This is a genomic window from Gemmobacter sp. LW-1 (assembly GCF_001303875.1).
Lineage (GTDB): Bacteria > Pseudomonadota > Alphaproteobacteria > Rhodobacterales > Rhodobacteraceae > Gemmobacter > Gemmobacter caeni.
Window position 1 is genome coordinate 55,760 of the sequence record NZ_LJSC01000057.1, and the last position, 44,676, is coordinate 100,435.

49 protein-coding genes and 1 tRNA gene (1 of these 50 running past the window's edge) are annotated in these 44,676 nt (G+C 64.6%); 24 read left to right on the forward strand and 26 right to left on the reverse strand.

The genetic code is table 11. From position 1 onward, the window contains the following. Window positions 1-87, reverse strand: the beginning of a protein-coding gene (locus AO684_RS17695) for a 1-acyl-sn-glycerol-3-phosphate acyltransferase (protein WP_054304047.1). It extends 1,266 nt beyond the left edge of the window; 87 of the gene's 1,353 nt are visible here — the first part of the coding sequence; the start codon lies at window positions 85-87; the stop codon falls past the left edge of the window. A gap of 134 nt (window positions 88-221) precedes the next feature. Here AO684_RS17695 and AO684_RS17700 point away from each other — a divergent pair, with 134 nt between their 5' ends. Next, on the forward strand, window positions 222-2,189 hold the full coding sequence (locus AO684_RS17700) for a protein meaA (protein WP_054304048.1): 1,968 nt from the start codon (window positions 222-224) through the stop codon (window positions 2,187-2,189). 123 nt (window positions 2,190-2,312) lie between these two features. On the opposite strand, the gene lpdA is transcribed toward AO684_RS17700, so the two are convergent. The 11 genes from lpdA to AO684_RS17755 form a co-directional block, all read right to left on the reverse strand. Further along, on the reverse strand, window positions 2,313-3,701 hold the full coding sequence (gene lpdA / locus AO684_RS17705) for a dihydrolipoyl dehydrogenase (protein ID WP_054304049.1): 1,389 nt from the start codon (window positions 3,699-3,701) through the stop codon (window positions 2,313-2,315). 76 nt (window positions 3,702-3,777) lie between these two features. Continuing rightward, window positions 3,778-4,173 carry an MAPEG family protein gene (locus AO684_RS17710; RefSeq protein WP_054304050.1) on the reverse strand — a complete coding sequence of 132 codons (396 nt, stop codon included), beginning with the start codon at window positions 4,171-4,173 and terminating at the stop codon, window positions 3,778-3,780. Beyond that, complete coding sequence (locus AO684_RS17715) at window positions 4,170-4,406, reverse strand: hypothetical protein (protein WP_054304051.1); 237 nt, start codon at window positions 4,404-4,406, stop codon at window positions 4,170-4,172. The genes AO684_RS17710 and AO684_RS17715 overlap by 4 nt, the downstream gene beginning before the upstream one ends. A 69-nt stretch (window positions 4,407-4,475) precedes the next feature. Continuing rightward, the gene (gene odhB / locus AO684_RS17720) at window positions 4,476-5,705 is read right to left on the reverse strand and encodes a 2-oxoglutarate dehydrogenase complex dihydrolipoyllysine-residue succinyltransferase (protein ID WP_054304052.1); all 1,230 of its coding nucleotides are present in this window, start codon (window positions 5,703-5,705) and stop codon (window positions 4,476-4,478) included. A 4-nt stretch (window positions 5,706-5,709) separates the two neighbouring features. Continuing rightward, on the reverse strand, window positions 5,710-8,673 hold the full coding sequence (locus AO684_RS17725; protein ID WP_054304053.1) for a 2-oxoglutarate dehydrogenase E1 component: 2,964 nt from the start codon (window positions 8,671-8,673) through the stop codon (window positions 5,710-5,712). A gap of 39 nt (window positions 8,674-8,712) precedes the next feature. After that, entirely contained in the window at window positions 8,713-9,063 is a 351-nt protein-coding gene (locus AO684_RS17730; RefSeq protein WP_054304054.1) for a hypothetical protein, read from the reverse strand. Window positions 9,064-9,115: 52 nt separating this feature from the next. Next, window positions 9,116-10,000, reverse strand: a complete 885-nt coding sequence (gene sucD / locus AO684_RS17735; RefSeq protein WP_054304055.1) for a succinate--CoA ligase subunit alpha — start codon at window positions 9,998-10,000, stop codon at window positions 9,116-9,118. A gap of 12 nt (window positions 10,001-10,012) precedes the next feature. Continuing rightward, complete coding sequence (locus tag AO684_RS17740; protein WP_054304056.1) at window positions 10,013-10,483, reverse strand: hypothetical protein; 471 nt, start codon at window positions 10,481-10,483, stop codon at window positions 10,013-10,015. A 7-nt stretch (window positions 10,484-10,490) separates the two neighbouring features. Continuing rightward, on the reverse strand, window positions 10,491-11,684 hold the full coding sequence (sucC, locus tag AO684_RS17745) for an ADP-forming succinate--CoA ligase subunit beta (protein ID WP_054304057.1): 1,194 nt from the start codon (window positions 11,682-11,684) through the stop codon (window positions 10,491-10,493). Window positions 11,685-11,926: 242 nt separating this feature from the next. Further along, window positions 11,927-12,496, reverse strand: a complete 570-nt coding sequence (locus tag AO684_RS22550) for a calcium-binding protein (RefSeq protein WP_054304058.1) — start codon at window positions 12,494-12,496, stop codon at window positions 11,927-11,929. Between the two features lie 671 nt (window positions 12,497-13,167). After that, on the reverse strand, window positions 13,168-13,860 hold the full coding sequence (locus AO684_RS17755) for a class I SAM-dependent methyltransferase (RefSeq protein ID WP_054304059.1): 693 nt from the start codon (window positions 13,858-13,860) through the stop codon (window positions 13,168-13,170). 146 nt (window positions 13,861-14,006) lie between these two features. Between AO684_RS17755 and AO684_RS17760 the strand changes: the two genes are divergently transcribed. Beyond that, complete coding sequence (locus AO684_RS17760; RefSeq protein WP_054304060.1) at window positions 14,007-14,546, forward strand: phosphatase PAP2 family protein; 540 nt, start codon at window positions 14,007-14,009, stop codon at window positions 14,544-14,546. Between the two features lie 71 nt (window positions 14,547-14,617). On the opposite strand, the gene mdh is transcribed toward AO684_RS17760, so the two are convergent. Next, a complete protein-coding gene (mdh, locus tag AO684_RS17765; protein WP_054304061.1) occupies window positions 14,618-15,580 on the reverse strand; it encodes a malate dehydrogenase in 963 nt (320 codons plus the stop codon). A 200-nt stretch (window positions 15,581-15,780) separates the two neighbouring features. Here mdh and AO684_RS17770 point away from each other — a divergent pair, with 200 nt between their 5' ends. From AO684_RS17770 to AO684_RS17835, 15 genes are all read left to right on the forward strand, one after another. Beyond that, window positions 15,781-16,527 carry a sulfite exporter TauE/SafE family protein gene (locus tag AO684_RS17770; RefSeq protein ID WP_082401098.1) on the forward strand — a complete coding sequence of 249 codons (747 nt, stop codon included), beginning with the start codon at window positions 15,781-15,783 and terminating at the stop codon, window positions 16,525-16,527. Window positions 16,528-16,639: 112 nt separating this feature from the next. Beyond that, window positions 16,640-17,503 carry a CoA ester lyase gene (locus AO684_RS17775; RefSeq protein ID WP_054304063.1) on the forward strand — a complete coding sequence of 288 codons (864 nt, stop codon included), beginning with the start codon at window positions 16,640-16,642 and terminating at the stop codon, window positions 17,501-17,503. A gap of 39 nt (window positions 17,504-17,542) precedes the next feature. Further along, window positions 17,543-18,085 carry an NnrU family protein gene (locus AO684_RS17780; protein WP_054304064.1) on the forward strand — a complete coding sequence of 181 codons (543 nt, stop codon included), beginning with the start codon at window positions 17,543-17,545 and terminating at the stop codon, window positions 18,083-18,085. A 4-nt stretch (window positions 18,086-18,089) separates the two neighbouring features. Continuing rightward, on the forward strand, window positions 18,090-18,293 hold the full coding sequence (locus tag AO684_RS17785) for a DUF1737 domain-containing protein (protein ID WP_054304065.1): 204 nt from the start codon (window positions 18,090-18,092) through the stop codon (window positions 18,291-18,293). Window positions 18,294-18,332: 39 nt separating this feature from the next. Beyond that, a complete protein-coding gene (locus AO684_RS17790; protein WP_054304066.1) occupies window positions 18,333-19,364 on the forward strand; it encodes a MaoC family dehydratase in 1,032 nt (343 codons plus the stop codon). A gap of 295 nt (window positions 19,365-19,659) precedes the next feature. After that, complete coding sequence (gene sdhC / locus AO684_RS17795; protein ID WP_054304067.1) at window positions 19,660-20,043, forward strand: succinate dehydrogenase, cytochrome b556 subunit; 384 nt, start codon at window positions 19,660-19,662, stop codon at window positions 20,041-20,043. 10 nt (window positions 20,044-20,053) lie between these two features. Next, entirely contained in the window at window positions 20,054-20,425 is a 372-nt protein-coding gene (gene sdhD / locus AO684_RS17800; RefSeq protein ID WP_054304068.1) for a succinate dehydrogenase, hydrophobic membrane anchor protein, read from the forward strand. 10 nt (window positions 20,426-20,435) lie between these two features. Then, window positions 20,436-22,238 carry a succinate dehydrogenase flavoprotein subunit gene (sdhA, locus tag AO684_RS17805; RefSeq protein ID WP_054304069.1) on the forward strand — a complete coding sequence of 601 codons (1,803 nt, stop codon included), beginning with the start codon at window positions 20,436-20,438 and terminating at the stop codon, window positions 22,236-22,238. Window positions 22,239-22,372: 134 nt separating this feature from the next. Beyond that, window positions 22,373-22,687 (forward strand): hypothetical protein, encoded by a 315-nt coding sequence (locus AO684_RS17810; RefSeq protein WP_054304070.1) that lies wholly within the window; start codon window positions 22,373-22,375, stop codon window positions 22,685-22,687. A gap of 5 nt (window positions 22,688-22,692) precedes the next feature. Next, a complete protein-coding gene (locus tag AO684_RS17815) occupies window positions 22,693-22,980 on the forward strand; it encodes a hypothetical protein (RefSeq protein WP_054304103.1) in 288 nt (95 codons plus the stop codon). Window positions 22,981-22,983: 3 nt separating this feature from the next. After that, window positions 22,984-23,760 (forward strand): succinate dehydrogenase iron-sulfur subunit, encoded by a 777-nt coding sequence (locus AO684_RS17820; RefSeq protein ID WP_054304071.1) that lies wholly within the window; start codon window positions 22,984-22,986, stop codon window positions 23,758-23,760. Beyond that, window positions 23,757-24,056: a hypothetical protein gene (locus AO684_RS17825; protein WP_054304072.1), complete on the forward strand. Its 300-nt coding sequence runs from the start codon at window positions 23,757-23,759 to the stop codon at window positions 24,054-24,056. The genes AO684_RS17820 and AO684_RS17825 overlap by 4 nt, the downstream gene beginning before the upstream one ends. 16 nt (window positions 24,057-24,072) lie before the next feature. After that, a complete protein-coding gene (locus tag AO684_RS17830; protein ID WP_054304073.1) occupies window positions 24,073-25,263 on the forward strand; it encodes an APC family permease in 1,191 nt (396 codons plus the stop codon). Between the two features lie 3 nt (window positions 25,264-25,266). Further along, window positions 25,267-25,461: a hypothetical protein gene (locus tag AO684_RS21420; RefSeq protein ID WP_082401096.1), complete on the forward strand. Its 195-nt coding sequence runs from the start codon at window positions 25,267-25,269 to the stop codon at window positions 25,459-25,461. 95 nt (window positions 25,462-25,556) lie between these two features. After that, the gene (locus AO684_RS17835; protein ID WP_054304074.1) at window positions 25,557-26,420 is read left to right on the forward strand and encodes a DUF1989 domain-containing protein; all 864 of its coding nucleotides are present in this window, start codon (window positions 25,557-25,559) and stop codon (window positions 26,418-26,420) included. A gap of 59 nt (window positions 26,421-26,479) precedes the next feature. On the opposite strand, the gene AO684_RS17840 is transcribed toward AO684_RS17835, so the two are convergent. After that, a complete protein-coding gene (locus tag AO684_RS17840) occupies window positions 26,480-27,454 on the reverse strand; it encodes an aldo/keto reductase (protein WP_054304075.1) in 975 nt (324 codons plus the stop codon). Between the two features lie 53 nt (window positions 27,455-27,507). Continuing rightward, window positions 27,508-28,827 carry a serine hydroxymethyltransferase gene (gene glyA, locus AO684_RS17845; RefSeq protein WP_054304076.1) on the reverse strand — a complete coding sequence of 440 codons (1,320 nt, stop codon included), beginning with the start codon at window positions 28,825-28,827 and terminating at the stop codon, window positions 27,508-27,510. 92 nt (window positions 28,828-28,919) lie between these two features. Here glyA and AO684_RS17850 point away from each other — a divergent pair, with 92 nt between their 5' ends. Further along, window positions 28,920-29,786 carry a LysR family transcriptional regulator gene (locus AO684_RS17850; protein WP_054304077.1) on the forward strand — a complete coding sequence of 289 codons (867 nt, stop codon included), beginning with the start codon at window positions 28,920-28,922 and terminating at the stop codon, window positions 29,784-29,786. A gap of 71 nt (window positions 29,787-29,857) precedes the next feature. Here the strand turns inward: AO684_RS17850 and deoD are convergent, their stop codons facing one another. The 4 genes from deoD to AO684_RS17870 all read right to left on the reverse strand — a co-directional run bounded on the left by deoD (window position 29,858) and on the right by AO684_RS17870 (window position 32,488). Continuing rightward, complete coding sequence (gene deoD, locus AO684_RS17855; RefSeq protein WP_054304078.1) at window positions 29,858-30,562, reverse strand: purine-nucleoside phosphorylase; 705 nt, start codon at window positions 30,560-30,562, stop codon at window positions 29,858-29,860. A 76-nt stretch (window positions 30,563-30,638) separates the two neighbouring features. Beyond that, the gene (locus AO684_RS17860) at window positions 30,639-31,010 is read right to left on the reverse strand and encodes a DUF6455 family protein (protein WP_161806027.1); all 372 of its coding nucleotides are present in this window, start codon (window positions 31,008-31,010) and stop codon (window positions 30,639-30,641) included. 93 nt (window positions 31,011-31,103) lie between these two features. Next, window positions 31,104-31,748, reverse strand: coding sequence for a GntR family transcriptional regulator (locus AO684_RS17865; RefSeq protein WP_054304080.1), 645 nt, complete (start codon window positions 31,746-31,748; stop codon window positions 31,104-31,106). A gap of 47 nt (window positions 31,749-31,795) precedes the next feature. Next, on the reverse strand, window positions 31,796-32,488 hold the full coding sequence (locus tag AO684_RS17870) for a M48 family metallopeptidase (protein ID WP_054304081.1): 693 nt from the start codon (window positions 32,486-32,488) through the stop codon (window positions 31,796-31,798). A gap of 151 nt (window positions 32,489-32,639) precedes the next feature. Between AO684_RS17870 and AO684_RS17875 the strand changes: the two genes are divergently transcribed. The 3 genes from AO684_RS17875 to AO684_RS17885 all read left to right on the forward strand — a co-directional run bounded on the left by AO684_RS17875 (window position 32,640) and on the right by AO684_RS17885 (window position 33,873). Beyond that, window positions 32,640-32,972 (forward strand): TIGR02300 family protein, encoded by a 333-nt coding sequence (locus AO684_RS17875; RefSeq protein WP_054304104.1) that lies wholly within the window; start codon window positions 32,640-32,642, stop codon window positions 32,970-32,972. Window positions 32,973-33,089: 117 nt separating this feature from the next. Continuing rightward, window positions 33,090-33,165: transfer RNA gene (locus AO684_RS17880), tRNA-Ala, on the forward strand. Between the two features lie 168 nt (window positions 33,166-33,333). Next, complete coding sequence (locus AO684_RS17885; RefSeq protein WP_054304082.1) at window positions 33,334-33,873, forward strand: AAA family ATPase; 540 nt, start codon at window positions 33,334-33,336, stop codon at window positions 33,871-33,873. Between the two features lie 129 nt (window positions 33,874-34,002). Here the strand turns inward: AO684_RS17885 and AO684_RS17890 are convergent, their stop codons facing one another. Then, window positions 34,003-34,899 carry a LysR family transcriptional regulator gene (locus AO684_RS17890; RefSeq protein ID WP_054304083.1) on the reverse strand — a complete coding sequence of 299 codons (897 nt, stop codon included), beginning with the start codon at window positions 34,897-34,899 and terminating at the stop codon, window positions 34,003-34,005. Window positions 34,900-35,458: 559 nt separating this feature from the next. Here AO684_RS17890 and AO684_RS17900 point away from each other — a divergent pair. Both AO684_RS17900 and AO684_RS17905 read left to right on the forward strand, forming a co-directional pair. Next, a complete protein-coding gene (locus AO684_RS17900; RefSeq protein WP_054304085.1) occupies window positions 35,459-35,725 on the forward strand; it encodes a hypothetical protein in 267 nt (88 codons plus the stop codon). Between the two features lie 3 nt (window positions 35,726-35,728). Next, window positions 35,729-37,513 (forward strand): monovalent cation:proton antiporter-2 (CPA2) family protein, encoded by a 1,785-nt coding sequence (locus AO684_RS17905; protein WP_054304086.1) that lies wholly within the window; start codon window positions 35,729-35,731, stop codon window positions 37,511-37,513. A 49-nt stretch (window positions 37,514-37,562) separates the two neighbouring features. On the opposite strand, the gene tcuB is transcribed toward AO684_RS17905, so the two are convergent. The 3 genes from tcuB to AO684_RS17920 are packed head-to-tail and all read right to left on the reverse strand — an operon-like array spanning window position 37,563 to window position 40,728. Beyond that, window positions 37,563-38,645 (reverse strand): tricarballylate utilization 4Fe-4S protein TcuB, encoded by a 1,083-nt coding sequence (tcuB, locus tag AO684_RS17910; RefSeq protein ID WP_054304087.1) that lies wholly within the window; start codon window positions 38,643-38,645, stop codon window positions 37,563-37,565. Beyond that, window positions 38,635-40,053, reverse strand: a complete 1,419-nt coding sequence (gene tcuA, locus AO684_RS17915) for an FAD-dependent tricarballylate dehydrogenase TcuA (protein WP_304437872.1) — start codon at window positions 40,051-40,053, stop codon at window positions 38,635-38,637. Before tcuA ends, tcuB begins: the two co-directional genes overlap by 11 nt. Before the next feature lie 3 nt (window positions 40,054-40,056). Continuing rightward, on the reverse strand, window positions 40,057-40,728 hold the full coding sequence (locus AO684_RS17920) for a GntR family transcriptional regulator (protein ID WP_054304088.1): 672 nt from the start codon (window positions 40,726-40,728) through the stop codon (window positions 40,057-40,059). A 79-nt stretch (window positions 40,729-40,807) separates the two neighbouring features. Here AO684_RS17920 and AO684_RS17925 point away from each other — a divergent pair, with 79 nt between their 5' ends. Beyond that, window positions 40,808-41,839: an AbrB family transcriptional regulator gene (locus AO684_RS17925; RefSeq protein ID WP_054304089.1), complete on the forward strand. Its 1,032-nt coding sequence runs from the start codon at window positions 40,808-40,810 to the stop codon at window positions 41,837-41,839. Here AO684_RS17925 and AO684_RS17930 read toward each other — a convergent pair. From AO684_RS17930 to AO684_RS17940, 3 genes are all read right to left on the reverse strand, one after another. Further along, entirely contained in the window at window positions 41,823-42,779 is a 957-nt protein-coding gene (locus tag AO684_RS17930) for a D-2-hydroxyacid dehydrogenase family protein (protein WP_054304090.1), read from the reverse strand. The two genes, AO684_RS17925 and AO684_RS17930, sit on opposite strands and share 17 nt — an antisense overlap. Continuing rightward, window positions 42,779-43,870, reverse strand: coding sequence for a 4-oxalomesaconate tautomerase (locus AO684_RS17935; RefSeq protein WP_054304091.1), 1,092 nt, complete (start codon window positions 43,868-43,870; stop codon window positions 42,779-42,781). Before AO684_RS17935 ends, AO684_RS17930 begins: the two co-directional genes overlap by 1 nt. A 1-nt stretch (window position 43,871) precedes the next feature. After that, a partial coding sequence (locus tag AO684_RS17940) for an isocitrate/isopropylmalate dehydrogenase family protein (RefSeq protein WP_054304092.1) occupies window positions 43,872-44,676 on the reverse strand: 805 nt, incomplete at its 5' end.

The following is a 44,676-nucleotide window of genomic DNA, read 5'->3' on the forward strand; positions in this document are numbered from 1 at the left end:
CATCAGAACCCGCTCCAATGCAGCCACGGCGGCAAGGATCAGGGCCAGCACCACCAGCCAGAGAGGAAGCTCTACCGTTTCGGTCATAGCCTGAACCTAGGCCATCGCCGCATCTGCGTAAATCCGGCCATGCTGCGACGCGGCGAATTGACAATGCCATAATCTTTCCCGCATATCTTCGTTCAAGCAATAAAATTGCCAACCCGATTCACGAGGCCGCCATGACCGAAGCCAAGAAAGATGCCCCCTGGCTGTTCCGCACCTATGCGGGCCACTCCACGGCGAAGGCGTCGAATGCGCTTTACCGCACCAACCTCGCCAAGGGGCAGACCGGGCTTTCCGTCGCCTTCGACCTGCCCACCCAGACCGGCTATGACAGCGATCACGAATTGTCGCGCGGCGAAGTGGGCAAGGTCGGCGTGCCGGTGAACCATCTGGGCGACATGCGGGCACTGTTCGACGAGATCCCGCTGGAACAGATGAACACCTCGATGACGATCAATGCCACGGCGCCCTGGCTGCTGGCGCTGTACATCGCGGTGGCCGAGGAACAGGGCGCCGATGTATCGAAACTGCAAGGCACCGTGCAGAACGACATCATCAAGGAATATCTGTCGCGCGGCACCTATATCTGCCCGCCCAAGCCCAGCCTGCGCATGATCACCGATGTCGCGGCCTATACGCAAAAGCACTTGCCGAAATGGAACCCGATGAACGTGTGTTCCTATCACCTGCAAGAGGCGGGCGCGACGCCCGAGCAGGAGCTTGCCTTTGCCCTCGCCACCGCCTGCGCGGTGCTGGACGACCTCAAGGGCAAGGTCACGCCCGAGGATTTCCCGAACATGGTGGGCCGCATCTCGTTCTTCGTGAACGCGGGCATCCGCTTTATCACCGAAATGTGCAAGATGCGCGCCTTCGTGGACCTGTGGGATGAAATCCTGCTCGACCGCTATGGCATCACCGATGCGAAGTATCGCCGCTTCCGCTATGGCGTGCAGGTCAATTCGCTCGGCCTGACCGAACAGCAGCCGGAAAACAACGTCTACCGCATCCTGATCGAAATGCTGGCGGTGACGCTGTCGAAAAAAGCCCGCGCCCGCGCCGTGCAATTGCCCGCCTGGAACGAGGCGCTCGGCCTGCCCCGTCCCTGGGATCAGCAATGGTCGCTGCGCATGCAGCAGATCCTCGCCTATGAAACCGACCTGCTGGAATATGGCGATCTGTTCGACGGCAACCCGGCGGTGGACGCGAAGGTCGCGGCCCTGAAACAGGGCGCGCGCGAAGAACTGGCGCAGATCGACGCCATGGGCGGTGCCGTCGCCTCCATCGAATACATGAAGGGCCGTCTGGTCGAGGCCAATGCAGAACGCATCGCCCGGATCGAAGGCAATGAAACCGTGGTGGTCGGGGTGAACCGCTGGACCGAGGCCGCCCCCTCGCCGCTGACCGCCGGCGATGGCGCCATCATGGTGGTGGATGAAGCCGCCGAGCGCGACCAGATCGAACGCCTGACCCAATGGCGCGCAACCCGGGACGAGGCGGCGGTCAAGACCGCACTCGCCACCCTGCGCGAAGCCTGCGCCGATGGCCGCAACGTCATGCCCGCCTCCATCGCCGCCGCAAAGGCCGGTGCCACCACCGGCGAATGGGGCGCCACCGTGCGCACCGCCTTCGGCCAGTATCGCGGCCCGACCGGCGTGTCCAAGAACCGCTCCAACCGCACCGAGGGGCTGGACCCGATCCGCGAGGCGGTGTCGGCCGTCTCGTCACGCCTCGGCCGGCAGCTCAAGTTCCTGGTCGGCAAACCGGGGCTCGACGGCCATTCCAATGGCGCCGAACAGATCGCCGCCCGCGCCCGCGATTGCGGCATGGACATCCACTACGATGGTATCCGCCTGACCCCTGTCGAAATCGTCACCGCTGCAGCAGAGCAGGAGGCGCATGTCGTCGGCCTCTCGATCCTCTCGGGCAGCCACCTGCCACTGATTGCCGAAACGATGGAGCGCATGAAGGCCGCAGGCCTCGGCAACATCCCCGTTGTCGTCGGCGGCATCATCCCCGAGGACGACGCCGCGAAACTCCGCGCCATGGGCGTCGCCGCCGTCTATACGCCGAAGGATTTCGAGCTGAACCGCATCATGCTCGACATCGTGGCGCTGGTCGATCCGACGCCGGTGGCGGCCGAATAACCCGAAGCGCCCTTGCTTCTTGCCCAAATACTCATCTTCCATGGCCCGCATCGCGGGCCATAATACTGAAAACAGCAACGCCCCGGACATCAGTCCGGGGCGTTTCCGCTTGATAAGCGTCCCTCAGGCGTGGATCGCACCGTCACCACAGGCCAGCGCCGCCTCGCGCACCGCTTCCGAATAGGTCGGGTGGGCATGGCAGGTCAGCGCGATATCCTGCGCCGAGGCGCCGAATTCCATCGCCACGCAGACCTCGTGGATCAGATCGCCCGCACCGGGGCCGATGATGTGGCAACCCAGAACCCGGTCGGTTTCCTTGTCGGCCAACATCTTGACGAAGCCATCAGCCTGGAAGATCGCCTTGGCGCGCGCATTGCCCATGAAGGGGAACTTGCCAACCTTGTAGGCGCGGCCTTCGGCCTTCAGCTGCTCTTCCGTCTTGCCGACCGAAGCCACCTCGGGCGCGGTGTAGATCACGCCGGGGATGACATCGTAGTTCACATGGCCATGCTTGCCGGCCAGAACCTCGGCCACCGCCATGCCCTCGTCCTCGGCCTTGTGGGCCAGCATCGGGCCGACCACCGCGTCGCCGATGGCATAGATGCCCTTCACGCTGGTCTGGAAATGGCTGTCGATCGTGACCTGCCCGCGCGGCTCCATCGCCACGCCCAGGGCTTCCAGCCCCAGACCGGCGGTATAGGGTTTGCGGCCGGTGGCCACCAACACGGCATCCGCCTCGATCTCATGCGCGCTTTCATCCTTGCGCAGCTTGTAGGACACTTTCGCGCCCTTCTTGGTCCGCTCAGTGCCCTGCACCGCCGCGCCCAGCACGAATTTGATGCCCTGCTTGGCCAGCAGCTTCTGGAAGCTCTTGGCCACTTCGGCATCCATGCCGGGGGTGATGGCGTCAAGATATTCGACCACCGTCACCTCGGCGCCCAGACGGGCATAGACCGAGCCCATCTCCAGCCCGATCACGCCCGCACCGATCACCACCAGCGATTTCGGCACCGATTTCAGCGACAGCGCGCCGGTGGAGGTGACGACCACCTCTTCATCCACGGTCACGCCCGGCAGACTCGCGGGTTCCGAGCCGGTGGCGATGACGATGTTCTTCGCGCTGTGAACCTCGTCGCCGACCTTGACCTGACCGGCGGCAGGTATCGAGCCCCAGCCCTTTAGCCAGGTCACCTTGTTCTTCTTGAACAGGAATTCGATGCCCTTGGTATTGCCGTTCACGACATCCTGCTTGTAGGCCTGCATCTTGTCCCAGTCGACTTTGACCTTGGCGCCCATCAGGCCCATCTTTTCAAAGTTTTCATGGACTTCGTGCAGGTTATGCGTCGCGTGCAGCAGCGCCTTCGAGGGGATGCAGCCGACGTTCAGGCAGGTGCCGCCCAGCGTCTCGCGCCCTTCGACCACGGCGGTCTTGAGGCCCAGTTGCGCGCAACGGATGGCGCAGACATAGCCGCCGGGGCCGCCGCCGATCACGATCACATCGAATTCTGCCATTTCGGTCTCCTTTGGTGTCGAGCGCCGGGGGCTGTCTGCCCCCGGACCCCCGAGGATATTTATACCAAGATGAAGGTCAGGTCAGGCTGGCCACAATCATGGTGAGGGTTGCGAGGAAGCCCAGGCCCCAGATGGCCGAGCGCCAGGGGCGCCAGCCGAAGGCATAGGCCGGAACGTAGAGGATGCGGGCACCGAGGTAGACCCAGCCACAGGCCGCGGTCAGGCCCGAGGCCTTGCCGCCCAGCGTGACCACCACAACTGCGAGGGTGAACAGGATCAGCCCCTCGAAATGGTTGTTCAGCGCGCGTTGCAGGCGGGCGGTGGTCTGCGAGAGTTGCCGCGACGGCGGCCGGTCCCGTGCCGAGGAGGTATACCCCGTGCCCAGCTCCCGGTTCGCCGGGATGGCAAAGAGCAGGTATTGGGCTGATTGCAGCAGGCCCGCGAGGGCGAGGGCGGTGAGTTCGGGGGTCATTTCGGCTTCAGTTGATCAACGTTGTCCCGAACGACCTTCTCCCCAACTTTATCGCATAGTTCATCCACAGGTGCGACTAGGCCATAAACCGTCAGCCCTTTAGCTATCAGATAATCTTCGGCTGTTTGAGTATTATGGTCCGAGCGGTCAATGGACTTTAGCAGTGCATAGACTTCTTTGACAGGAACAACGTTATAAACCTTGAACGGCTTCTTATACTGATAGTCCGGCATAGCTGGGCTCCTCAGATGCCTCACAAAAGTAGGATGCCGCCCCTCAAATATGGAGGCGGCAATTGGGCATCACAGATCCATCAACAACCGGCGCGGGTCTTCCAGCGCTTCCTTCACGCGGACGAGGAAGGTCACGGCGCCCTTGCCGTCGACGATGCGGTGATCGTAGCTCAGCGCGAGATACATCATCGGGCGGATGACGATCTGGCCGTTCACCACCACCGGGCGGTCCTGGATCTTGTGCATGCCAAGGATCCCCGATTGCGGCGGGTTCAGGATCGGCGAGGACATCAGCGAGCCATAGACGCCGCCATTCGAGATGGTGAAGCTGCCGCCCGCCATTTCGGCCATCGACAGCTTGCCGTCACGGGCGCGGACGCCCAGTTCGGCGATCTTTTTCTCGATCGCGGCAAAGCCCATCTGGTCGGCGTCGCGCACCACCGGCACCACAAGACCCGAGGGCGTGCCCACAGCCACACCCATGTGGACGTAGTTCTTGTAGACGATGTCGGTGCCGTCGATCTCGGCATTGACTTCGGGCACTTCCTTAAGGGCGTGGCAGCAGGCTTTCACGAAGAAGGACATGAAGCCGAGCTTCACGCCGTGCTTCTTCTCGAACACGTCCTTGTATTCGTTGCGCAGGCCCATGATGCCGGACATGTCGACCTCGTTATAGGTCGTCAGCATGGCGGCGGTGTTCTGGCTATCCTTCAGGCGACGCGCGATGGTCTGGCGCAGCTTGGTCATCTTGACGCGCTCTTCGCGGGCGGCATCATCGGCCGGGACGGGCGCGCGCGGCACCGAAACCGGGGCGGGCGCCGGTGCGGCGGCAGAGGCAGAAGCGACGGCTTTGGCCACGTCTTCCTTCATCACACGGCCGTCACGGCCCGAGCCCTGCACCTGCGCGGCGGAAATCCCCGCCTCGGCCATGGCTTTCTTGGCCGAAGGCGCATCTTCCACGTCCTTGCGGGCAGCCGGAGTTTCCGGCCCTGCACCGGGCGAGTTCACCGCAGCGGCGGCTTCGGCTTTCGCCTCGGCCTTGGGGGCTGCGGCAGCGGTGGCGCCTTCGTTGATCGTCGCCAGCAACGCGGCCGCAGCGACGGTTTCACCTTCTTGTGCGACGATCTCGCCCAGCACGCCCGCGGCGGGCGAGGGCACGTCGAGGCTCACCTTGTCGGTTTCCAGCTCGCAGAGGATTTCATCGACGGCAACGGCATCGCCCGGCTTCTTGAACCAGGTCGCGATGGTCGCTTCGGTGACGCTTTCGCCAAGGGCGGGAACGCGAACTTCAACGGTCATTGGCTTATTTCCCTTCGAAAGACAGCGCATCATTCACGAGCGCTTCCTGTTCAACTTTGTGTTTGGAGGCGAGGCCCGTGGCGGGCGAAGCCGAGGCCGTGCGGCCGGCATAGCGCGCGCGTTTCGCAGCGCCACCGACCTGATCCAGCACCCATTCGATATTCGGCTCGATGAAGCTCCAGTAACCCTGGTTCTTCGGTTCTTCCTGACACCAGACCACCTCGGCCTGCGGGAAGCGCCCCAGTTCGGCGCGCAGCGATTGCGCCGGGAAGGGGTAAAGCTGTTCCACGCGCAGCAGGTAGACATCATCGGCGCCTCGGGCATCCCGTTCGGCCAGCAGGTCATAGTAGACCTTGCCCGAGCACATCACCACGCGCCGGATCTCGGCATCGGGCTTCAGTTGCAGTGACGAATTGCCCTTCTGGGCGTCATCCCACAGCACGCGATGGAAATACGAGCCGGTGGTGAAATCCTCGGCGGTCGAGACACACATCGGATGCCGCAGCAGCGACTTCGGCGTCATCAGCACCAGCGGCTTGCGGAAATCGCGGTGGATCTGACGCCGCAGGATGTGGAAGTAGTTCGCCGGGGTCGAGCAGTTCGCCACGATCCAGTTTTCCTGCGCCGAAAGTTGCAGGAAGCGCTCGGGACGTGCCGACGAATGTTCAGGCCCCTGCCCTTCGAACCCGTGCGGCAGCAGCATGACCAGACCGGACATCCGCAGCCACTTGCTTTCGCCCGAGTTGATGAACTGGTCGAACATGATCTGCGCGCCGTTGGCGAAATCGCCGAACTGGGCTTCCCACAGCACAAGCGCATTCGGCTCGGACAGCGAATAACCGTATTCGAAGCCCAGCACCGCATATTCCGACAGCATCGAGTCGATGACCTCATACCGCGCCTGACCGGCCCGGATGTGGTTCAGCGGATAGTAGCGCTCTTCGGTGCCTTGCTCGATGAAGGCCGAATGCCGCTGCGAGAAGGTGCCGCGCGTGCAGTCCTGACCGGACAGACGCACGGGATAGCCCTCGGTTTGCAGCGAGCCGAAGGCCAGTGCCTCCGCCGTGGCCCAGTCGAAACCGGCGCCGGTCTCGAACATCTTCTTCTTGGCTTCCAGCTGGCGCGCGACGGTCTTGTGGATCTCGAACCCGTCCGGCACACGGGTCAGCGCGGTGCCGACCTCGGCCAGAGTCTCGGGTTTGATCGCGGTATTGCCGGCGATATATTCCTCGCCTTCGCGCGACATGTTCTTCCAGCGGCCATCCAGCCAGTCGGCCTTGTTCGGCTTGAATTCCTTGCCAGCCTCGAACTCTTCGTTAAGGCGGGCCTGGAAAGCGGCTTTCATGTCCTCGATCTCGCCTTCCGGGATCAGGCCATCCTTCACCAGCCGGTCGGTATAAAGCTGAAGCGTCGTCTTGTGACGCTTGATGCGGTTATACATGATCGGGTTGGTGAACATGGGCTCGTCGCCCTCGTTGTGACCAAAGCGGCGGTAGCAGAAGATGTCCAGAACGACATCCTTGCCGAACTTCTGCCGGAACTCGGTCGCCACGCGGGCGGCGTGCACCACGGCTTCGGGATCGTCGCCGTTCACATGGAAGATCGGCGCCTCGACCATCAGCGCGATATCCGTCGGATAAGGCGAGGTGCGCGAGAAATGCGGTGCGGTGGTGAAGCCGATCTGGTTGTTCACGACGATATGGATGCAGCCGCCGGTGCGATGGCCCTTGATGCCCGAAAGCTGGAAGCATTCGGCCACGACGCCCTGACCCGCGAAAGCCGCATCGCCATGCAGCAGGATCGGCAGAACCTGACGGCGTTCCGTATCGCCAAGCTGGTCCTGCTTGGCACGGACCTTGCCCAGAACGACCGGGTTCACCGCCTCTAGGTGCGAGGGGTTCGCGGTCAGCGACAGGTGGACGGTATTGCCGTCGAACGTGCGGTCCGACGAGGCGCCGAGGTGATATTTCACGTCGCCCGAGCCATCCACATCCTCGGGCTTGAAGCTGCCGCCCTGGAATTCGTTGAAGATCGCGCGGTAGGGTTTGCCCAGAACATTGGCCAGAACCGACAGGCGACCGCGGTGCGGCATGCCGATGACGATTTCCTTCAGCCCCAGATTACCGCCCCGCTTGATGATCTGTTCCATCGCGGGGATCAGCGCCTCGCCGCCATCCAGACCGAAACGCTTGGTCCCCATGTATTTGACATGCAGGAACTTCTCAAAGCCCTCGGCTTCGACCAGCTTGTTCAGGATGGCGCGGCGGCCTTCGCGGGTGAAGGCGATTTCCTTGCCGTAGCCTTCGATCCGTTCCTTGAGCCAGGCGGCCTGTTCAGGGTCGGAAATGTGCATGTATTGCAGCGCGAACGTGCCGCAATAGGTGCGCTTCACGATCTCCATGATCTGCCGCATCGAGGCATGGGTCAGGCCCAGCACATTGTCGATGAAGATCGGGCGATCCATGTCGGCTTCGGTGAAGCCATAGGATTTCGGGTCCAGTTCCGGGTGGTTGGAACTGTCGCGCATGCCCAGCGGGTCGATATCGGCAGCCAGGTGGCCGCGAATCCGGTAGGCGCGGATGATCATGATGGCGCGGATCGAATCCAGCACGGCGCGCTGAATCTGCTCCTGCGTCAGGGCCACATTGGCCTCGGCCGCCTTTTCGGCGATTTTCTTGCCCGCGCCCTTGGCCTCTTTCGGCACCAGCGGCCATTCGCCGGTCAGCGCGGCAGTCAGTTCGTCCGCCGGTTGCTGCGGCCAGTCATTGCGCGCCCAGGACGGGCCCGCAGCGGCGCGCTTGGCTTCCAGCTCGCTGTCACCCAGCGCCTTGAAGAAAGCGGCCCAGCCGGCATCGACCGAATTCGGGTCGGCGGCATAGCGGGCCTGAAGCTGGTCGATGTAATCGGCATTGGCGCCGTCCATGAAGGATTGCGCGTTCAGCGTGGCGTTGGGGGATTGATCGGTCATGTCAGTGCCTCATTGAGACGTATGGACGAAGGGGGGGCGTCACTTGCAGCTTACGACAAGCTTGCGCACACCCGGCATCTGTTCGGGATGTTCCAGCGCGCGATCCTCGGCCGATGCGACGCCACGGGTGCCGCAAATGCGCGCCGGGGCGGCCTTGAGCTGGGCCTTGTCGGTGCTGGCCGCCTTGTAGAACAGGACGTTCGGCACGCCCTGAATAACCAGCCCGCCTATACCCGCCCCGTTCGCGGAATAGGCGACGATATTCGCGGCAGAAACGCCGGTGGCGGCCTCGGCGGCCGCCATGCCATTGCGGGCACCCGTTGTGGGCCCGGAGGTGACACACCCTGCAAGTGCAACACTCGCCAGCGTGGCCATGGTCAGAAATCGCATGCTCGCCTCCCTTCGAGAGGTTCCCCGGAGGCATACCCCCGGGGAACGAGATTTACTTGCCCAGCGCCTTCATCACGGCTTCGCCCAGATGGGCGGGGCTGTCGGCAACCACGATCCCGGCGGATTTCATCGCCTCGATCTTGGATTCCGCATCGCCCTTGCCACCGGCCACGATGGCACCGGCATGACCCATGCGACGGCCTTTCGGCGCGGTGCGGCCCGCGATGAAACCGGCGGTCGGCTTCCAGCGGCCACGCTTCTTTTCATCGGCGAGGAATTGCGCGGCTTCTTCTTCGGCCGAGCCACCGATTTCACCGATCATGATGATCGAATGGGTTTCCGGGTCCGCGAGGAACATTTCCAGCACGTCGATGTGCTCGGTGCCCTTGATCGGATCGCCGCCGATGCCCACGGCCGAGGACTGACCCAGACCAAGGTCGGAGGTCTGCTTCACCGCCTCATAGGTCAGCGTGCCCGAACGCGACACCACGCCGACGCTGCCGCGCTGATGGATGTGGCCCGGCATGATGCCGATCTTGCAGGCGCCGGGGGTGATGACGCCCGGGCAGTTCGGCCCGATCAGCCGCGATTTGGAGCCTTCCAGCGCCCGCTTCACGCGCATCATGTCAAGCACCGGAATGCCCTCGGTGATGCAGACGATCAGCTCCATCTGAGCATCGATCGCTTCAAGGATCGAGTCCGCCGCGAAGGGCGGCGGAACGTAGATCACAGTGGCATTGGCCTCGGTCACGGCTTTCGCTTCGTGAACCGAGTTGAAGACCGGCAGGTCAAGGTGGCTGGTGCCGCCCTTGCCGGGCGTCACGCCACCGACCATCTTGGTCCCATAGGCAATCGCCTGTTCGGTGTGGAAGGTGCCCTGCGAGCCGGTGATGCCCTGGCAGATAACCTTGGTATTTTCGTTGACGAGTACGGCCATCTTTGGCGCCTCCTATCTGTGTTTCGAAATCGAATAGAGTCGTTCAGACCCTTTGACTTCGAAGATCAAGGTGAATTGGTATTTGTCAGCTTTGACTGTGTACTTCAGGGCTTTGCCGCCCTGACCCGCTTCGAGCGATACATCTGATGCGCCAATACGCTTTGCAAGATCCTGTACCATCCGCTTGGCCTTCGCCTCAGGGACTGCTGAAAGCTTCTCGCCGTTCCATCTAAAGCTGGCGCCGCAAGACTTTCCCGCCGAGGAAATAAAGTTGCTGCCGGGACCAAGTTTGATCTTGGAAGCCACAAGCTTTTTCGCGGCAGCGCGCACGTCACGATCAGACAGTCCTGGCGCGGTCGCCACACAGATGGACTCGAAGAACCTAAGTTCAACGTCCATATGATTGTCAGAAGCATGACCGGGGGTGATGCCCCCAGCCATGGCAACGGTCAGCGCGATCAGGCTGTGACGCCAGCGGATCATCGAAGCCTCAGCCCTTCACCGCTTTCACGATCTTCTGCGCCGCGTCGCTGAGGTTGTCACCCGCGATCACGTTCAGCCCGCTTTCGTTGATGATCTTCTTGCCCAGCTCGACGTTGGTGCCTTCCAGACGCACGACCAGCGGAACCTTCAGGCCCACTTCCTTCACCGCAGCAATGACGCCCTCGGCGATGACGTCGCAGCGCATGATGCCGCCGAAGATGTTGACCAGAATGCCTTTGACGTTCGGGTCCGAGGTGATGATCTTGAAGGCCTCGGTCACCTTCTCTTTGGTCGCACCGCCGCCCACGTCGAGGAAGTTGGCGGGTTCCGCGCCATAGAGCTTGATGATGTCCATGGTCGCCATGGCAAGGCCCGCGCCGTTCACCATGCAGCCGATCTCACCGTCCAGCGCGATGTAGTTCAGGTCGAATTTCGAAGCGGCGAGTTCCTTGGGGTCTTCCTCGGTCTCGTCCTTCAGCGCCTGGATGTCGGCGTGGCGATAAAGCGCGTTGCCGTCGAACGACACCTTGGCGTCCAGCACCTTGATCTGGCCTTCCGGGGTCACGATCAGCGGGTTGATCTCCAGCATCTCCATGTCCTTCTCGACGAAGGCCTTGTAGAGCGTCTTGGCCAGCGCGACCATCTGCTTCACCTGCGCCCCTTCGAGGCCCAGCGAGAAGGCCAGACGGCGGCCGTGGAAATCCGACAGACCCGAAGCCGGGTCAACCGAGAAGGACAGGATCTTTTCAGGGGTCGAGGCGGCGACCTCTTCGATATCCATGCCGCCTTCGGTCGAGCAGACGAAGGAGATGCGGCTGGTCTGGCGATCCACCAGCAGCGCGAGGTAGAGTTCGCGCGAGATGTCGGAACCGGCCTCGATGTAGATGCGGTTCACCTGTTTACCGGCCGGGCCGGTCTGATGGGTGACCAGCGTGCGGCCCAGCATCTGCTTGGCCAGCGTTTCGGCTTCTTCCACCGATTTCGCCAGACGGACACCGCCCTTTTCACCGGCTTCCGGTTCCTTGAACTTGCCCTTGCCGCGGCCACCGGCGTGGATCTGCGCCTTGACGACCCAGAGCGGCCCGTCCAGTTCGCCCGCCGCGGTCTTGGCTTCCTCGGCTTTCAGGACGACACGGCCGTCCGAAACCGGGGCGCCATAGCTGCGGAGAAGCGCCTTGGCCTGATATTCATGGATGTTCATGGATCATGTCCCATCGCTGCTGATTTGGGGGCGTGATGCCATAATGGAAGGCGCTTTCAAAACGGCATTTGCGTGATCGGCGGGATTTGACGCATAAAAATCGCCTTTGTGATCACACGTCGAAAAAGTGTGATCACAAAGGCGATGCCGTTGCCGCAAACGCCGCAGCGCAGCGAGAGAAAACCCGACTCGGAGCGCGTCTCCCGGCCGGGAAAACGCGCCCTGCCGGGCCAGTCTTCCCGTCAGATGAAGGCAAAATCTGCCCGCGTCAGGTCTGAAGCAAGCATGTTTTCGACCAGAACCTCCACCTTATCGGCGCTGATCGAGACATTGGCCCCACGCTGGCGGATCACCAGATCGGAAAAGGTTATGGAGCCCCCGAAGGTGATCCGATCAATCCCGTCCTCGAAATCGGTGATCCTGTCGGTGCCACCTCCCTTGAAGAACAGGAAGACATCCTTATCCGCGCCGCCGGTCAGCCTGTCATTCCCCTTGCCACCACTCAGCCGGTCAGCACCGGAACCGCCAAGAAGAGTATCCTGACCGGCATCCCCGGAAAGCCGATCAGAATCCACCCCGCCTTCCAGCAGATCGTTGCCTTGCCCCCCGAACAGCGTGTCGTTCCCGCCGCCGCCATGCAGCGTATCGTTGCCCTGCTTTCCGGTCATGAAGGTTGCCGTCTCGCCGCCCGTCAGATCGTCACTCTTGCGAGTGCCGGAAAGCAGTCGCTGGTCAGAGGTCACCAGAAGCACGAACTTTCCGGTATCGGACGTAATGCCATAAGGATTGTGCCCGGTAATATCCAGAAACACCTTGCCGTCTTTCTCAGCCGTCCAGCTGATTTCCCTTTAATCTCTGCCGCCCCATGCCTCATCCAGCACGATACCCCGTTCACTTCGGATCGTCAGTTCCAGTTGGGGGAGGCCCTTTGCTGTTCCATCCCCCTCGACGCGGAAAGTATAGGTTACGCCAGCCCTGGCGTTGACCTTGTACCAGTCAGAGTCGAGATAGCAGTCGATGACGCCTGCCGTGACACCACCGATCCTTGCAGTTTTCGTTGTTTCAACATCATTTCGGACATTGTCGCTGGAAACCCAGCTGAGGATATACTCGCCAGTCGCCCCGCGTGACGTGACCTCGGCAAAGACCTCGGCGCCCGTGCCGCCGCCACCACGACAGTCCGGCGATCATACCAACCGCCACCGTCGCTGTCGATGATACCACCGGTCTTGTCCAGAACCAGAAGCTGAAGTTCCTCGACGCTGTTTGCCCCGCCGGTTGCCGTCGCATTGATCTGGTAGGACATCCCAGCTTTCAGGCTGACCCGAAACCAATCCGAATCATCCGATCGCTCCAAGATGCCGGTTACGCTTTTTCAGGCAAAAGCCTCGCCTTCGTCCCTGTATTCCCCGCAATATCGGCCATTCCGCATAACTCCCATTGAAAATATGAGAGCAAATTTCGGGTCGACCAGCACAACCTGTCAACGATTCGCGGTGCTGCGACTCGCCACGCAGAGCACCTGCCCCCTCGGCAGCCGGTTTGCGCGGATACTCACCTGCAATCCGGCCTGCGCGCAGAAATGGTGGATGTCGGATTCCAGCAGGTGATAGGGTGGGCGGATGTCGTGGGTGACCACACCATCGGGCTGCCGCACCGGGCCGAGGCTCGATTGCGCATCGGGGGCAAGGAACACCGTGAACAGGAATTTCTCGAACCGGGTGAAGTGGTCGGCCACCCGCAGGAGACCCCGGCGCAGGTGATTCACCGGCAGGTGGGTGAACACTGCGAAACACAGCAGATAATCCAGATCGCGCGGAATGCCGGGAAAGCTGAAATCCGCGTCCTCCACCAACTGCAGGGCGGGCAGACGGGCGCGGTCGCCCTCGGTCAGTTCCGCGCGGTAGCCCTTGAGGATCAGGTCGCGCGACAGGTCGCTGCCCCAGTAATGGCCGGGGTTCAGATAGGGCACGACGCGACAGCCGGTGCGCAGGGGGCCGCAGCCGATGTCCAGCATGCGGTGGCGCGGGCGCAGCCCTTCGGCCAGCAGCATCTCCATCTGGATGATGCCGGTTTCCTCCCATCGCCCCCCGATGATGGCACGATGCTGCCCCTTCGCCAGCGCGTCGGGAATGAAGGCAGGCGCGTGATAGGGAGAGATGTGGCCCTTGCTCATATCCCCGGCGCTAGCACGGTGTCGCGACGCGCGGAAGAGGGCATGGCGCCTAGTCCTGATGATGGTCTGCAACTCCGGTTGCATGGCGGCGGCGAGGCCAGCGGCCGAAGGCTGGCGCGATCTCCGCAGCCCCCAAGGACACTGCCATGCCCCCGATCCACCTTTGGCACCGCCTGCCCGCGTGCGCCCTGACCCTTGCCGCCTGTCTTGGCCTTTCCGCCCCTGTCATGGCCCAGGACAAGACCGGGCTGGAACGCACGGGCGATGCGCTTCAGGTCATTCTGCCCGCGATGGCCGGGGTCTGCGCGATCCGGCAGCAGCGGACAGCGAATTTCGTGGCCGGCCTTGCCACGACCGAGCTGGTGACGCAGGGCCTGAAGACAGCCACCCGCGACAGCCGGATCGGTCGCCGCCCCAACGGGCATGACCGGGGCTTTCCGTCGGGGCACACCTCCATGGCATTCTACGGCGCGACCAGCCTTGCGCGGGATTGCTGGCGCGACAGCCCGGTGGCAGGCGCGCTGGCTTTCGGCGCGGCAACGCTTGTCGGGGTTTCGCGCGTCAAAGCCGACCAGCACACCGTGGGTCAGGTTCTGGCCGGGGCGCTGGTGGGTTACCTTGCCCATGGCGTCACCATGGATCTTTCCGGCGACAATGTCGCCATCGGCTATCACATGGAGTTCTGAGACGAGGCCGAAGCACCATGACAAAAGCCCGGCACATGGCCGGGCTTTTGCAATTCGTAAGCGGGGCCGGATCAGGCCAGCGACGGGTCGATGCCCTTGCAAGCCTCGACAAGGCCCTTAACCGCGTCAACCGACTTGTTGAACATCGCCTGTTCGTCGGCATTCATCTTGATGTCGACGATCCGCTCGATGCCCTTGGCACCGATGATCGTCGGCACGCCGACATACATCCCGTCCAGACCGAAGGCGCCCTTGACGTAGGCCGCGCAGGGCAGCAGGCGCTTCTGGTCTTTCAGATAGGCTTCGGCCATTTCGATGGCCGAGGTGGCGGGCGCGTAGAAGGCCGAGCCGGTTTTCAGCAGGCCGACGATTTCCGCGCCGCCGTCACGGGTGCGCTGCACGATGGCGTCCAGCTTCTCCTGCGTGGTCCAGCCCATCGCGACCAGATCCGGCAGCGGGATGCCCGCGACGGTGGAGTAGCGGATCAGCGGCACCATGGTGTCGCCATGGCCGCCCAGAACGAAGGCGGTCACGTCGCGCATCGAGACATTGAACTCGACCGACAGGAAGTGACGGAAGCGCGCCGAATCGAGCACGCCGGCCATGCCCACGACTTTCTCATGCGGCAGGCCCGAGAATTCGCGCAGCGCCCAGACCATCGCGTCCAGCGGGTTGGTGATGCAGATGACGAAGGCGTTCGGCGCATGGGCCTTGATGCCCTCGCCCACGGATTTCATGACCTTCAGGTTGATGCCCAGCAGGTCGTCGCGGCTCATGCCCGGCTTGCGCGGCACACCGGCGGTCACGATGCAGACATCGGCGCCCGCGATGTCCTCATAGCTGTTGGCGCCCTTCAGAACGGCGTCGAAGCCCTCGACCGGGCCGCACTGTGCCAGATCCAGCGCCTTGCCCTGGGGGGTGCCTTCCGCGATGTCGAACAGGACGATATCGCCGAGTTCCTTGATGGCTGCGAGATGGGCGAGCGTTCCGCCGATCTGGCCAGCGCCAATCAGTGCGATCTTGGGTCGTGCCATGATTCCGTCTCCGGCTGGGATTGTATGCAACGGTATGCTTTAGGCGTCTCGCGGGATTCACGCAAGACTGCCGCGATGCGGCATGACAGGCCAAGTTGCCCTGCGCAAGTTGTTTGCGCTAAAGGCTGCGGAAAGTTGCGTGGCAACCGGCGCGAGTCGGCCGGAACAGGGTCGCCCAAATGGCGACGGAGGCAGGGCAAGTGGAAGATCTGGCGTTCTGGGCAGCCGCAATTCCGGCCGCGGTTCTGGTGGGCATGGGCAAGGGCGGTGTGCCGGTGGTGGCCATGCTGTCAGTGCCGCTGATGAGTCTGGTGATGTCGCCGGTCATGGCGGCGGGGCTGCTGCTGCCCATTTATATCGTCTCGGATATGTTCGGGCTCTATGCCTATCGCCATGCCTTTGACAAACGGGTGCTGGCCATCATGGTGCCTGCCACCACTTTGGGTGTCGCGCTGGGATGGGCCACCGCGCATCTGGTGCCCGAACGGATTGTCGGCGGCATCGTTGGTCTGGTCGGCGCGGTCTTTGCCGCCAACCTGCTGTTGCGCCGCCCGCGCGTGACCGAGCCGCAACCCGCGAAAGTGGCGCCCGGCCTGTTCTGGGGCGCCGCTACCGGCTTTACCAGCTTCGTCAGCCATGCAGGTGCCCCGCCCTATCAGGTCTATGTCATGCCGCTGGGCCTGTCGAAAGCGGTGTTCGCGGGCACATCGACCATCCTTTTTGCCTATGTGAATGCGATCAAGCTGATCCCCTATTGGGCGCTGGGTCAGATCAGCCTCGGCAACCTGAAGGTTACGCTGTTGATGGCGATCCCGGCCTCCGCCGCGGTGTTCGGCGGGGTCTGGCTGGTGCGCAGGCTGCCGGAAGCACTGTTTTTCAAACTGGTGACCTGGGCCTTGCTGCTGCTGTCGCTGAAACTGGTCTGGGGTGCCTTTCCGCTGAGCTGACCGTCATGCGCGGCCCCGCAGCAAGAATTTCTGCAATGCGGCAAATCGGGGCTTGCCGAATGTGCCGCAGATGTGGTCTTTGGCGAAAGAATCTTTCACGGGAGACTCGCCCATGACCGCCCGCCCCTGCCGCTCTGTCCTTTACATCCCCGGCTCGAAAGAACGTGCGCTGGAAAAGGCGCGCGGCCTTGCCACCGATGCGATCATCTTCGATCTGGAAGATGCCGTCGCGCCCGAGGAAAAGCCCGCCGCCCGCAAACTGCTGGCGCAGGTGCTGACCGACTGGGATTTCGGTCGCCGTATGCGGATCGTGCGGATCAACGGCTTTGATACCGAATGGGGCCGCGCCGATGCCGATGCGATGGACGAGGCCATCGCACGCGGGGCCAGGATCGACGCCATTCTGGTGCCGAAGGTAAACCGGGCCGCTGATCTGGATGCCGTGGCCGATGCCGTGCCGGGCGCCGATCTCTGGGCGATGATGGAAACCTGCGCCGGGATGCTGAACGCCGCCGAGATTGCGGCCCATCCGCGTCTCAAAGGCATGGTCATGGGCACCAATGACCTTGCCAAAGAGCTGAACAGCCGCTTCCGCCCCGACCGCCTGCCGATGCAGACCGGGCTGGGCCTCTGCCTGCTGGCAGGCCGCGCCCATGGCGTGACGCTGATCGACGGCGTTTACAACGCCTTCAAGGATGAGGACGGGCTGCGCTTTGAATGCGAACAGAGTCGCGATATGGGCTTTGACGGCAAAACGCTGATCCATCCGGCGCAGCTTGACATCGCCAACGTCGCCTTTGCACCGTCCGAGGCCGAGCTGACCCTCGCCCGCCGTCAGATCGCCGCCTTTGACGAGGTGATGGCCCAGGGCGGCGGCGTCGCCGTGGTCGATGGGAAGATCGTTGAAAATCTCCATATCGTGACGGCGCGGGCCACCCTCGCCAAGGCCGATGCGATTGCGGCCATGGCAGAGTGATGCGAGTGTGAACCCAGTTCACATTCAACGGAGCCAGCCATGACCCTGCTCGCCCTCGGCCTGATCCTCTGGATCGCCGCCCATTTGTTCAAGCGCCTTGCCCCTGATGCCCGTGCGGCGCTGGGGGACCGCGGGCGCGGCCTTGTCACGCTGGCTCTGCTGGCGGGTGTGGTGCTGATGGTGATCGGCTATCGCAGCACCGAAGGCGCCTTCTACTGGGGTCGCAGCCCGGCGCTGGTCGGCATCAACAACCTGCTGATGCTGATTTCGGTCTATCTGTTCGCCGCCGCAGGCATGAAAACGGCCATCGCCCGCCGCCTCCGGCACCCGATGCTGACAGGCGTGCTGCTGTGGTCCGCCGCGCATATGCTGGTCAACGGCGACACCCCTTCCTTCCTGCTGTTCGGTGGCCTCGGCCTCTGGGCGCTGGCGGAGATGGTGGTGATCAACCGCGCCGGCCCATGGGTTCCACCCGCCGCCAAACCCGCGAAGTTCGAGGCCATGGCTGTCGTCGGCACGCTGATCGTCTATGGTGCCATCGCGGGCCTGCACTATGCGCTCGGCTATCCAGCATTCGGGTGACCCCATGAAACTTTACCGCTTTCTTAGCGATGACGACACATCGGCCTTCTGCCACAAGGTGACCGCCGCCCTGAATAAGGGGTGGGAACTGCACGGCGCCCCCACCTATGCCTTCGACGCCGCGCGCGGCGTGATGCGCTGCGGTCAGGCCGTGGTGAAAGAGGCCCCCGGCATCTACACGCCCGAAACCAAGCTCGGCGAGCATTGACCCGGCGGGACACCCCGCCGCAGCAGGAGAGCACAGCGCATGAAAACCAATCCCGGCCGGTTCTTCGAGGATTACCGCATCGGCGAAACCATCACCCATGCCGTGCCCCGCACGGTTTCGGGCGGGGAACGCGCGCTGTATCATGCGCTCTACCCTGCCCGGCATGCGCTGTATTCCTCGGATGAATTTGCCCGCGCCAGCGGCCTCAGCGCCAGTCCGATTGACGATCTGGCCGCCTTCCATGTGGTCTTCGGCAAGACCGTGCCCGATATCAGCCTGAACGCGGTGGCGAACCTCGGCTATGCAGAAGGCCGCTGGCTCGCCCCGGTTTACCCCGGCGATACGCTGCGGTCGGAATCCACCGTCATCGGGCTGAAGGAAAACTCCAATGGCAAGTCGGGCGTGGTCTATGTCCGCACCCGCGGACTGAACCAGAATGGCGATTGCGTGCTGGAATATGTGCGCTGGGTGATGGTGCGGAAGAACCATCTCGACGCCCCCGCGCCCGAAGCCGTGGTGCCGGAGCTGAAGAAGGCGCTCGCGCCGTCCGATCTGGTGATCCCGGCGGGCCTTGATTTCACCCGTTACGATTTCGCGCTGGCGGGCGAGCCGCATCGCTGGGGCGACTATCAGGTTGGCGAACAGATCGACCATGTGGATGGCGTGACAATCGAGGAAGCCGAACACATGATCGCCACACGCCTGTGGCAAAACACCGCCAAGGTGCATTTTGACGCGACATTCCGTGATGATGGCAAGCGGCTGATCTACGGTGGCCATATCATCAGCATGGCCCGCGCCCTGTCGTTCAACGGCCTCGCCAATGCCCAGATGATCGTCGCGCTGAACGGCGGGGCGCACGCCAACCCCTGCTTCTCGGGCGATACCGTCAAGGCCTGGTCCGAGGTCCTGGACAAAGCCGATACCGATGCGCCGGGTGTCGGCGCCATCCGGCTGCGGCTGGTCGCAGTGAAACAGGGCGCCGCACCCTTCGCGCTGAAGGGCGCGGACGGCAAATACGCACCGGAGGTTCTTCTGGACCTCGATTACTGGGCCGTGATGCCCAAATAAGCCGCGCGTTCATACTGGCCAAAATATCCCGGGAGGCGCCGCAGGGCGCGGGGGCAGCGCCCCCTCCTCCATCGGGATCAGAGGTGCGGTCGAGTCGCCACACCCCGCGCGATTGCGTGATCACAGCTGAAAAAAACGTGATCACAAATTGCAAATATTCGGGGTTGATAGCGGAAACGGCCCCCTAAACAGCCGATTGCCCGCGTGACTTGCGCGAAAAACGCGCTATTGAACAACAGGAAATCCTGCCAGTGCGCGACGCTCGGGCCGCGCCAAGCGACAGAGGGACAATACCATGGCCGAAGCAAAGCGGGTCGAGCGCCCCCTTTCCCCCCATCTGCAAATCTACCGTCCGCAGCTGACCTCGATCACCTCGATCCTGACGCGGATCACCGGCAACGGGCTGATCGTCGGCGCGCTGCTGGCGGTCTGGTGGCTGCTCGCCGCCGCCGTCAGCCCCGAATATTTCGCCTTCGCCGATGCGGTGGTGACCTCGTGGTTCGGCGATCTGGTGTTCTTCCTGTCGGCCTGGGCGCTCTGGTATCACTACCTCGCCGGGCTGCGGCACCTTTACTACGATGCGGGCAAGGGGCTCGACATCCCGACCGCCGAAAAGCTGGGCTGGGCCTGCATCATTGGCTCGGTCGTCCTGACCGTCATCACCGTCATTCTGGTCTGAGGAGGCAGCCATGCGTTACCTGACCGCCCGCAAGCGCGCCGAGGGCAAGGGCGCCGCCCATACCGGCACCGAGCATCACTGGTACATGCAGGTCTCGGCCGTGGGCCTGGCCTTCATGATTCCGGTCTGGATGTATATTTTCGGCTCGACGCTGGGCAAACCCTATGAAGAGGTGCTTGAAACCTTCTCGCATCCCTTCCCGGCCATCCTGACCGGCCTCGTGCTGTTCGTCGGTATGCGCCACTTCGCCAAGGGCGCGCAGATGATGATCGAGGACTATGCGCGCGGCAGCATGAAGAAGGGCCTGATCATGCTGGCGATTTCGATTTCCTACGCGGTGATCGCGGTGGGCTTCTACGCCCTGGCCAAGATCGCGCTCTGAGAGGCTGAAGATGACTGCTTATCCTTACGAAGTTCACGACTATGATGTCGTGGTGGTCGGTGCCGGTGGCGCCGGTCTGCGCGCCACGCTGGGGATGGCCGAACAGGGCCTGCGCACCGCCTGCGTGACCAAGGTGTTCCCGACCCGCAGCCACACCGTTGCGGCACAGGGCGGCATCGCCGCCAGCCTTGCCAACATGGGCCCCGATAACTGGCAGTGGCACATGTATGACACCGTGAAGGGGTCGGACTGGCTGGGCGACACCGACGCGATGGAATACCTCGCGCGCGAAGCCCCGGCGGCGGTTTACGAGCTGGAACATTACGGCGTTCCGTTCAGCCGCACCGAAGAAGGCAAGATCTACCAGCGCCCCTTCGGCGGGCATACGACCGAGTTTGGCGAAGGCCCGCCCGTGCAGCGCACCTGCGCCGCCGCCGACCGCACCGGCCACGCCATCCTGCATACGCTTTATGGTCAGTCCCTGAAGAACAACGCGGAATTCTACATCGAATATTTCGCACTGGACCTGATCATCACCGATGGCCGCTGCACCGGCGTGGTGTGCTGGAAGCTGGATGACGGCACGATCCACGTCTTCAACGCCAAGATGACCGTGCTGGCGACCGGCGGCTATGGCCGCGCCTATTTCAGCGCGACCTCCGCCCATACCTGCACCGGCGACGGTGGCGGCATGGTGGCCCGCGCCGGTCTGCCGCTGCAAGACATGGAATTCGTGCAGTTCCACCCGACCGGCATCTACGGTTCGGGCTGCCTGATTACCGAAGGCGCACGCGGCGAGGGTGGTTATCTGACCAACTCCAAGGGCGAACGCTTCATGGAGCGTTATGCGCCGCACTACAAGGATCTGGCGCCGCGCGATTACGTCTCGCGCTGCATGACGCTGGAAATCCGTGAAGGCCGCGGTGTGGGTGCCGAGGGCGACCATATCCACCTGCACCTCAACCACCTGCCGCCCGCGACCCTGGCGGAACGTCTGCCCGGCATCTCGGAATCGGCAAAAATCTTCGCCGGTGTGAACGTGAACAAGGAACCGATCCCTGTTCTGCCGACCGTTCACTACAACATGGGCGGTATCCCGACGAACTACTGGGGCGAAGTCCTCAACCCGACCGCCGACAACCCGGATGCCATCTTCCCTGGTCTGATGGCGGTGGGCGAGGCGGGCTGTGCTTCGGTGCATGGCGCGAACCGTCTTGGGTCAAACTCGCTGATCGACCTCGTGGTCTTCGGCCGCGCCGCCGCGATCCGCGCCGGACAGATCGTCGACCCGAAGGAACGCATCGCCCCGGTGAACAAGGTCGAGGTCGACAAGGCCCTGACCCGCTTTGACAGCCTGCGCAACGCCAATGGCGGCACGCCGACGGCCGAGTTGCGGCTTGAGATGCAGAAGACGATGCAGGCCGATGCCGCCGTGTTCCGCACCGAAAAGACGCTGGCCGAGGGCGAGGCCAAGATGACCTCGATCGCCGCAAAGCTGAACGACCTGAAAGTCACCGACCGCAGCCTGGTGTGGAACAGCGATCTGATGGAAACGCTGGAACTGACCAACCTGATGCCCAACGCGCTGGCCACGATCTACGGCGCGAATGCCCGCAAGGAAAGCCGCGGGGCGCATGCCCACGAGGATTATCCGAACCGCGACGACGCGAACTGGCGCAAGCACACGCTGGCCCACGTCGATGGCAACCAGGTGACGCTCAGCTACCGTGCGGTGCATGTCGATCCGCTGACGACCGAGGCGGAAGGTGGCATCAGCCTGAAGAAGATCGCCCCGGCGGAGCGCAAGTTCTGATGGCACGGGCGCGCGATATCCTTCCCTGCCCGGACGGGCAGAGCGGCGGATTCCCGCGCGCCTTGCGGGCATGTGTCTCCCAACCGGCGGGCAGCGGGCTTAGGCTCGACGCACCGACGGAACGGAGAAACACCATGCCCCGCCTTGCCCTCGCCTGCCTTCTGCTTGCCGCCGCCTGCTCGCCGCAGGCCATGGCCGACAATGTGACCGCCCGCGCGGCACGGTCTGTCGTGGTGCCAGTGATGCAGAACTACATGGCAGCCCCGCAGGCCGAAACCGCCGCCGATTGCGTGATGGCCAATGCCAGCCCCGGCGAAATCCGGGCATTGGCGCGCGATGTCGGCACCCGCGCCGGCACGCTGACCGTGCAGAACGTGGCGACGATCCTGCGCCGCCCGGCCACTGCCGCCTGTCTGCGTGCGCGCGGCGTCGGCCCGGTTGCGGGGTGATGCCGATGCGGGCCGCGCTGATCCTTCTTGCGTTGCTGGCCGCCTGCGGCCCGGTCTCGCGCGAGGCGGCAGAGCGGTCCTGCTTCCGGCAGGCGCAACTGGCGGCCAAGCCGCGCGGCGAAATCGCGATGGGGGCCACCAGCGATGGCCCCGTGGCGCGCATGGAGATCGAGGTCTCGTCCGACTATCTGGCCGGGCGTGACCCCGCGCAGCTTTATGAAAGCTGCGTCTACAGACAATCCGGGCAGTTGCCGTCGCAACCGCTCTACTCCCGTCCCGATTGGAGAAACTAGCCAATGGTTCAGTTCACCCTGCCAAAGAACTCCAAGGTCCGCACCGGCAAGACCTGGCCGAAGCCGGAAGGCAAAAACATCCGCAAGTTCCAGATTTACCGCTGGAACCCCGATGACGGCGAAAACCCGCGTGTCGACACCTATTTCCTTGATATGGACAAGTGCGGCCCGATGGTTCTGGACGCGCTGATCAAGATCAAGAACGAGGTCGACCCGACCCTGACCTTCCGCCGCTCCTGCCGCGAAGGGATCTGCGGCTCCTGCGCGATGAACATCGACGGGATCAACACGCTGGCCTGCATCTATGGCCTGGACGAGATCAAGGGCGACGTGAAGATCTATCCCCTGCCGCATATGCCGGTGGTGAAAGACCTGATCCCCGACCTGACGCATTTCTATGCCCAGCATGCCTCGATCATGCCTTGGCTGGAAACCAAGACCAACACGCCGCAAAAGGAATGGCGGCAGTCGATCGAGGATCGCAAGAAACTCGACGGTCTTTATGAATGCGTGATGTGCGCCTCCTGCTCGACCTCGTGCCCGAGCTACTGGTGGAACGGCGACAAATACCTTGGCCCGGCCGCGCTGCTGCATGCCTATCGCTGGATCATCGACTCGCGCGATGAAGCCACCGGCGAACGGCTGGACCAGCTTGAAGACCCCTTCAAGCTCTATCGCTGCCACACCATCATGAACTGCGCCAAGACCTGCCCCAAAGGCCTGAATCCGGCGAAGGCGATTGCCGAGATCAAGAAGATGATGGTGGAACGCGCCGTATGACGGCGCCGGGCGGCGGCCAGCCGTTGCCGCGCTTTGCATCGCCGGAAGAATTCGGCGATCTTTGCGCGGGGCTGGCCGATGCCCTGCATGCAAAGAACCGGATTGCGATGGGTGAATCGCAATTCGTCTGGCAGGTGGCCGATGCGCTGCGTCGCCTTGGCCGCTGCTTCGAAACCCATTACGACGATCCGGCGATCAGGGCTGCCTTTGGCAATGGCTGGGCCACAGGCTCCTTGCCCCGCGAAGAACGGGCTGCGGCGCTGTTCGCGCTGATCTACCCGCAGAAGCCGGCATGACGCCCGTATCCCCGCCATGCGCGACGACTTGCTGATCCTCACCGCCACCGTGGCCGGTCTTGGATTGCTGCTGTCGCCCGCCCTGCGCCGCGCGCACCTGTGGCGCGCCACCGTCACGCCGCTCGCCTCGATCATCGGTTCGGGTTTTCTGGTGCTCGGACCGATCCTGAATGACAGCTACGGCATGTGGGCGCCGCTGGTCATGCTGGCGCTTTGCGCCGGGGCCTGGGGCTTCGGCGCCACGATCCGCAACAATATCGCCCGGCTGGACAGCCATGGCCCGTTCACCGGCCCCGCTGCGACGCTAGAGCGCGCGGGCGGCTGGGCGCTGGCCTTTTCCTACATCGTTTCGGTTGCCTATTACCTCAACCTCTTCGGTGCCTTCGCACTGGGGCTGACCCCATGGTCGGACCCGGTCTTCGCCCGCGGCGTGACCACCACCGTCTTCGCGCTGATCCTTGTGATCGGCTGGACCCGCGGCTTCACCGCGCTGGAACGGATGGAGCAATATTCGGTCAGCCTGAAGCTTGCCATCATCCTTGGCCTTCTGGTGGGGCTGGCGCTGTTCTTCGGCGCCAGGGCGCAGGCGGGCGACCTGATCCTGACACCACCCAGCCTCTCCGGCTGGCAGGTGCTGACGCTTGGCTTCGGATTGATCGTCACGGTGCAGGGCTTTGAAACCTCCCGCTACCTGGGCGATGAATATGACGCCGGAACCCGCATCCGCTCGATGAAACTCGCGCAGCTGGCCGCAACGGCAATCTACATGGTCTATGTGCTGCTGCTGGTGTTCTCGCTGGCGCCGCCCGCAGGCAAGCTGACCGAAACCGCCATCATCGGCCTGATGGCGCAGGTCTCGCCCGTCCTGCCCGCTCTGTTGGTCGCAGCGGCGCTGGCGGCCCAGTTCAGCGCGGCGGTGGCAGATACCGCCGGTGCAGGCGGGTTGGCGGTGGAGCAATCGGGCGGGCGCATCCCGACCCGCGCCGCCTATGCGGTGCTCGTGCTCGCCGGGGTCGCGCTGACATGGGCGGCGGATGTGTTCCAGATCATCGCCTGGGCCTCGCGGGCCTTCGCGCTTTATTATGCGATCGAGGCCGCGCTGGCCGCCATAAGCCTCTGGCCGACCCGGCGACCGACCGCCACGGGCGCTGCCGCGCTGGCGGCTCTGGGCCTTGCCATCGCCATTTTCGGTAGTGCCGTGGAATAGATCATGCCGCTTCTCCTGCTTCTCCTCGCTATCGCCGTCTTCGGCTACATGTGGCTCTCGCGCCGGAACAGCACGCTGACCCGGCAATGCCGCTGGCGCGAACACCGGGCCGAGGGATTGTGGCGCTGCGCCGCCTGCGGCGCCACCTGCCAGCCTGCGAAGGGCACGCCCCGCGATTGCCTGCGCCCGAGGGGCTGAGCCTGTCCGTGATCCCGGGACCGTCGAGAAGGCAGCGGCCCTTGACCCGTCGCGCCGGGCAAAGCAACCTGCCACCACCGCGCAGGAGACCCCGGATGAAGCCCGCCTACCCAGACCATAGCGCCCCCGCTGATGCCGATACCCGCCGCGCTATCGCGCCGGTGATCTGCTATCCAACGGAAACCCTGCCCATCCCCGATCTGGCCGCCTGTCGCGATGCCCGCGACGGGTGGACCCGCGTGGCCGAGGTTCTGGTGCCCGCCCGCGACGCCCGCTGTTTCGAGGTGCCCGCCGGGCATTTCTTCCGCATCCGCAGCGTCGAGGGGCCTCAGGTCGGTGACCTGAACCTTTGGAACGCCGTCAATCTGGCCGAGCGGTTCTATTCCGGCAAGACCCGCGCGCTGCATGGCACGCATCTTTCCACCGGCGACCGGATATGGACCAGCCATCCCTACCTGCGCCCGATGGCCACCCTCACCGATGACACGCTGGACTGGTATGGGTTCGACGCTTTCGGTGGCTCGGTCCATGACGTGATCGGCACGCGCTGCGATCCCTATACCCACAACCTGTTGAGTCATGGCGGACAGTATCACCATTGCTGCCATTCCAACCTGACCCGCGCACTGGCCGATGCGCGCGGGCTCTCGCTGGCCGAGGCCGAGAGCCATGTGCATGATGTGCTGAACGTCTTCATGTGCACGGGCTTCACCCGTGACACCGGACAATATTTCATGAAAGCCTCGCCGGTGCGGCCAGGCGATTATCTTGAATTCTTCGCAGAAATCGACCTGCTGGGCGGGCTGTCGGCCTGTCCCGGGGGCGATTGTTCGGCCGAGCATTCGTCAGATACCGCCACCTGCCATCCGCTGCTGGTCGAGGTCTTCCGTCCCAAAGCCCCTCCCGCGGGCTGGGTCAGCCCGCCCGTCAACGGCTACAACCGCAGTCACGGGCGGTGAGAGCGCGGGAGCGGTCTGCCCCCACCGAGAAGATTTCGGGACAGAAAATGACCTGCGCGTCAGCAGTAGCGCTCGATGGCGAGAAGCTGATGATCGCCATAACGGTCCCCGGCGGCGAAGCCTGCGGGCAGCAGAGCTTCGATTTCAGCGCGGTCAGCGGCGGTCAGATCGGGCAGCGGCAGCCATTCGCGCAGGCGGTCCGCCCGGCGCGTGCCGGGGATCGGCAACACATGATCGCCCGCACCCATCGCCCAGGCCAGCGCCGTGGCTGGCACTGACCAGCCGCGCGCCTTGCACCAGTCACGGAAAGGCGCGATCCGGGCGAGGTTACGCCTGAAGTTCGGATCCATGAAGCGCGGGTTCTGCGCCCGGAACCCGTCCTGTACCTGATCATGGCGCAGCGGGGTCGCACCCAGCATGCCGCGCGCCAGCGGCGAGAAGGCGACGAACGCCGTTCCCAGCCGCGCGCATTCCTGGATCAGACCAAGCTCCGGCTGGCGGCTCCACAGCGAATATTCGTTCTGGACGGCGGTGCAGGGATGGATCGCGTGCGCCGCGCGCAGGGTCTCGGGCGCCACTTCCGACAGGCCGTAGCCACCGATTTTGCCCTCGGTCTCCAGATCCCGCAGCGTGCCGATCACCTCGGCCAGCGGGCGCGTATGTTCGCGACGGTGGATGTAAAAGAGATCCACCCGTTCGACCCCGAGCCGTTTCAGCGAGGCCTCGAGTTCCGTCCGCAGATGGCCCGCCGAATTGTCGATCCGGCGCGGCGGGCCATTCACGATACTGGCCTTGGTGGCGATCACCACATCGGGGCGGCGCGAGGCGAGCCATTTGCCGATGACCGTCTCGCTGACGCCCATGCCGTAGATATTGGCGGTGTCGATAAAATTGATACCGGCCTCAACCATTGCGTCGAGGCAGGCGAGGCTTTCTGTCTCGGTCGTCGGGCCGAAAATGCCACCGAATGACATGGCGCCGAGGCCGATGGCCGAAACCATCGGCCCCCGCGATCCGAGTTTGCGCATCTGCATGAGGAGGTCCTTTCTCAAAGGGGACCGCAGTCAACACGCGCGAATCGGAACGTTCAAGGGTGGATGTAATGCACCCCGGTGAATTTCTTGCGCATCTCGGCAGTGCGGGGGGCCAGCGCCGCCGGATCATTGCCGCGCAGCGCCTCGGCGATCAGCGCCGCCAGCGCGGGGGCATCAGCGGGTGTGACGCCGCGGCGCACCAGTTCCGGCGTGCCAATGCGCAACCCGTTCAGATCGCCCGGCACCTCTGGCAATGGCAGGCCGATGCCGCAGGCGAGGAAGCCCGCCTTGCGCAGCACTTTCGACGCCGCCTGACCGCCGCCGAAAGCCGCCGCCTCGACAGCAAACTGGTGGCTCTGGGTCATGCCCTGCGCCGCACCGAAAACCGGCAGGCGCTGCGCCGCCAGTTCGCCCGCCAGCGCGCGGCTGAGGTCAACCATCGCCTGCCCATAGGCCGCGCCAAAATCGCGCCAATCGAGCAGGCTGATCGCCAGCGCCGCCGATTTGGCGGCATCGAAATTCGCGGTCAGGCCGGGAAAGGCGATCTGGTCCAGTCGCCCGGCGATTTCGGCGTCATTGGTTACGATCAGCCCGCCCGCCGGACCGCCGAGGCTTTTGTAAGTGCTCATCGTCATCAGATGCGCGCCCTCAGCCAGCGGATTGGCCCAGACACCGCCCGCGATGATGCCGCATTGATGCGCCGCATCGAACAGCACCCTGGCGCCCACCTTGTCGGCAATCGCCCGGATCTCGCGCACCGGATGCGGGAACAGGTTCAGGCTGCCACCGATGGTGATGATCTTCGGCTTCACGCGCAGCGCCAGCGTCTCCAGCGCGTCAAGATCAACGGTATAGCCATCGGCATTCACCGGCGCGGCATGGGTGTGAAGGCCATAAAGCCCGGCGCAGCCCGCCTTGTGATGGGTAACATGGCCCCCCACTGCCGGCGGCGGCGCGATGATCGCATCGCCTGGCTGCGCCAGCGCCATGAAACCGTAAAGATTGGCCAGCGCGCCCGAAGCCACCCGGATCTCGGCATGGGTCGCGCCAAAGACCTCTGCCGCGAGTTCAGCCGCGATGACCTCGATTTCCTCAATCGCCTCCAGCCCCATTTCGTATTTGTCGCCCGGATAGCCCAGCGAGGGGCGGGAGCCGAGGCCCCGCGCCAGTGCCGCCTCTGCCTTCGGGTTCATCACATTGGTGGCGGGGTTCAGGTTGAAGCATTCCGTATCGTGGATGACACTGTTGCGGGCAATCAATGCCTCGATCCGGTCTGCCACCGCGTCAGAAGGCGCTCGGACGGCAGCGGCGAGGCGTTGGATATGATCCTCGCAGGCGGCGGGAACCCAGGGGCGGCGGGCAAGGTGGGGCATGGCGATCTCCTTTTGACGCAGCAAAACGCAGGAGTTCCTTGCGGGCAAACCAGTTTTGCGAAAATCTAGGGTGAGGAAATCTGAGCCTTGCCATGCCCGTCTCCCCACCCCGCCCTGCGGATCTGCCATTAACCGCCCTGCGCGCCTTCGAGGCCGCCGCCCGGCTGGGCGGATTTACCGCTGCGGCGCTGGAACTGGGTGTGACGCCAGGTGCGGTCACCGCCCATGTGAAGGCGCTGGAGGCGCGGCTGGGCGCGCGGCTGTTCACGCGCGGGCCGAAGGGGGTGGAGCTCACAGCCCCTGGCGCGCGGGTGCTGCCTGAATTCACCGCCGCTTTCGATGCGCTGGGGCTTGCTGTGCACCACCTTCGGGCCGAAGCCGCGCCGAAGATCGTGCATATCGCCACCCTGCCCGCTCTGGCCCAACTGTGGCTGTCGCCCCGGCTGCCGGGACTTCGGGCGCAGATGCCGGGTGTCGAAATCTCGATCACCGCGATGGAGGCGCCGCCCAACCTGAAACGCGCGCCCTATGACCTGAGCCTGTTTCCGGGACGGGAAGGCCGGTTGGTGGCAGAGGAAGTCATCTTCCCGGTCTGCGCACCGCAACTGGCGGCACGGCTGACACGACCCGAGGATCTGGCGGTCCTACCCTGTCTGATCGACAGCGCCTGGGCAGAGGACTGGCGGATCTGGGCTGCCGTCGCGATGCCTGACACCGCCTTTCGCCCGCGTGGCCCGGTGTTTTCGCTCTATGCGCTGGCGGTGGAAGAGGCGGCAAATGGCGCGGGCGTGCTGATGGCGCATGGATCGCTGGTCGCCGGGCATCTGGCGCGCGGTCAACTGGTGGCTCCGCTGCCGCAGCGGGTGCGCCTGCCCACGGCGCTGCGCCTGTGGTCGGCGCGGTCGCTGAAGCCCGGCCACCCGGCAGAGCGGGTCGCGCGGGCCCTTCGGGCACCCTGAGGCACCAGCCCCGCGCAAATTCCTTTCTCAAGGAATTTGCAAGAGTTTTAAGGAAAACTCTTGCGTGGCGCTCAGGCGAAGGCGGCGGTCAGGGCGATGTCAACCATATCGCCGAAGCTCTGCTCACGCTGATCCGACGGCAGCGCCTCATGCGTCAGCAGGTGGTCCGAGATGGTCAGCACTGCCAGCGCGCGGCGGCCATAGCGGGCGGCAAGGGTGTAAAGCTCCGCCGCCTCCATCTCCACCGCCAGCACACCATGGCGCTGCATCTGTTCGTTCAGGTCTGGCCGTTCGTCATAGAAGGTGTCGGAGGAATAGATCTGCCCGGCATGCAGACCGATCCCCTTGCCCTGCCCGGCCTCCCACGCGGCCTTCAACAGCCCGAAATCCGCTGTCGGCGCATAGTTGAGTTCGCGGAACATCGTGCTGGAGGGCGTGCCCGTGGTGCAGGCCGACATCCCCAGCACCACATCGCGCACCTTCACATGCGGCTGCATGCCCCCGGCTGAGCCAATGCGGATCAGCGTCTGGGCGCCATAATCCCGGATGAGCTCGTTCACATAGATCGACAGTGAGGGCATGCCCATGCCGCTGCCGTGGATGGTGACCCGGTGCCCGTTCCAGGTGCCGGTATAGGCCAGCATTCCGCGCACCTCGTTCACCAGAACGGCATCCTTGAGAAAGGTCTGTGCCGCCCAGCGGGCGCGATAGGGATCGCCCGGCAACAAGACGGTTTCGGCGATGTCACCGGGTTTGGCTCCGATATGGATGGTCATGCACGTTTCTCCTGTCGTCCCCGGACTATAGCCGAGGACGCCACGAGGGGAAGGCCCCCGAACACCCGCCGCAGGGTCAGGCGGCGCGGACGGACTTCATCGCGGCACGATCCGCATAATCGCGGGCATTCGGGCAGAATCCGCAATCCTCGGGATGGGCCTGCGCTGCATGGGCCAGCGTGTCAGAACACTGGCGCCGGGCACTGCAATGGCCGCAGGTCTGCACCATATCAAGATAGGTGGCATATTCCCGGCGAAGCTCGTCCATGCTCAGGCCGAAGATGCGGGCCATGGCCGCCATGCGCTGTTCGGTATCGGCGGGCGCGCTGGCGAAATCGAGGATCTGGTCACGGGTCATGCCCAGATCCGCCAGATCACGTTCTGACATCGCCTCGATTTCCTGCAAGGCACGCCAGCGGGCGAAAAGGGCAAGCAGACGGTCACGCATGGGGGCCTCCATTCCGGGTTTGATCCGTCATAGGTCCAAGTCCCCGCAAGTGACTTGATCAGGGTCAAATCCACCCGCGAGTGTTGCGATACGTCAGCTGGCCAGATGCCGCAGACCTTGCGTCACATCGGTACGCACCGCCAGCCGCAGCGCCGGTTCGTCGCCCGCGCGCAGGGCGGCAAGGATCATGCGGTGATGTTGCGGGGGTTCGTTCCGGCGCAGGCGAGAATATAGCGCTCGCATCGTCGGCCCCAGTTGCAGCCACACGGTTTCCAGCATGGCCAGCATCGCTGGCGCCTGTGCCCGCAGATAGAGCGTGCGGTGAAATTCGAGGTTGGTACGGATGTAGGCCACCGAATCTTGCCGGGCCACCGCCTCGGCATTGGCGACGTTGATCGCCGTCAGCCGGTCAATCAGTGCGAAATGGGCACGCGGCAGGGCGCGGGCGGCCAGTTCCGGCTCCAGCAGGGCGCGAATGGCCGCCAGTTCCTCGATCCGTTCCGGTCCGAGTTCGGGGGTCGCGACCCGACCGGACGACGAGAGCGTCAACGCCCCTTCCGCCACGAGCCGCCGCACCGCCTCGCGCGCGGGTGTCATCGACACGCCGTATTGCTTGCCGAGACCGCGCAGGGTCAGCGCCTGACCAGGAGCCAGTTCGCCATGCATCACCTGCGTTCGCAGGCTGCGGTAAAGCCGTTCATGGGCGGCGGCGGTATCGCTGGGTCGGGGCGTCTGCATGGTGGCCTCAGCGAAACACCCGCAGCGGGGCGGGGTCAATACCTCCGTCAGAAACGATAGGCATGCAGCACCTGCCCTTCGGTTTTCAGCCAGCGCCGGGGCGCCTGATAACCTGGGCAAAGCCGCGCCACCTCGGCCCAGAAGGCGTCGGAGTGATTCATCTCGGCCAGATGCGCCACCTCATGCGCGGCGACATAATCCAGCACAGCAGGCGGCGCGAGGATCAGCCGCCATGAATACATCAGCCGCCCGTCATGCGTGCAACTGCCCCAGCGCGACCGCGTGTCACGCAAGGTAAGGCTGCGATAGGGTCGACCCAGCCGCCCTGAATACAGATCCGAGGCTGCTGCCAGCCGGTCTCGCGCGCGGTGTTTCAGCCAGGCCCCGAGCCGTTGCGGCAACTGCGCCTCCTCCCCCGGCACGAAAAGCGAATCATCCGCCAGCCGGATGGTTCGTCCCGGACCCGGCCGCAGCACCAGCCCCTGCCCCTCGACAGGGAAGACCGAGCCGAAGCGGATATCCCGCCCCTCGGGCACCGTGCGCAGCGCCCGGCGAATCCAGCCTTCCTGTTCCCGGGCGAAGGCCAGCGCATCCGATTCGCGCGCGCGCTGGGGCAGCGACAGCGTGACACGTCCGTCAAGCCGCGAGACACGCAGCGAAAACCGCCGCGTGCGCGCCGACCGGCGCAAAGTGATCTCGACCGGCGGCAGCGCGGGGTCGGAACTCGGCAGCAATGGCATGGACGCCTCTTGATTTTTTCCCAGAAGATAGCCAGATGGCCGCAGGGCGCAACCTTGGCAAAAGGTTTTGACAGCGCCGTCTCACTGTGGCATGGGCCAGCATTCGCTGGCTCAGCCGGCCGCCCTTATGGCCAGTTTCAAGGGAAATACCATGCCCAATGAAGAATGGGGGACGAAGCGCCTCTGCCCGACCACCGGGAAGCGCTTTTATGACCTGAACCGGACGCCGATCGTCAGCCCCTACACGGGCGAGATCGTGGATATCGAAAGCGCGCGGCGCAAACTCGCCGCCTCGACCGTCTCGCGCACGCCCGAGAAGGATGACGATACGCTGGTCGACGATCTGGATACCGATGACGATCTGCTGGAAGCCGGCGTCGGCAACGACGACGATCTGGACGATGATCTGCTGGAAGACGACGCCGACGACAACGTGTCGCTGGACGAACTGGCCGATGTGGCCGGGGACGAGGAAGACGTCTGAAAATTTGGTGCGGAGGGATGAATTTTCTGCTTGCAGCCCTCCGCGCCATCCCATAGATAGCCCGCATCGACGCGGTTCGGTCGCCCAGATCGAAAGTAAAACGCGAAGATACCCGGTGGGGTCATAGCTCAGATGGGAGAGCGCTTGAATGGCATTCAAGAGGTCGGGAGTTCGATCCTCCCTGGCTCCACCAAATAAACCGATGCAAAATCAGAGTTGCGCGGCCTCTTTGAGGTGAGGTGCCTCTGATGTCGTACTGGCTTATGCCGTTTCCTCCCAACCACCCATACCGCTTCGGTCCACGCCCAAGGCGTGCTGATGGTGGCACTGCCCTTCCCCCTGTCAAACCCGAGGATGGCCCATGAGTGACCATTTCTTCGTCGTGACGGGCGGCCCCGGTGCGGGCAAGACCAGCCTGATCACCGAACTCGCCCGCCGCGGCTTTCACACGATTCCCGAAGCCGGTCGCGCGATCATCCGCGCCGAGATGCAATCCGGCGGCAGCGCCCTCCCCTGGGCAGATCGCGTCAGCTATGCCGAGAGGATGCTTCAGTATGACCTCCACGCCCACCACACGGCACAGGGCCTTGCCGGGCCCGTGATCTTTGACCGGGCCATCCCCGATGTCCTGGGCTATCTGAAGCTCTGCGGGCTTACGCCACCGCCCAGGCTTACGACGGCAGCCAAGGCAAACCGTTACAACCGCAGGGTTTTTCTGGCCCCGCACTGGGACGCGATCTTCACGCAGGATACCGAGCGCAGGCAAGGCCGCACCGAAGCCGAAGCAACCTGCGCAATCATGCGTGAAACCTACGCCGCACTTGGATACGAGATCGCGGAACTTCCCCGCACCGATATCCGGCAACGCGCCGATTTCGTGGCCGGGCTGCTAACTTGCTGAACCACCGCCTTGCCTTTCAACCCGTTGCGAAAGTTTTCTTTTTCTTATGCGTTGAGTCGGGCTGATCCAACTTGCCGGAGAAGCTGAGGATATTCTTCTCCGGCCGTATACAGGCCCCCCCTGCTCGTATCACAGGCTGCGGCGCAGCACGGCTTCCATCCAGTCGGAAAACGCCGTCAGGCGCCGCATAGTTCGCAAGCTGCCGGGGAACAGCAGGTGCATCGGCATCGGCTCGGGCCGATGCTGGCGCAGGATCTCGACCAGGTCGCCCGAGGCAAGGTGCGCAGCTACGTCATAAGCCGGAATCTGGATCAGCCCCAGCCCCGCAAGCGCGCAGGCGATATAGCCCTCGGCGCTGTTGGCCGATACCCGCCACGACATCGGACGCGACCGGGTCTGGCCTCCCTCCTGCCATTCCCAGTCCATCAACCGCCCGTTTGAAGGCGAGGCATAGGCAACCTGCCAATGCTGTTCGAGATCATCTGGTGACATCGGCAGACCGTATTCCGCCAGATAACCGGGGCTCGCGACATTGATCTGGGCAATCTCCCCCACCCGTCGGGCGCGCAGGCCGGAATCGCGCAGCGGCCCCACGCGCAGGGCAATGTCCACCCGTTCGCCGACCAGATCGACCGCACGGTCCGTCATCCCCAGCTCGACCCGGATGCCGGGCCACAGCGCCAGAAACTCCGGCAGAGCCGGGGCAAGGATCAGGCGCCCGATGCGGCCTGGCACATCGACGCGGATACGCCCCTCGATCCGGCGCGAGGCGGAGCGGAACATCGTCTCCAGTTCCTCGCTCTCGGCCAGAAAGACGAGGCAACGTTCGTAAAGCTCTGCCCCTTCGTCGGTGGGCGCGACCATCCGGGTCGTGCGGTTCAGCAGACGCGCGCCCAGTCTCGCCTCCAGCTCGGCAATCGCGGTCGAGACACTGGACCGCGGCATGTCCAGCGTATCGGCCGCACGGGTGAAGCTGCGGGTTTCGATCACGCGGGCGAAAATGCGATAGAGGTCGATCCGGTCCATTGTTCGAACATTCCGACAGGTGAAGTCAGGATCGCCGGATTTTTCGACGAGTTCCAGAATATAAATTGCAGATCCATGTTTAAGGTATAGCGAGTGGAATGCGTATTGAGCCCCTGCACCTCTCAACCGTCCGACGTGCAGGCCGGGCCGGAAGCAAGGGCCGCCCGCATGGCGGCCATGCTTCGCGGCTCAGGGCGGATCAGCGCGCCGAATGCGCTGTTCGCGGCAGGCAAGGCAGACGGCAACAGCGGCAAACCTTGCCAAAATCGGGGCACCCGTTCCGGCCCCCCTGCTCTCGTCCCCGAGGGCAGCGGGCGGGCGGAGCGGATGATCCCCGTCGACGGCGGCTTCACCGCGAGGTGACAACCCGTCTGGCCCGGCCTTCCCCAGAGGTCGGGCCGCTTTTCTTTCCCGCAGTCCTGTCAGGAACAGCTATCCGACCCGTCCGCAGAGTCTGATCAGGATATCACGCTCCGCCGAAGGCAGGGGCTTTACGGACCGGCGCAGTTCCGACCTACTGCGCAAAGACAAGGCGCGCCGACGCGCAAGGAGTGAACGGATGCATATGGTAATGGTGATTTTCGCGGGGCTGCTGCTTCTGGCGGTCTTTGCGCTGTTCGGGCGGCTCTGGGGCCATGACGCCGCCGGGATCGCCGTGGCAGCCAAATGGTTTGTCCCGGCCTGGGCCGGTGTCGCACTGGTCAACATGTGGGTTGGCGTCACCCGCGCCGGCTACACCCTGGCACAGGAACTGCCGATTCTGGCACTGGTCTTTGCCGTTCCGGCTGCAGTGGCCGCCCTCACCGCCTGGCAACTGAAAGGCTGATCCATGTCCGATCCTATAGGCGCCGCGACCGAGGCCGCGCATCACGGCTTTGACCTCGTTCCCATCGTCGTGCTGCTGGCGGCAGCCGTGGTGGCGGTTCCGGTGTTTCGCCGCATCGGGCTGGGGTCGGTTCTGGGCTATCTGGCAGCGGGGCTGGCAATCGGCCCCTATGGTCTGGGCTTCTTCCACGATGCGCAATCAATCCTCCATGTTGCCGAACTGGGGGTCGTGCTGTTCCTCTTCGTGATCGGACTGGAGATGCAGCCCTCACGGCTCTGGGCCATGCGGGGCGAGATCTTCGGGCTGGGCACGCTTCAGGTCTGTCTGGCCATCTTCGCGCTGATCTGGGTCGGCATCACGCTGGGCTATCCGGTCGAGGCGAGCTTTGTCTCCGGCACCGGCTTCGTGCTGACCTCGACAGCCATCGTGATGCAGTTGCTTCAGGACCGGGGACAGATGGCCCAGCCACGGGGCCGCCGGATCATTGCCATCCTGCTGTTCGAGGATCTGGCCATTGTTCCCCTGCTGGCCATCGTGGCCTTCCTCGCCCCCGGTGGCGGTGACGCGACCCTGACCGACCGGCTGGAGGGTATCGCCATCGGTCTGGCGGCCATTGCGGCGCTGGTTCTGGCGGGGCGTTATCTTCTGGACCCGATGTTCCGCCTGCTGGCCCGTTTCGGCGCGCGCGAGGTGATGACCGCCGCCGCGCTGCTTGTGGTGCTGGGCGCCGCCGTCCTGATGAATGCGGGCGGCCTGTCCATGGCGATGGGCGCCTTCCTTGCGGGGGTTCTGCTGTCGGAATCCAGCTTCCGTCATCAGCTTGAGGCGGATGTCGAACCGTTCCGGGGCTTGCTGCTGGGTCTGTTCTTCCTTGGCGTCGGCATGGCGCTGGACCTGAACATCATCGCAACCAACTGGGCCGTCATCGCCATCTCGGTTCCGGCTTTCATGATCCTGAAGATGCTGGTGATCTATGTCGTGGCCCGCATTACCAGGGCCCCGAAGGACGAGGCGCTGGAGCGTGCAGTGCTGATGGCGCAGGGCGGCGAGTTCGCTTTCGTGCTTTATGCCGCCGCGACCCAGTTCGGGATCCTCACGCCGGAATGGAATGCCAATCTCACCGCCATCATCATCATCTCCATGGTGCTGACGCCGCTGATGATCATTCTGCATGGCAGGCTGACGCCCCGGATCGCGGCATCGCTGGAAGGCGTGGAAGAGGTGGAATGTCTGACCGGGCGAGTCCTGCTGATCGGCTTCGGCCGCTTCGGCCAGATCGCCAGTCAGCCGCTTCTGGCGCGCGGTCACAGCCTCTCGATCATCGACACCGATCCGCAGGCCATCCGCGATGCCGAACGGTTCGGCTTCAAGGTGTTTTATGGCGATGGCTGCCGCCTGGATATCCTGCATGCTGCCGGGGCGGATGAGGCGAGCCTGATCATTGTCGCCGCATCAGACCGCGATGTGATTTCCCAGATCGTCGAGCTGGCGCGACACGAATTTCCGATGGTGCCGGTTCTGGCCCGCGCCCTGACGCGCCAGCATGCGCAGGAACTGGTCCGGCATGGGGCGGCTTTCCAGATCCGCGAAACCTATGAATCGGCGCTGGTGATGGGGCGTGAGGCGCTGACCCGTCTGGGCGAGACGCCGGAAATCGTGGAGGAAACGCTTGCCGATGTCCGCGCGCGGGATGCCGAACGCATGGCTCTGGAACAGGTGGGCGGCATGGAGGATGCCAGCAAGGCCCTGATCCATGGCAATATGGGCCAGCCGCACGGCCATCCCTAGGGCCGGTTCCGGGGGCGAAAACAATCGTCCCCGGAAGCCAGCGGGCCGGTCAGCCCTGTTTCCGGGCTTGCAGCGTCTGTTCGGCAATCAGCGCGGTCAGGCGGAAGAAGCCATGCACCATCTTGGTATAGGGCAGCAGCAGAAAGAAACTCAGCACTGCGGCCAGATGCACGGCCAGAAGCGGCGCAACCCAGCCGGTGCCGGTGGCGGCGTAGAGCGCCAGCCCCGTCGCCGCGACAAAACCCAGCAGCGCGATGAAGCCCATCTCGCCGCCCCAGACCCGCGCGGCGCCCAGCTTGCGTTCGGCGCGGGTTTTCAGCCAGCCAAGGCCGATCGTGCCGATCACCAGCAGAACCCCGCCGGGTATGCCCAGAAGCTTCGGCAGGCTCAGCGGCGGATACGGCGCTTCCATCCCCAGCAGATAGTGCAGCAGCGTCGCCGTGCCGGTGGAGGCAAAGCACAGCAGGAAGCCGTACATCACCGCCTGATGGAACCAGCGGCGGGCGTTGGAATAACGCTCTTCCTTCTCGAAGTTGCAGCCCTGCCCCTGCCCGCCCGACAGGTCACGCAGCCGCGCCGCCTGGGTGAACGCCGCCAGCACGGCGCGCAGGCGCAACGGCCCCGCACCGCTTTCCCGCCAGTAGCGGCGCAGGCCGAGCGCGACCGCGACCAGCGGCAGCAGGAAGGCCGGGGCGAACAGCGCCACCATCGCCTCATGCGGCAGGAAAGCGTAGAAGCCTGCGCCCTCGCCCGGCTCCCGCAGGCTCAGCATCGCAATCAGCAGCGTCAGCGCCGCCACCAGCGCCGCAGCAATCAGCCCGCCGCTGCTGTGGAACGCCTGCGACAGCCAGCGCGGGCCGACCAGCCGCTCCCAGCTGTCCTGACGCAATTCGGCCAGGGCGGCGGGCAGATTCAGGTCGAACTCGTGCGGCGGAGTGTACTGGCACGAGTAGTAGCACCCGCGGCAGTTATGGCAGAGGTTCGCCAGATGGGTCAGGTCCCCATCGGAAAAGGCCTTTTGCCGGGTCATGGCGGGAAAGACCGAACAGAAGCCCTCGCAATAGCGGCAGGCATTGCAGATCTCGATCTGGCGGCGCGCTTCCTGCGCAAGGGACGGGGTATCAAGCGGCATTGCTGCGGGCTCCGGAATTGACGAAAGCGGCGGCCTCGCGCCCTGCGACGCGGCCGAAGACGGTACCGATGGTCATGCCGAACCCGGCGAGATAGCCCTGCCCCAGAATGGAGCCGGCCATGATCTCGCCCGCAGCCCAGACATTTTCCAGCGGCGTGGCAGGATGTTGCACCCGTGCGGTGGCATCGACCTTCAGGCCCAGATAGGTGAAGGTCACACCGGGGCGCAGCTGGTAGCCATAGAAGGGCGGGGTATCCAGCGGGCGCGCCCAGTTGGTCTTGGCCGGGGTCAGCCCCTCGGTCGCCAGCCCGTCCAGTTCGGTCGGATGGAACCGGCCCGGGCGGCAGGCGGTGTTGAAGCTGTCCACGGTCTGCGACAGCTTCTGCCCGTCCAGCCCCAGACGCTCCCCCAGTTCCGCAATCGTATCCGCCTTCACTGGCGGGAAAACCGAAGGCATGAACAGGTCGATGGACTTTGCGTCGATCAGTGCGAAACCAACCTGATCGGGCTGACCGGCCACCAGCCGCCCCCAGATGGCATAGCGCTTGGGCCAGACATCCTCGCCCTCGTCATAGAACCGCTCGGCATCGCGGTTCACCACAACCGAGAAGGGCACGCAATCCAGCCGGGTGACGATGCCGCCATCATATTTCGGCGCACGGCCGTCGATGGCGACAGCATGGCATTGCGTCGGATCGCCCACGCTTTCAGCCCCCTGGTCCAGCATGTCACGCAGCACCACGCCCCGGTTGTAGGGCGTGCCCCGGATGAGGAAATTTGCTGCCGCCGGCCCCCAGGCGCGGGTCAGCCAGTCGAGGTCCGACTGGAAGCCGCCCGAGGCCAGAACCACCGCGCGCCCTTCGATCCGCTGACGCGGGCCACCGGCAATTTCGACCTCGACATGAGTAAAGCGGCCATTCTCGATCCCGATATGGCGCACCTGCGCCTCGTAAACCGCCTGCACGCCCAGATCCTCGGCGGTGGCGTAATAGGCATTCACCAGCGCCTTGCCGCCACCAAGGAAGAAGGCGTTGGTGCGTGACAGGCTCAGCGTACCTGACAGCGAGGGCTGGAACCGCACGCCATGCGCCTCCATCCAGGGCAGGCATTCCTCGGACGTGCGGATGGCAAAGCGGGCGAGGGATTCATCCGTGCGGCCCTTCGTCACCAGCATAAGGTCGTGCAGATATTCCTCTTCCTCGTAGCTGCCGGTCAGCACCGACAGCGGGCCGCGATGCATGCAACGGAAGTTACGCGTGTGCCGCGAATTGCCACCGCGATAGGGCTTCGGCGCCCCCTCCAGCAACAGCACCCGCGCACCTGCCTCGGCAGCGGTGATCGCGGCACAAAGCGCCGCATTGCCGCCACCGACCACGATCACATCCCAGATCCCGGTCACTTCGGACATCGGTCACTCCTCTTCCAGCTTGGGTTGACGCGCCCGCAACGCCCGCAGGCGCATCCGCTGCGCAGCTTCGATATGGGCGCGCATCTCTGTCTCGGCGCGCAGCCCGTCACGGGCGGCCATCGCCTCCAGCACGCGGGCATGTTCGGTGGCGGCCGCCTGCACGCGGTCGGGTTCCATCAGCGTCGTCGGACCAAGAATCGCCATGGTCTTTTGCAGGGCACCGATCGACTTGATCAGAAAGCGGTTCTTCGCGGCATCCTGCAGGATCATGTGGAACTGGCGGTTCAGTTCAGCCGCGCGCGCCTCCTCGGCCGAAGCTTCGGCAAATTCGGCGTTCAGCGCCTGAAGCTCGGCCAGCTCTACCTCGGATGCGGCACGCGCCGCGAGCCGCGCGGCAGTGCCTTCCAGCACCGCGCGCATTTCGTAAAGCTCCATGATCTCGGCATAATCAAGGCTGCGCACAGTCGCGCCGAGGCGCGGCAGATGGCTGACCAGCCCGTCCCCTTCCAGCAGCCGCATGGCCTCGCGCACCGGGGTGCGCGACAGGCCCAGCCGCTCGGCAAGTTCAACCTCGCGCAGGCGCGTGCCGGGCGGCAGCAGCCCGCGCCGGATCTCGTCCAGCAGACGGCGATAGGCCAGCTGACCCTGCGGGATATCTTCGGTGATCTCCGTCATGCTATCCTCTGGTTGCGATTCTGTATCCAAGTGGATACAATCGCATACACAACGAGTCAACAGGCAGCTGCGAATCGTGATGACCAAGGATTTCCCTATCCGTATCAAGACCTTGTCTCTTGCAGGCATAGGTGCGGCGCTGTTCTGGTTCGCCGGGCTGCCCTTGCCGTTCCTGTTCGGCCCCCTGACCGCCTGTCTGGTCGCCGCCCTGGCCGGGGCTGATCTGCGCGGGATGGGGCAGGTCTCGGTCGCAGCGCGCACGGTGCTGGGGGTGGCGGCGGGGGCTTCGATCACGCCTGATGTCGTGCATGCCCTGCCCCGCATGGCGCAGACCGTGGCGCTGGTGCCGCTGTTCGTCGCGCTGATCGCGCTGGTGGGCGTTCCGTATTTTCGCGCGCTGGGGTTCGACCGGGTGACCTCCTGGTACGCCGCCATGCCGGGCGGGTTGCAGGATATGGTGGTCTTCGGACAGGAGGCGGGCGGCGACGTGCGGGCACTGTCGCTGATCCATGCGACACGCGTGCTCATCATCGTGACGCTGGCGCCCTTCATCGCCACCCACCTTTACGGCGTCAGCCTCAGCCACCCTATCGGCGCCCCGGCCATCGACATGCCGCCAGACCAGATCGGGCTGATGCTCTTCGCCGCGCTGGCAGGCTGGAAAGGGGCCGAGAAACTGCGCCTGTTCGGCGCCTCGATCCTTGGCCCGATGATCGTCGCGGCAATCCTGTCGCTCAGCGGATTGCTGCACATGCGCCCCCCGCGTGAGGCGATCATGGCGGCGCAACTGCTGATCGGGCTCGGCATCGGCATCAGCTATGTCGGCGTCACCTGGCGTGAATTGCGGCGCTTCGTCGTGACCGGCGTCGCCTTCGTGGTGATCCTCGCCGCGCTGTCGGCAGCCTTCACCGAGGCGATCACGCTGCTGCATCTGGCACCGCCGGTTGATGCGTTCCTCGCCTTTGCCCCGGGCGGACAGGCCGAAATGACGCTGCTGGCCATCATCACCGGCGCCGATCTGGGCTTCGTCATCGTGCATCACCTGACGCGGGTGATCCTCGTGATCCTCGGCGCCCCGGTCGCGGCGAAACTGTTCATGCGACGACGCTGATCGGCTGCCCTGCGGCGAAAGCGTTGATCTGGTCGTAGATTTCCGAGAATTGCAGGTCGAACTCGTCTTCAGTGACAAAGCCGATATGCGGGGTGGCGATCACACGCGGATGGCACAGCAGCGGATCGGCAGGATCGGTCAGAGGCTCGACCTCGAAGACATCCAGCGCCGCCCGCGCCGGGCGCCCGGCCTCCAGCCCGGCCAGCAGGGCACCGGGTGCGATCAGCCCGGCGCGGGCCGTATTCACCAGCACCGCCCCCGGTCGCATCGCCGCCAGATCCGCCGCTGTGATTGCTCCGCGCGTTTCGGGCGCCAGCCGCAGGTGGAGCGAGATCACATCCGCCCCGCCGAAGAAGGCGGCCCGGCTGTCCGGCACCGTTTCACCGGCGGCCCGCAGTTCAGCGCGCCTTCCCTCGGACCCCCACCAGATCACCGGCATCCCGAAGGCACCGGCATATCCTGCCACCAGCCGGGCGATACGCCCCCCGCCGTAAAGGCCGATGGTGCGGCCCCGGAGGCTGCGCCCGACACCGGCCTGCCACCGCCCGCCGCGCAGTGCCGCCATCTGCCCCGGCAGATCGCGCATCGCCGCCAGCACCAGTGCCCAGGTCAGCTCGGCCGCCGCATGGTTCGGCATGTCATCGGCCTTGCGGGAGCAGAAGGTGACACCGCGCGCCGCACAGGCCGCCACATCCACATGCGGCCATGCCCCGCGCCCCGAGATCATCCGCAACCCCGGCAGTCGGTCCAGCAGCGAGGCGGTGATCACCGTGCGTTCCCGAAACAGCACCAGCGCCTCGGCCCCGGCCAGCCGTTCGGCCAGCGCCGCCTCATCCGGCGCGCGGTCGGTCCAGATCGTGACCTCATGCCCTGACAGCCGGGCGAACCCCGGCAAATGCCGCAGGGTATCGGCCCAGTCGTCAAGGACATGAACCCGCATCAGCGCCCGGCCCAGACCGATCCGGGCACAAAGACCTCGCCCCGCGCCAGCAGCCGCGCCGTGCGCAGCAACCCGGCAGAGCGCAGGTGGAACCCGTCAGCCCCTGCCTCATAGTCAACCGTTACGTCGATCGCGCCGCCCGGATGTTCGATCAGCACCAGCGCCGGCTGCCCCTCGGGCGGAGTGAACAGCCCCTCGGCCACGGTGCCCGGCGTCAGCACGGCAGAGGCCAGACACTGCGCCCCGGTCACTGCCATGGTCGGATGGCAGTTCCACGGCATGAAATAGCGCGCGGTGACGGTGCCACCGTTCCGCGGCGGCGCCAGGAGGGCGAATTTCGGCGTGACCGACTTCGTCACATCCCCCATCCCCATGCGGCGCCCCGCTTCCTGCCGGATCGGCTCCATCCGGGCATAGAAGTCGCGGTTTTCATCCAGTTCGGCGGCGGTTTCATGCCCGGTCAGGCCGAAATCGGCGGCACGGGCAATGACCACGGGCATAGCGACATCCATGCAGGTGACCTCGATCCCGTCAATCACGTCGCGGAGATTGCCGGTCGGCAGCAGCTTGCCGGTGGCGCTGCCCACCACATCCATGAAGTTCAGGAACACCGGCGCCGCCGCGCCCGGCACGCCGTCGATCTGCGCGCTGCCCTCGTATTCCACCGCGCCGTCGGGGGTGGCCACCACGGCCTCGACCAGCGCCCCGGTGTTGACGGACCGGATGCGGATGCGCGTCGTATCGCCCTGCGGCACGATCAGACCCATTTCAAGCGCGGCAGGACCGACGCCCGACAGGATATTGCCGCAGGTCGGCTTGAAATCCACCAGCCCGTCCTCGACCGAGACCTGCGCGAAGAAATAGTCGATGTCGGCATCATTGTTTTCCGACCGCGACAGCATGGCCACCTTGGTGGTCACTGCCGCGCCGCCGCCGATGCCGTCGATGTTGAGCTTGTGCCCCGATCCCAGTGCCGCGACCAGCACGCGGGCCAGCGTCTCGCGGTCCTCGGGCAGGTCGGCCCGGTTGAAATACGGCCCGCGAGAGGTACCGCCGCGCAGGAAATGGAAGGGAATGGCGGTCTGGCGCATGTCAGGACTCCACAATGAGGGTGGCAAGATGATCGGCGAAGGCGCGGGTGCCCAGGGCCCCGCCCAGATCGCGGGTGCGGGTTTCCGGGCTGGACAGGGCCGCGTCGATGGCCGCTTCGACCGAAGCCGCAGCCGCCCCTGCCCCGAGATGGCGCAAGAGCATGGCGGCCGATCCGATCAGCGACACGGGATTGGCACGATCCTGCCCCGCGATATCGGGGGCAGAGCCGTGCTGCGCCTGCGCCACGGCGTAGGACGGCCCGAGGTTCAGCGACGCTGCCAGCCCCAGCCCGCCCGAAAGTTCAGAGGCCAGATCGGACAGGATATCGCCGAACATGTTGGTGGTAACGATCACGTCGAACCGCCCGGGATGCCGCACCAGATGCGCGGCGGCGGCGTCGACCAGCAGTTCGTCATAGTCGATGCCCGGATGGGCTGCGGCCACGGCGCGCACCTCGGCAAGGAAAATGCCGTCGGTCAGCCGCATCACATTGGCCTTGTGGATCGCCGTCACCCGGCGGCGTGGCCGCGTCTCGGCCAGAGCAAAGGCGGCCTCGGCAATCCGGCGCGAGGCCCTGGCCGTCACCTTTCGGAAGGCAAGACCCACACCCGGTTCGGGGGCAAACTCGCCCCCGCCCTCATGCATGTTGCGGTCGGCGTAAAAGCCTTCAAGGTTTTCGCGCACCACCACCAGATCGACCTCAGCGCTGACCGGGCGGGGCACGGCAGGGCGCGACAGGGCGGGGCGGATATTTGCGTAAAGCTCCAGTTCGCGACGCAGAACCCCGGAAGGGTTGCGCCCACCC

Coding starts and splice junctions, on each gene's coding strand:
- sdhA (WP_054304069.1), top strand. CDS start 20,436: ATGACTGCTTATCCTTACGAAGTTCACGACTATGATGTCGTGGTGGTC.
- AO684_RS17785 (WP_054304065.1), top strand. CDS start 18,090: ATGAAACTTTACCGCTTTCTTAGCGATGACGACACATCGGCCTTCTGC.
- AO684_RS17825 (WP_054304072.1), top strand. CDS start 23,757: ATGACGGCGCCGGGCGGCGGCCAGCCGTTGCCGCGCTTTGCATCGCCG.
- deoD (WP_054304078.1), bottom strand. CDS start 30,562: ATGACCATCCATATCGGAGCCAAACCCGGTGACATCGCCGAAACCGTC.
- AO684_RS17815 (WP_054304103.1), top strand. CDS start 22,693: ATGCGGGCCGCGCTGATCCTTCTTGCGTTGCTGGCCGCCTGCGGCCCG.
- lpdA (WP_054304049.1), bottom strand. CDS start 3,701: ATGGCAGAATTCGATGTGATCGTGATCGGCGGCGGCCCCGGCGGCTAT.
- AO684_RS17730 (WP_054304054.1), bottom strand. CDS start 9,063: ATGCGATTTCTGACCATGGCCACGCTGGCGAGTGTTGCACTTGCAGGG.
- odhB (WP_054304052.1), bottom strand. CDS start 5,705: ATGACCGTTGAAGTTCGCGTTCCCGCCCTTGGCGAAAGCGTCACCGAA.
- sucC (WP_054304057.1), bottom strand. CDS start 11,684: ATGAACATCCATGAATATCAGGCCAAGGCGCTTCTCCGCAGCTATGGC.
- AO684_RS17920 (WP_054304088.1), bottom strand. CDS start 40,728: ATGACGGAGATCACCGAAGATATCCCGCAGGGTCAGCTGGCCTATCGC.
- AO684_RS21420 (WP_082401096.1), top strand. CDS start 25,267: ATGCCGCTTCTCCTGCTTCTCCTCGCTATCGCCGTCTTCGGCTACATG.
- AO684_RS17850 (WP_054304077.1), top strand. CDS start 28,920: ATGCCCGTCTCCCCACCCCGCCCTGCGGATCTGCCATTAACCGCCCTG.
- sdhD (WP_054304068.1), top strand. CDS start 20,054: ATGCGTTACCTGACCGCCCGCAAGCGCGCCGAGGGCAAGGGCGCCGCC.
- AO684_RS17900 (WP_054304085.1), top strand. CDS start 35,459: ATGCATATGGTAATGGTGATTTTCGCGGGGCTGCTGCTTCTGGCGGTC.
- AO684_RS17865 (WP_054304080.1), bottom strand. CDS start 31,748: ATGCAGACGCCCCGACCCAGCGATACCGCCGCCGCCCATGAACGGCTT.
- mdh (WP_054304061.1), bottom strand. CDS start 15,580: ATGGCACGACCCAAGATCGCACTGATTGGCGCTGGCCAGATCGGCGGA.
- AO684_RS17790 (WP_054304066.1), top strand. CDS start 18,333: ATGAAAACCAATCCCGGCCGGTTCTTCGAGGATTACCGCATCGGCGAA.
- AO684_RS17740 (WP_054304056.1), bottom strand. CDS start 10,483: ATGATCCGCTGGCGTCACAGCCTGATCGCGCTGACCGTTGCCATGGCT.
- AO684_RS17725 (WP_054304053.1), bottom strand. CDS start 8,673: ATGACCGATCAATCCCCCAACGCCACGCTGAACGCGCAATCCTTCATG.
- AO684_RS17835 (WP_054304074.1), top strand. CDS start 25,557: ATGAAGCCCGCCTACCCAGACCATAGCGCCCCCGCTGATGCCGATACC.
- AO684_RS17885 (WP_054304082.1), top strand. CDS start 33,334: ATGAGTGACCATTTCTTCGTCGTGACGGGCGGCCCCGGTGCGGGCAAG.
- AO684_RS17780 (WP_054304064.1), top strand. CDS start 17,543: ATGACCCTGCTCGCCCTCGGCCTGATCCTCTGGATCGCCGCCCATTTG.
- AO684_RS17860 (WP_161806027.1), bottom strand. CDS start 31,010: ATGCGTGACCGTCTGCTTGCCCTTTTCGCCCGCTGGCGTGCCTTGCAG.
- AO684_RS17760 (WP_054304060.1), top strand. CDS start 14,007: ATGCCCCCGATCCACCTTTGGCACCGCCTGCCCGCGTGCGCCCTGACC.
- AO684_RS17710 (WP_054304050.1), bottom strand. CDS start 4,173: ATGACCCCCGAACTCACCGCCCTCGCCCTCGCGGGCCTGCTGCAATCA.
- AO684_RS17715 (WP_054304051.1), bottom strand. CDS start 4,406: ATGCCGGACTATCAGTATAAGAAGCCGTTCAAGGTTTATAACGTTGTT.
- glyA (WP_054304076.1), bottom strand. CDS start 28,827: ATGCCCCACCTTGCCCGCCGCCCCTGGGTTCCCGCCGCCTGCGAGGAT.
- AO684_RS17700 (WP_054304048.1), top strand. CDS start 222: ATGACCGAAGCCAAGAAAGATGCCCCCTGGCTGTTCCGCACCTATGCG.
- tcuB (WP_054304087.1), bottom strand. CDS start 38,645: ATGCCGCTTGATACCCCGTCCCTTGCGCAGGAAGCGCGCCGCCAGATC.
- AO684_RS17810 (WP_054304070.1), top strand. CDS start 22,373: ATGCCCCGCCTTGCCCTCGCCTGCCTTCTGCTTGCCGCCGCCTGCTCG.
- AO684_RS17890 (WP_054304083.1), bottom strand. CDS start 34,899: ATGGACCGGATCGACCTCTATCGCATTTTCGCCCGCGTGATCGAAACC.
- AO684_RS17755 (WP_054304059.1), bottom strand. CDS start 13,860: ATGAGCAAGGGCCACATCTCTCCCTATCACGCGCCTGCCTTCATTCCC.
- sucD (WP_054304055.1), bottom strand. CDS start 10,000: ATGGCCGTACTCGTCAACGAAAATACCAAGGTTATCTGCCAGGGCATC.
- AO684_RS17935 (WP_054304091.1), bottom strand. CDS start 43,870: ATGCGCCAGACCGCCATTCCCTTCCATTTCCTGCGCGGCGGTACCTCT.
- AO684_RS17870 (WP_054304081.1), bottom strand. CDS start 32,488: ATGCCATTGCTGCCGAGTTCCGACCCCGCGCTGCCGCCGGTCGAGATC.
- AO684_RS17775 (WP_054304063.1), top strand. CDS start 16,640: ATGACCGCCCGCCCCTGCCGCTCTGTCCTTTACATCCCCGGCTCGAAA.
- AO684_RS17830 (WP_054304073.1), top strand. CDS start 24,073: ATGCGCGACGACTTGCTGATCCTCACCGCCACCGTGGCCGGTCTTGGA.
- AO684_RS17875 (WP_054304104.1), top strand. CDS start 32,640: ATGCCCAATGAAGAATGGGGGACGAAGCGCCTCTGCCCGACCACCGGG.
- AO684_RS17925 (WP_054304089.1), top strand. CDS start 40,808: ATGACCAAGGATTTCCCTATCCGTATCAAGACCTTGTCTCTTGCAGGC.
- AO684_RS17820 (WP_054304071.1), top strand. CDS start 22,984: ATGGTTCAGTTCACCCTGCCAAAGAACTCCAAGGTCCGCACCGGCAAG.
- AO684_RS17930 (WP_054304090.1), bottom strand. CDS start 42,779: ATGCGGGTTCATGTCCTTGACGACTGGGCCGATACCCTGCGGCATTTG.
- AO684_RS17905 (WP_054304086.1), top strand. CDS start 35,729: ATGTCCGATCCTATAGGCGCCGCGACCGAGGCCGCGCATCACGGCTTT.
- AO684_RS17840 (WP_054304075.1), bottom strand. CDS start 27,454: ATGCAGATGCGCAAACTCGGATCGCGGGGGCCGATGGTTTCGGCCATC.
- tcuA (WP_304437872.1), bottom strand. CDS start 40,053: ATGTCCGAAGTGACCGGGATCTGGGATGTGATCGTGGTCGGTGGCGGC.
- sdhC (WP_054304067.1), top strand. CDS start 19,660: ATGGCCGAAGCAAAGCGGGTCGAGCGCCCCCTTTCCCCCCATCTGCAA.